49 protein-coding genes and 1 pseudogene (1 of these 50 cut by a window edge) are annotated in these 57,671 nt (G+C 40.2%); 8 read left to right on the top strand and 42 right to left on the bottom strand.

What is annotated here, in order from left to right; translation table 11 throughout:
* A protein-coding gene (locus tag H8S07_RS03430) for an ATP-binding protein (protein WP_243060439.1) crosses the window boundary here: on the bottom strand, positions 1-1,711 show its 5' portion. It extends 374 nt beyond the left edge of the window; the window shows 1,711 of its 2,085 coding nt (coding positions 1-1,711); the start codon lies at positions 1,709-1,711; the stop codon falls past the left edge of the window.
* A 199-nt stretch (positions 1,712-1,910) separates the two neighbouring features.
* On the opposite strand from H8S07_RS03430, the gene H8S07_RS03425 reads away from it, so the two are divergent.
* The 3 genes from H8S07_RS03425 (at position 1,911) to H8S07_RS03415 (ending at position 4,991) form a co-directional block, all read left to right on the top strand.
* The gene (locus H8S07_RS03425; protein WP_186855437.1) at positions 1,911-2,432 is read left to right on the top strand and encodes an RNA polymerase sigma factor; all 522 of its coding nucleotides are present in this window, start codon (positions 1,911-1,913) and stop codon (positions 2,430-2,432) included.
* Positions 2,429-3,712: an anti-sigma factor C-terminal domain-containing protein gene (locus H8S07_RS03420; protein ID WP_186855417.1), complete on the top strand. Its 1,284-nt coding sequence runs from the start codon at positions 2,429-2,431 to the stop codon at positions 3,710-3,712. The genes H8S07_RS03425 and H8S07_RS03420 overlap by 4 nt, the downstream gene beginning before the upstream one ends.
* A gap of 184 nt (positions 3,713-3,896) precedes the next feature.
* Positions 3,897-4,991 (top strand): glycerol dehydrogenase, encoded by a 1,095-nt coding sequence (locus H8S07_RS03415; RefSeq protein WP_117537748.1) that lies wholly within the window; start codon positions 3,897-3,899, stop codon positions 4,989-4,991.
* A gap of 86 nt (positions 4,992-5,077) precedes the next feature.
* On the opposite strand, the gene H8S07_RS03410 is transcribed toward H8S07_RS03415, so the two are convergent.
* From H8S07_RS03410 to H8S07_RS14850, 14 genes are all read right to left on the bottom strand, one after another.
* Entirely contained in the window at positions 5,078-5,569 is a 492-nt protein-coding gene (locus H8S07_RS03410; protein ID WP_186855416.1) for a DUF2798 domain-containing protein, read from the bottom strand.
* Positions 5,570-5,862: 293 nt separating this feature from the next.
* Positions 5,863-7,989 carry a CocE/NonD family hydrolase gene (locus H8S07_RS03405; RefSeq protein WP_186855415.1) on the bottom strand — a complete coding sequence of 709 codons (2,127 nt, stop codon included), beginning with the start codon at positions 7,987-7,989 and terminating at the stop codon, positions 5,863-5,865.
* Between the two features lie 22 nt (positions 7,990-8,011).
* On the bottom strand, positions 8,012-8,254 hold the full coding sequence (locus H8S07_RS03400; RefSeq protein WP_186855436.1) for a winged helix-turn-helix transcriptional regulator: 243 nt from the start codon (positions 8,252-8,254) through the stop codon (positions 8,012-8,014).
* Positions 8,255-8,672: 418 nt separating this feature from the next.
* Entirely contained in the window at positions 8,673-9,791 is a 1,119-nt protein-coding gene (locus H8S07_RS03395; RefSeq protein WP_117537599.1) for a sulfate/molybdate ABC transporter ATP-binding protein, read from the bottom strand.
* Positions 9,788-10,264 (bottom strand): cyclic pyranopterin monophosphate synthase MoaC, encoded by a 477-nt coding sequence (moaC, locus tag H8S07_RS03390; protein ID WP_117537598.1) that lies wholly within the window; start codon positions 10,262-10,264, stop codon positions 9,788-9,790. Before moaC ends, H8S07_RS03395 begins: the two co-directional genes overlap by 4 nt.
* Before the next feature lie 2 nt (positions 10,265-10,266).
* Positions 10,267-10,503 (bottom strand): hypothetical protein, encoded by a 237-nt coding sequence (locus H8S07_RS03385; RefSeq protein ID WP_118660077.1) that lies wholly within the window; start codon positions 10,501-10,503, stop codon positions 10,267-10,269.
* Positions 10,504-10,544: 41 nt separating this feature from the next.
* Positions 10,545-11,108 carry an HD domain-containing protein gene (locus H8S07_RS03380; protein WP_186855414.1) on the bottom strand — a complete coding sequence of 188 codons (564 nt, stop codon included), beginning with the start codon at positions 11,106-11,108 and terminating at the stop codon, positions 10,545-10,547.
* A 534-nt stretch (positions 11,109-11,642) separates the two neighbouring features.
* Complete coding sequence (locus H8S07_RS03375) at positions 11,643-13,481, bottom strand: fibronectin type III domain-containing protein (RefSeq protein WP_186855413.1); 1,839 nt, start codon at positions 13,479-13,481, stop codon at positions 11,643-11,645.
* A gap of 73 nt (positions 13,482-13,554) precedes the next feature.
* On the bottom strand, positions 13,555-16,374 hold the full coding sequence (locus H8S07_RS03370; RefSeq protein WP_186855412.1) for a transglutaminase domain-containing protein: 2,820 nt from the start codon (positions 16,372-16,374) through the stop codon (positions 13,555-13,557).
* Between the two features lie 510 nt (positions 16,375-16,884).
* Entirely contained in the window at positions 16,885-19,329 is a 2,445-nt protein-coding gene (locus H8S07_RS03365; protein ID WP_186855411.1) for an ABC transporter permease, read from the bottom strand.
* On the bottom strand, positions 19,326-20,000 hold the full coding sequence (locus H8S07_RS03360) for an ABC transporter ATP-binding protein (RefSeq protein WP_006426335.1): 675 nt from the start codon (positions 19,998-20,000) through the stop codon (positions 19,326-19,328). Before H8S07_RS03360 ends, H8S07_RS03365 begins: the two co-directional genes overlap by 4 nt.
* 178 nt (positions 20,001-20,178) lie before the next feature.
* Positions 20,179-21,444, bottom strand: a complete 1,266-nt coding sequence (locus tag H8S07_RS03355; protein WP_118288097.1) for a sensor histidine kinase — start codon at positions 21,442-21,444, stop codon at positions 20,179-20,181.
* Entirely contained in the window at positions 21,420-22,109 is a 690-nt protein-coding gene (locus H8S07_RS03350; RefSeq protein WP_118288098.1) for a response regulator transcription factor, read from the bottom strand. The genes H8S07_RS03355 and H8S07_RS03350 overlap by 25 nt, the downstream gene beginning before the upstream one ends.
* A 40-nt stretch (positions 22,110-22,149) precedes the next feature.
* The gene (locus tag H8S07_RS14850; RefSeq protein WP_334295017.1) at positions 22,150-22,269 is read right to left on the bottom strand and encodes a DUF6783 domain-containing protein; all 120 of its coding nucleotides are present in this window, start codon (positions 22,267-22,269) and stop codon (positions 22,150-22,152) included.
* On the opposite strand from H8S07_RS14850, the pseudogene H8S07_RS14845 reads away from it, so the two are divergent.
* Positions 22,228-22,371 (top strand): annotated as a pseudogene (locus tag H8S07_RS14845) (DUF6783 domain-containing protein); the annotation flags it as partial. The gene H8S07_RS14850 and the pseudogene H8S07_RS14845 sit on opposite strands and share 42 nt — an antisense overlap.
* Positions 22,372-23,099: 728 nt before the next feature.
* On the opposite strand, the gene H8S07_RS03345 reads toward H8S07_RS14845, so the two are convergent.
* The 15 genes from H8S07_RS03345 to H8S07_RS03275 all read right to left on the bottom strand — a co-directional run bounded on the left by H8S07_RS03345 (position 23,100) and on the right by H8S07_RS03275 (position 36,169).
* Positions 23,100-23,927: a hypothetical protein gene (locus H8S07_RS03345; RefSeq protein WP_072446966.1), complete on the bottom strand. Its 828-nt coding sequence runs from the start codon at positions 23,925-23,927 to the stop codon at positions 23,100-23,102.
* On the bottom strand, positions 23,911-24,396 hold the full coding sequence (locus H8S07_RS03340; RefSeq protein WP_118045941.1) for a Mov34/MPN/PAD-1 family protein: 486 nt from the start codon (positions 24,394-24,396) through the stop codon (positions 23,911-23,913). Before H8S07_RS03340 ends, H8S07_RS03345 begins: the two co-directional genes overlap by 17 nt.
* Positions 24,377-26,122, bottom strand: a complete 1,746-nt coding sequence (locus tag H8S07_RS03335) for a ThiF family adenylyltransferase (protein ID WP_118045942.1) — start codon at positions 26,120-26,122, stop codon at positions 24,377-24,379. Before H8S07_RS03335 ends, H8S07_RS03340 begins: the two co-directional genes overlap by 20 nt.
* Position 26,123: 1 nt before the next feature.
* Positions 26,124-27,185, bottom strand: a complete 1,062-nt coding sequence (locus H8S07_RS03330; RefSeq protein ID WP_186855410.1) for a nucleotidyltransferase domain-containing protein — start codon at positions 27,183-27,185, stop codon at positions 26,124-26,126.
* A gap of 106 nt (positions 27,186-27,291) precedes the next feature.
* Positions 27,292-27,741, bottom strand: a complete 450-nt coding sequence (locus tag H8S07_RS03325; protein ID WP_118045946.1) for a very short patch repair endonuclease — start codon at positions 27,739-27,741, stop codon at positions 27,292-27,294.
* Position 27,742: 1 nt separating this feature from the next.
* Positions 27,743-28,915, bottom strand: a complete 1,173-nt coding sequence (locus tag H8S07_RS03320; RefSeq protein ID WP_118699466.1) for a type II restriction endonuclease — start codon at positions 28,913-28,915, stop codon at positions 27,743-27,745.
* Positions 28,916-30,064 (bottom strand): DNA (cytosine-5-)-methyltransferase, encoded by a 1,149-nt coding sequence (gene dcm / locus H8S07_RS03315; RefSeq protein WP_118045949.1) that lies wholly within the window; start codon positions 30,062-30,064, stop codon positions 28,916-28,918.
* A 126-nt stretch (positions 30,065-30,190) separates the two neighbouring features.
* Entirely contained in the window at positions 30,191-30,562 is a 372-nt protein-coding gene (locus H8S07_RS03310; RefSeq protein ID WP_118045951.1) for a TnpV protein, read from the bottom strand.
* Between the two features lie 4 nt (positions 30,563-30,566).
* Complete coding sequence (locus H8S07_RS03305; RefSeq protein WP_279221582.1) at positions 30,567-31,991, bottom strand: plasmid recombination protein; 1,425 nt, start codon at positions 31,989-31,991, stop codon at positions 30,567-30,569.
* Between the two features lie 243 nt (positions 31,992-32,234).
* A complete protein-coding gene (locus H8S07_RS03300) occupies positions 32,235-32,462 on the bottom strand; it encodes a DUF5348 domain-containing protein (RefSeq protein WP_118699468.1) in 228 nt (75 codons plus the stop codon).
* 117 nt (positions 32,463-32,579) lie between these two features.
* A complete protein-coding gene (locus tag H8S07_RS03295) occupies positions 32,580-33,917 on the bottom strand; it encodes a virulence-associated E family protein (protein WP_118045955.1) in 1,338 nt (445 codons plus the stop codon).
* Positions 33,862-34,536: a CHC2 zinc finger domain-containing protein gene (locus tag H8S07_RS03290; protein ID WP_118045957.1), complete on the bottom strand. Its 675-nt coding sequence runs from the start codon at positions 34,534-34,536 to the stop codon at positions 33,862-33,864. The genes H8S07_RS03295 and H8S07_RS03290 overlap by 56 nt, the downstream gene beginning before the upstream one ends.
* 186 nt (positions 34,537-34,722) lie before the next feature.
* The gene (locus tag H8S07_RS03285) at positions 34,723-34,893 is read right to left on the bottom strand and encodes a hypothetical protein (RefSeq protein WP_165854697.1); all 171 of its coding nucleotides are present in this window, start codon (positions 34,891-34,893) and stop codon (positions 34,723-34,725) included.
* Positions 34,894-34,911: 18 nt separating this feature from the next.
* Positions 34,912-35,964 (bottom strand): site-specific integrase, encoded by a 1,053-nt coding sequence (locus H8S07_RS03280; protein ID WP_118045958.1) that lies wholly within the window; start codon positions 35,962-35,964, stop codon positions 34,912-34,914.
* 13 nt (positions 35,965-35,977) lie between these two features.
* Positions 35,978-36,169, bottom strand: a complete 192-nt coding sequence (locus H8S07_RS03275) for a helix-turn-helix domain-containing protein (protein WP_009243123.1) — start codon at positions 36,167-36,169, stop codon at positions 35,978-35,980.
* Positions 36,170-36,373: 204 nt separating this feature from the next.
* On the opposite strand from H8S07_RS03275, the gene H8S07_RS03270 reads away from it, so the two are divergent.
* Positions 36,374-36,907: a helix-turn-helix domain-containing protein gene (locus H8S07_RS03270; protein WP_118045960.1), complete on the top strand. Its 534-nt coding sequence runs from the start codon at positions 36,374-36,376 to the stop codon at positions 36,905-36,907.
* A 266-nt stretch (positions 36,908-37,173) separates the two neighbouring features.
* Here H8S07_RS03270 and tuf read toward each other — a convergent pair whose 3' ends face one another.
* The 6 genes from tuf to H8S07_RS03240 form a co-directional block, all read right to left on the bottom strand.
* Complete coding sequence (gene tuf / locus H8S07_RS03265) at positions 37,174-38,367, bottom strand: elongation factor Tu (protein WP_118660063.1); 1,194 nt, start codon at positions 38,365-38,367, stop codon at positions 37,174-37,176.
* 137 nt (positions 38,368-38,504) lie between these two features.
* Positions 38,505-40,622, bottom strand: a complete 2,118-nt coding sequence (fusA, locus tag H8S07_RS03260) for an elongation factor G (protein WP_117537564.1) — start codon at positions 40,620-40,622, stop codon at positions 38,505-38,507.
* A 17-nt stretch (positions 40,623-40,639) separates the two neighbouring features.
* The gene (gene rpsG, locus H8S07_RS03255; RefSeq protein WP_021861466.1) at positions 40,640-41,110 is read right to left on the bottom strand and encodes a 30S ribosomal protein S7; all 471 of its coding nucleotides are present in this window, start codon (positions 41,108-41,110) and stop codon (positions 40,640-40,642) included.
* 168 nt (positions 41,111-41,278) lie between these two features.
* Positions 41,279-41,701 carry a 30S ribosomal protein S12 gene (gene rpsL / locus H8S07_RS03250; RefSeq protein WP_021861467.1) on the bottom strand — a complete coding sequence of 141 codons (423 nt, stop codon included), beginning with the start codon at positions 41,699-41,701 and terminating at the stop codon, positions 41,279-41,281.
* Between the two features lie 193 nt (positions 41,702-41,894).
* The gene (locus H8S07_RS03245; protein WP_021861468.1) at positions 41,895-42,458 is read right to left on the bottom strand and encodes an HD domain-containing protein; all 564 of its coding nucleotides are present in this window, start codon (positions 42,456-42,458) and stop codon (positions 41,895-41,897) included.
* A gap of 81 nt (positions 42,459-42,539) precedes the next feature.
* Positions 42,540-43,760 (bottom strand): substrate-binding domain-containing protein, encoded by a 1,221-nt coding sequence (locus H8S07_RS03240; protein WP_186855409.1) that lies wholly within the window; start codon positions 43,758-43,760, stop codon positions 42,540-42,542.
* 226 nt (positions 43,761-43,986) lie between these two features.
* Between H8S07_RS03240 and H8S07_RS03235 the strand changes: the two genes are divergently transcribed.
* On the top strand, positions 43,987-44,157 hold the full coding sequence (locus H8S07_RS03235; RefSeq protein ID WP_021861470.1) for a DUF362 domain-containing protein: 171 nt from the start codon (positions 43,987-43,989) through the stop codon (positions 44,155-44,157).
* A gap of 185 nt (positions 44,158-44,342) precedes the next feature.
* Positions 44,343-44,699, top strand: coding sequence for a hypothetical protein (locus H8S07_RS03230; RefSeq protein WP_118288106.1), 357 nt, complete (start codon positions 44,343-44,345; stop codon positions 44,697-44,699).
* On the opposite strand, the gene dnaB is transcribed toward H8S07_RS03230, so the two are convergent.
* The 5 genes from dnaB to H8S07_RS03205 all read right to left on the bottom strand — a co-directional run bounded on the left by dnaB (position 44,673) and on the right by H8S07_RS03205 (position 50,751).
* Positions 44,673-46,022 (bottom strand): replicative DNA helicase, encoded by a 1,350-nt coding sequence (dnaB, locus tag H8S07_RS03225; RefSeq protein WP_021861472.1) that lies wholly within the window; start codon positions 46,020-46,022, stop codon positions 44,673-44,675. The genes H8S07_RS03230 and dnaB overlap by 27 nt on opposite strands.
* Before the next feature lie 10 nt (positions 46,023-46,032).
* Positions 46,033-46,482 (bottom strand): 50S ribosomal protein L9, encoded by a 450-nt coding sequence (gene rplI / locus H8S07_RS03220; protein WP_186855408.1) that lies wholly within the window; start codon positions 46,480-46,482, stop codon positions 46,033-46,035.
* A complete protein-coding gene (locus H8S07_RS03215; RefSeq protein WP_186855407.1) occupies positions 46,482-48,551 on the bottom strand; it encodes a DHH family phosphoesterase in 2,070 nt (689 codons plus the stop codon). Before H8S07_RS03215 ends, rplI begins: the two co-directional genes overlap by 1 nt.
* Positions 48,552-48,704: 153 nt before the next feature.
* A complete protein-coding gene (galE, locus tag H8S07_RS03210) occupies positions 48,705-49,724 on the bottom strand; it encodes a UDP-glucose 4-epimerase GalE (protein ID WP_021861475.1) in 1,020 nt (339 codons plus the stop codon).
* 103 nt (positions 49,725-49,827) lie between these two features.
* Positions 49,828-50,751, bottom strand: coding sequence for a sugar phosphate nucleotidyltransferase (locus tag H8S07_RS03205; RefSeq protein WP_117537558.1), 924 nt, complete (start codon positions 50,749-50,751; stop codon positions 49,828-49,830).
* A gap of 357 nt (positions 50,752-51,108) precedes the next feature.
* Here H8S07_RS03205 and gnpA point away from each other — a divergent pair, with 357 nt between their 5' ends.
* A complete protein-coding gene (gnpA, locus tag H8S07_RS03200; protein WP_186855406.1) occupies positions 51,109-53,271 on the top strand; it encodes a 1,3-beta-galactosyl-N-acetylhexosamine phosphorylase in 2,163 nt (720 codons plus the stop codon).
* 418 nt (positions 53,272-53,689) lie between these two features.
* Here the strand turns inward: gnpA and H8S07_RS03195 are convergent, their stop codons facing one another.
* On the bottom strand, positions 53,690-57,529 hold the full coding sequence (locus tag H8S07_RS03195; RefSeq protein WP_186855405.1) for a S8 family serine peptidase: 3,840 nt from the start codon (positions 57,527-57,529) through the stop codon (positions 53,690-53,692).
* Positions 57,530-57,671: the final 142 nt, after the last annotated feature.

Genomic DNA, 57,671 nt, shown 5'->3' with positions numbered 1-57,671 from the left:
GCAATGACAACCCATCAATCGTTCCATCAATCGGAAGTTCTTCGGATTTTTTCACCTCAGATTCCTCTGCCAGCTCAAAAGGAAGCGTGATCACAAATATACTGCCGACTCCTTCTCTGCTTGAAACTTCAATCGTTCCGTTCATCTTATCAATAAGTGATTTTACGATCGCCATTCCAAGCCCCGTTCCTTTGTAAATACTTCTCGCATCGGAATGTTCCTGTGCAAATGGTTCAAATATATGCTCCAGAAATTCTTCAGTCATTCCGATTCCCGTGTCAGAGATTGTCCACTGGTATGTTACAATGCCATTTTCCATGCTGGCACAGCGCATTTTCGTCGTAATTCTGCCACCAAGTGTATTATATTTGATTGAATTACTGTATATGTTCAGGAAAATCTGGCGAAGATGCAGAGCGCTTCCATATACATATGGATATTTCACTTCGTCCATCGACCGTTCATATTCTAATGTAATTCCTGCCTCGGACGCACGCAGATCAATCATATTCAGAACATCCTGCGAAAGCTGATGAAGATCAAGTGCTTCATGCATCAGGTTCACTTCTCCATTTTCCAGCTTGCTCATCTGTAAAATGTCATTGATCAGCGATAACAGATGATTTGCTGAAATCATGATCTTCTTATAATTCTCTTTTACCAGTTCTTTATCATTTTCGTGTTTTTCATTAATACGGATCAGCCCGATAATTCCATTTAACGGAGTCCTGATATCGTGACTCATGCGCGACAGGAAGCTTGTCTTTGCTACATTTGCGCGTTCTGCTGCTTCTTTGGCTTCCCGAAGTTCTCTCTGCCTGCGCTCATCTTCTGTGACAATTGCCGTAACATCACTGTGATAACCGCCTAACACCTGTTCTTTTTCTCCTTTTTCATAACATGCCCCACCGCAACGCACATAGATCATGCCCTTATCCGGATGCTCCCATTGATAAGTATTTTCTGAAACATTTCCATCCAGCATTTCCTGCACACTGTCCTGCACAGATTGTACTGCTTTCTCCGGGATACGGGAATACCAGAAATCATAAACTTCTTCCTCTGATAAAAACTGTCCCTCGATTCCAAGTACCTCTTTCATCTTCGGATTTGCATACATCCGCGGCTTTTTTCCTTCCATTAGGCGGATATACCATATTCCAAATCCTGCAGTTTCCAGAATATTGTTTGTATCCTGCAGTTCACTTTTACTCTTTTCCTGTGCTTTAAATGCCTGCGCTATTACAATATTGATAATGATAAGCGCCGCCATAAGTGCCAGACCTAGGAGCGCCGTTGTCCCCGGAACGCTCACATTGGCTTTCTTTAACGGATATGTCACCGCAAGATTGTAATTTTTATATTTCTCACTAACCAGATAATTCCATTCTTTTTCAATCTTATCTGTCTTCTTTAACCGGACTCCTTCCTTCTTCGGAAGCGGAAGAAAACTCGCCCCGTCATCTTCCCATATGTAAATTGTCATTGTCTCTGTGAATGGCATTTTAGAAATAAATTCTGTAATGTCCGCTCCATCACCGGCATTTTTATCAATTACAGATTCCGCCTGATCCAGCACCATACCGCATGCCATTCTGGCACTTTTTTTATTCATATTTATCTGCAATTCCACACTTCCACCCAGAATAAATACAAATATAATAAATAAAATAAAATTAACCTTTCCTGCGCTCACATTTTTCCGAAACATGTGAAAACCTCCCATTTTATCCCCCTCTATCTTCAATGTCACTTTTTATCCATATTTTAGACTAAAATTCAGTCTTATTATACCATAAAGTGATACCCGAAAAAATTATTAAACAAAATCGTTACCTCTTTAAAGCAAAATTGTTATATAGTTAAGAAAGCTACGGATATCTCAAGTATGAAAGTGAGGGGGTGAGGATCTGAACAAATATTTACTGGAACAACTGTATAAACGCTACTACAGAGAACTGTATCTTTACATCTATTCACTCAGTTCAAACTGCACTGTAACTGACGATATTTTACAGGATACATTTTTAAAAGCCTGGCTTTCGCTGAAGGATTCTCACACCAATATGCGTGCCTGGCTTTATATGGTAGCGAGAAATCTTTACTACAATTATTATAAGAAAGCAAAAACTCTTGCATCACTGGAGGCAATCCATACAGAAGATGTAGCTCCTATTTCGGAATATTTTATCAAGAAGGATGTTCTGGAAGAAATTTTACAAAAAGAAGGGACAAAACAGCTTTGGGAAGCGATCCACCATTTAAAAGGACAGCAGAAAGAAGTCATTCTTTTACAATATTTTGGAGATTTTTCCCAGAAAGAAATTGCCGCCATGCTACGGCTCACTACCGGCAGCGTGAAAATGCTTGCCTATCGTGCGAAAAAAGAGCTCAAAAAATATCTTATATCATATCAGGAGGGAACAAGATGACTTATCGTGAATTAATTGAATTATATAAAGCCGGCGAACTTGAGCCGGAACAGCAAAAAAAAATAGAACAGGACATTGAGCGTCAGGAAGCTATTGGTGATTATCTTTATGAAAAAGAGGAAATTCCGGAATTAGGCGATGTATTTATGGAAAAAGACGATACCGATTTTATCAAAGTCGTCAACCGCTCTATCCGAAGTGCTTTCCGCAAACTTGGACTCGCTGTGCTTGCAGTCACACTTGTACTGGTGTTATTTATACAATTTTGCCTGCCGTCAGTCGTTTCCAGATTTTATTATAATCCTGCCAAAGAAGCCAAGGCCGGTCAATCCACCCAGACACAGTTCAGCCGGGATATGGCAGCTTACACAGAACTGTTTCTTCCGGGTAAGCGCAGAGTTTCTGCCACTGTGGAATCAAAAGGATATGGCGATTATAATTTTACAATTCCACAGACTTTCAGCATGACCGGAACGATGACAGATGTCTCCGGTTATATTACACGCGGAAAAATCCATTACTATGACAGCAATGTTTTAAAAACGCCAGTCGGCAATTCATTTTTCTGGAATCAGGCAGATGCAAAGTCAAAAACCTCTTCTGCTTCTGAAAATGTTGCATACATGGAAAAAGTTGCAGATTTGAAAGAAGACGAATCTATTTCCACAAGCGCCGGTGGAAACAAAGAAGATTCAAAAGCTTACATCAAAGATCTGGATTCACGTAAAATGTACTTAGCTTATGTATCTCTGGAAAATATTATGGATTATCCTTCTTTTGCAAAATATATTCAAAAGCAGAAGATCAACGAAGTATGGTGTGGTGTGCAGACAAATGCATTTGATTCTTTAGATGGTGATCCGTCCTATACACTCCATACCTCAAATATCGGTTTCGTATGCAATCCTTCTTCTTTCAGCCCGATTGCATGGAATGATAAGAAATATCCTAATTTATTTCCGGGATGTAAGATCAATAAAGATGGCTGGATTGATGAAGCAGATAGTGCAATTAAAAATCTATACAAAGGAAAATATGCGAAGCAGCATTTTCTGAGCCTTTTAAATTACCTTACCGATCAGGAAAAATTTGTACAGATGATGTCCGAATCCGGTAATACAGGAACTTTTAATGCCGGAATACTTGCACAGGCGAAATCCTATGTGAAGAAACACGGACTTCACATCTATGGATACGCAACCGTTACGGATAAAGAAACTCTGGAGGAACTGATTAATCAGAAAGAAGTCTATTCAATCTATACAGAAGAGATGCAGTAAAACTAAATTTGGGACGGGGATTTTCTAGAAAATCCCCGTCCCAAATTTAACACTTTATCACATTAAACCCATCGTTATTTTTTTAATTAATATGTTAAAAAATTATCACACTTTTTTTGAAATTATGCTATACTATAGACGGCAACAAAAAGATATATATAATTTCAGGAGGTAACTGATCATGATGGAGAGACTTAGAGCAATGCGTGAACCACTCAAATATGTACAGGGCAGAGATGCACTTTTGAAGTTTCAGGAAGAAATGGGCTATATGGGAAAAAGATGGTTATTTGTCTGTTCCCGGAGCGGATATAAAGCCTGCCACGATAAAATCGAGCAGAGTTTTAGAGATTTAGACGACTACAGACGTTATGAAATTTTCGGCGGCATTTCCAGCAAAAGTGAAATAGCCAAAATGCAAGACATTGTAAAAGAAGACAAAATAGACACTGTTGTTGCTGTCGGAGGTGGAAGTGCAGTCGATACAGCAAAAGCAACTGCATACTATTCAGGAAAACATATCGTTATTGTTCCTACGGTTGCTGCAACTGATGCACCATGTACCGGACTTTCCGTTATTTACAACGACGATCATAGTTTTGATAAATATTTATTCTATCCTACTAACCCGGATGCAGTCATGGTTGATACGACGGTCATCGCCAATGCGCCGGTAAAATTCCTCATTGCAGGAATGGGCGATGCACTCGGAACTTATTTTGAAGGTCGCGCTTCTATCCGTACTGAATCTGCCAGTCTGGAAGGTACTGGAATCACAAGAGCCGGTCAAGCACTTGCAAGATTGTGTTATGACACACTTCGTGAATATGGTAAACAGGCTGTAGAAGCATGCAAAGTACATGCTGTTACTCCTGCTTTGGAGAATATTGTAGAGGCAAATGTATATCTTTCCGGTGTTGGTGCTGATAATGTAAACTGTGCCGCTGCACACTCTTTCTACAACGGTGTAACTTCTCTTGGAATCGCACATGCCGACCACGGCTGCTGCGTTGCACTCGGAACATTGGTTCAGCTTATTCTGGAAGGTGTTCCAAAAGAAGAATTTGAAGAAGTACAGAATTTCTGTATGGAAGTCGGTCTTCCTGTTACACTTGAAGAAATTGGAGTTACTACTGCAGAACAGGTTGAAACAATCGCCAAAAATGCCTGTGTACCAGGTGAAACCATCCACAATCTTGCCGGCGACGTACAGCCGGTTGAACTGTATGATGCTATCCTTCAGGCAGATGCAATGGGTAAGCTCGCACTTGGCAAATAATATAATCATACATTAACAAACGGGGCTGGCGCTTTAATGATTACTAGCGCGCCAGCCCCGTTATATTTCTTAATTATAACATTTTTCTATGATTCCGCACCTACTGCATCTGATGCATTTTCCTTTTCCGGAAATAATTTTCCAAAAATAAAACGAATACACGGTCCGCAGTAAAAAATCTGCCAGAATAATGCAACCGGGAAATTAAAAAATGTTGTTTCAAACCATGTTGCAATCACATTTGCTCCTGCATTTTTGAAAAGTACTGTCGCGATCAGACTCATAACCGGACACATAATGCATACGATCATTGCAGAAATTGCAAGTACGATTACAATCTGTCTGTCCTTCGGTGTCACAATACGGAACGCAAGTGCATGTGCCATCTTATCTACTACAAAGAACTCCAGTAAAAATGCAACCGGCCACATGATTTTCATTTCTCCAAAAGCCATCAGGAAAATTTCATTGCTCATTCCACCCATGTTCAGTGCGATATTGTAACAGACCATGACGTAGACCATCAAAAATGACATCATCAGTGTAAAAAAAATGTTTTGAAATAAAGTTTTTGGCATTGTTTGTTCTCCTTTTCTCTCATAAATTCTTAAAATGGGTACAAAAAAAAAGACACTTGTGTTGTTCGTTAATCAAGCATACACTTGTGTCGTTTCCAATTAATACCAAAATCTTTATTTATTTTTCATACGGTTAATTATTCTAACAAATTCCCGTCGAAAATGCAACTCTCAACTCCAAAATATTCTTTGATTTTTACCAGGAAAGCATTATCTTACTTTCCTGGCATCTCTTTCATTTACATCTCATCTTATAACACATCATCATAACATATCTAAGACAATCGCTTCTGCTATTTCAGAGTTAATGTTCTGTCCTCTGCTGCTTTTGTCACAGGTACTTCCGCTTTCACAGATGCATTATCGATTGCAACACTGTAAGTCTTATGGATCAGGCAGTTTACCGGATCTTCTGTTGCAATTACAATCGCAAGGCTATGTCCCGGCTGCACCGTATATCTGGTCGCATTCAGATAAATGTTATAATCGTGATATTCACCCTTTTTAAGTTCAATACTGTTCTGCGCTGTCTCCGGTTCGTATCCTGCTTCCGGGTTACACAGGTCTGCAAATGCTCTTGTGATCACACGGTATTTTTTATGTACTGTCTTAAATTCAGCTTCATCAAATGCCGGAAGATCTCCGCCATTTACAATGCCACCTTCTTTTACGACCTCTACCGGAACAATATTTCTCTCCGGATCAACTGTCTGAATGCTGTCAAATTCCTCATCACACACATCGCAGAGAAGAACTGCAACTTCCACATCATCCATCTTACCGGAAATTTTTGAGTTTCCAAGCTTCATCGTAAGTGTATCTGCATCATTTCTGTTCTCCGGATGGAAATCGCATTCCGCATCTCCGTCTTTTAATGCAGCTCTCATCTTCAGGCACACAGTACCCTGCACTGTAACAGCTTTCTCAAATGGTGCTGTCACATAACGTTTGCCCATGTTGGTAGATGTAATACCCATCACGTCATCGAAGTTTTCTGCACTGATTCCGGCTTTCTCCCAGTCTGTATCGATCACTGCCTCTCCCGATTCAGCGCTGTTAAGCTTCATGCTGTCACTTACGAGCCATGACTTTTCTGTTTCCCACTTCTTCTGATCATAGTTCGTCTGTGCCAGAACTTCCGGCATCTCTTCTGCATCATTTTCCACATCAAACAGATAATGAGAAATCCATTTATTTACAACGTCATCATAGAATTGACCATTGAGCAAAATACCGTAATTTTTATTCGGCATAGTCGGTGTGATATGTGGTCCCTGATGCACGATTGTCTTCACTGTCTGTCCTGCCTGTTTGAAAGAACGGTACATCATCTCAAACTGTTTCGTTGAAACATTCTCATCATTCAATCCCTGTACGATCAGAGCGCTGCATTTGATCTTATCTGCATTTAAGCGATAATTTCCGCTTCCCCAGAACTCCGGATCATAGTCAAATCCACATTTTAACTGCTGCAAACTTAATTCGTGATGAAATGCGGCGATATCATCCAGCTGCTTCTCAGATAATGTCTCGTCATTATAGCGGCTGGAGCAGTAGTAAGCCAGAAAACTATTTAACATCTCTTTTGGCCAGTAACGCTGTGCACCCTGCATATTCTGCTGTGTGTACCAGTCTGCGATTCCTGCAACCGGAACGATTGTCTTAAGACCTTCCACACCGGTTGTTGCCACTGCAAATGGCATTGTTCCTGCATAAGATCTTCCAGTCATGGCAACTTTTCCATTGCACCAGTCTGCCTTTGTCTCGGTTGTTCCTGTGCGGTCTGCGTAAGCAGTGCGGTCTCCGTGCAGCCATTCTACCACACATTTGAAAGCATCTCTTTCAAAATCTGAACCGACAAAATTAAATCCATCTGAGCCGAGTGCACCAAATCCTGCGCTGACAATCACTGCAAATCCACGCACAAGATAATAGTTAAAATTCTCTAAATTCTCGTAAACCATACTGTTGTTGTTCCCTTTATCCGGGTAATACCAGTCAGACGGATCTGTTTTAAGTGCCAGTTCCATTGCACTGATAGAACCAGTCGGTACACGCGGATCTGCCTTGTGATTCAACTCTTCCATATCAAATTTGCGGTACTCCTTCTCCGCTACATCTTTCATATGCTGATATCCGTCTTCCTGCACACCGGCACAGTACGGACGCGCCTCGAATAAAGCAGGTGCTTTATAATTTCCCTCTACAGCACTTCGCGGAACTTGGATCAATGCTTTGACAAGATCTCTTTTTCCGTCTCCGTCCATATCATAATCGGATTCAACATAAACACAATATCTCACAGTATCAGATGTCTTCGCATCGTATTTTTCTCCGCTTTTCCCATCGGTAAATGGAAATACTGGCTGAGCCATTCCATTTTCAAATACCGGTACTTTACTGTAACACTTTTCTTCCATTGTAAAACCTCCAAATGACAAATCATATCTTTTTATGATTTTCGTATTTTTTCTCCAGACTGCTCTTATAGTCTTCGCCCCAGTCTTTTATGGCATCCAGGATCGGCTGCAGGCTCCACCCAAGTTTCGTCAGGGAATACTCAACTTTCTGCGACACACTTCCAATTGATTTCTTCAATTCACCGAACCGTTTCGTCCCGGTCAGCAAATCTCTCAAGATCAGCACTTTCCATTTATCTCCATTCAATGTCAGCGTTGTCTCTATCGGACATGCCGGCTACGTCTTTGCATTTCCCTGTACACTCATATACTTAACCTTGCTTTTCCTGTATCCAATTATGCAAATTGCTCTGTGCTTTGCACTCACGTAATCCTTCTCCGAATATTCATAACCCTTGAAGTTTTCGCTACATGCTTATGATAACACATTCGATTCTTTTATCCAATATTCCCATCTGTTTTTCCATCACCTTCTTAAATTTTTTGTATTTCAAAGACTCCGAATTTCCTTATAAACACGCAATCGTTTCCTCCAGGGCACTACACCACTTAATTGTGTGTACTTGTCGGAGAGTGCCTTCCCCAATAAAATAAAACCAGATTCAAGCCAGACACACATGCATCCCGGCACATAATCCTGATACAACGCAAATCAACAGAAAGTACTTACAACACTCTGATATTTATTTTAATAATAATATCTTCTCCTCCGGGAGATAGAGCCATGCCGGGAGACCTCGCTCTTCCAGCATTTTCCACTGGTCGCGCTGCACAAACCAACACACATTTTCGCTTGCTTCTGTTTCTACATTTTCTTCCCGGCATTTCTCGGATATCCGCAGAAAAAATCTGTGCTCAAATGGAAGTTTTGCTACACTTTCAATTTTCACCGGGATCCGGTTGTTATTCAAATTTTCATTCGCTTTCTCCTGATTCCGCTTTCCTTCATCTGAAATCTCATCCCACACCGGCACAAAGTCATGTGCGCGGATTCCTATGTACTGGATTTCTTCCGATATCTCCTGCTTCAGTGCAAGACAGATTTCCCATGCCGGTACCTGTAAATGATGGGCATCTTCACGGATTACTTTCGTGATATTTTTACACCCGGTCAATCTTGCTGCTTCTTTCCACTCCGGGTATGCAAAAATCTCTTCTGTCTTTCCGGCGCATACCACTTTTCCCTTATCCATAATGACAAGTTCTTCACTGAAACGATAAATCTCATCCCTGCTGTGAGACACTAAAATAACCGTACCCGGATAATCTTCCAGCATTTCCATCAGTTCCTGCTGCAATTTATCTTTCAGAAATTCATCCAGCGCTGAAAATGGCTCATCCAGCAAAATCGCATCCGGTTCATATGCCATAATTCTTGCCAGCGCCACTCGCTGCTGCTGCCCGCCGGACAGTTCCCCCGGAAGTCTGTTTCCCAATCCGGTCAGCTGGAATTTCTCAATCATCTGATCCGCAATTTTTTCCTGCTCTTCCTGGCTGCATCGAAGTCCTGCCATAATATTTTTCCGCACAGACATCGTCGGAAACAGCGCATAATTCTGAAAAAGATAACCAATCTTTCTCTTCTGCGGTTTGATGTTAATCTTCTGAGTGTTGTCATACAAAATCCGCTCTTCCAGTACAATCTGCCCCTGATCCGGTGTCTCTATCCCCGCAATACACTTTAATGTCATACTTTTTCCACAGCCACTTGCACCAAGGATGCCGATTCTTTTGCTATTACTTTTCACATGCATATCCAGATGAAATCTGCCCAATGTTTTCTGTATGTTTATCTCAATCATTGTCTCTCCCACACTCCACTTTTGCCGCCGGATTTGCGCAGCAAATGTACTTCATTTATTTCCATTCCCTTATCCACTGCCTTACACATATCATAAATCGTAAGCAAAGCAACATTTACCCCGGTCAGCGCTTCCATTTCCACACCGGTCTTCCCGGTTGTCTTCGCTGTGCACCTTGTCTCAATTTCAAAAGTATTGTCATTGAAGATAAATTCCACTTCCAGTTTACTTAAGTTTAATATGTGACACAGCGGGATCAGCTCGGAAGTCTTCTTAGCGCCCATGATTCCGGCAATACGCGCGACACCAAGCACATCTCCCTTTTTCATATCATCATTTTTTACTTTCAGGTAACACTCTTCCGACATCCGTATCCGTCCGGACGCTGTTGCCTCCCTTACTGTATCTTTCTTCTCGCTAACATCCACCATAACGGCTTCACCCTGCTTGTTAAAATGTGTAAAATCACTCATCGTTACTCTTCCTTATCTTTCTTTAACATATCTGCAATGTTTCCGCTCACTTCTCCGATATCTTTTGGCACTCTCGTCAGCAGAAAAATGACCGGTGTCAGGAAAAATGTTCCTCCCAGTGACACCGCCAGAAACAGATTGGCATAATCGCTTCCTATCATAAATAATATTATTGTGATGATATATAGCACCGGTATTGCCAGTGCTGCAATAAGTGCAATCACTCGTTTTGCGTTCATAGTATATCTCCTTTATAATTCATCCTGTTTATTTTCTATACTCATGATATTCCTTTGTCTCTCTGTAGATTTTCATAATACTTCCTGAAAATCTGCAAATACTCTGCCTCCGCCACATCAAACGAACACACCGTATAATCCAGCTCAATGCGAAGCTCCGGCTTCTCCTCCTGCTGTTTTTCTTTCAGCAGCACTTCCAGATCATATAAGACCAGAGCATGATCAATTTCATCTAACTGCTCCTGTTCTTCTTCCGTCAATGCCGAGCCAAGAAATTTCTCATAAATCATGCGAAGCAGACGTTCTTCGCGCTCCTCGTACTCCGGGAGCTGCTTCTTAAAAGGTGTCGGGACATCCGACATATAACACTCGCTGGCGTCATGAAGCAGGCACGCAAGCACCATGCGGTCCGGCAAACCTCTGGCTGCCGCTTCCTTCGCACAACAGATGCAATGTTCTGCCACCGACCAGAATGTATGCACATGTCCATTTCCCCGGCAAATCATCGAGAGCGCATGCGCAATGTCTTCCACCCGGATTAGCTCCGGTTTCGGTTCTGTCGGTTTAAAATGTATTCCTGTATAAGTCGTTATATATTCACTCATATGACTGTTCCTTCGTTTTATACTTTATTTTATAGTTTAAGTTCTATCTCCAGTTAAACAAGTCCAGTATAACACAATCACTAGCAATAAAAAAAGATGCCAGAACCATCTGACACCTCTTCCTGTCATTTATTTTTCATTTATAATACCAACAATAATGCACTCGCAATTGTTATAACCGCGCCACCCCTGCTTCGCTTGGTCGCGCCTTTCTCTACCAGTACTACCTTTTCTCCCTTGACTACCTTCCGTTTTCATTTTTTATTTGCATTTTGCAAAATGCATAATATATCATGTTAAATAGACTATGTTACTTCACGCATTAATGTCAAGCAGTGGTACCCCCATGCATAACCTCATATGAGATTTCTGTTCGTCAGACCAGAGATTTGTCCATGAGTTAGTCGGCTATATCCTTCCCACTACCGGGTGGATTCGGGACTTTAACCCGTTAGAAACGTGCGCCGCTAGGCGCACATATGCAAAAAAGGATTTCCAGAAACCTCCTGGAAATCCTTTTCGCATCTCATTCTTTTACTTTGTAATCTTTACTTTTTTTACAGTACTCCATCCAGAGTAGTATGTCTTTTTCGCAACTTTCTTACAAGTGCAGATACGTACATAGTATGTCTTGTTTTTGCTCAGCTTACTGATCGTACAGCTTGTTGTACTATTTTTACTGATTGTCTTTGTCTTATTTCCTTTGGCAAATTTACTGCTTGTAGAATACTGGATTTGGTAACCATTTCCGGATGTATTCTTTTTCCATTTTACCAGCATCTTTTTGCCTTTTACATTTTTCACGCTGGAAAGAATTGTCTTCTTAACTGAAACTTTGTTTGTGATCTTAACCTTTTTTGTCACAGTTTTGAAAGCTTTTCCATTGCGGTAAATCGTTCCGGTGATTGTCAATGTTCCCGCTTTCTTTGGAGTCAGAATACGGTTTGGTACACCTCCGCCGGCACCAATACCAATATTGGCAAAATCTGATTTCAAAGCCTTTTCATTGTCATCAATGTTAAGTGTTTTACCGTTTTGTGAAAGCTTGATCTTATAGAATGTATGAGATCCATTCTTATAGTTCCAGCCCCAGTCTGCACCACCCAAGTTAAGCCAATAAGTTTCTCCTACCTTTAATGGTTCTGTTGCTTTCTTAAATGTCTTCATATCATTGATAGAAACAGCTAATTTGCAGTTTCTAACATTCACAGCTTGCTCGTATGAATATTGCACAGGTTCTCCGTCAAAACATGGAGAGATATCTACTGTACCTTCGCCAAGAGAAGATGATGCTTTTACCGTACAAGTAGATCCACCCTGGGCAATATTATATGCCATTGAATTCCACATATATGTAACTTTCTTACTGTCATATCCTTTAATATTGGCTTTCAGCGTCATACTTTCTTTCGGAAGCATGTTGATCCACCCGTATGGCGAATCACATCCTTCTACCGACAGTTCAAAACAAGTACATGGCACTGTTTGCTTGAACAATGTAACTCCTGTTTCCGGAGATGTAACCTCATAAGTAATTTGGGTAGAACCTGTTTTTTCTGTTGAAAGTATGTCATCCTCCGTGCTTACAATTTTTGGCGAAGCACTTTTAAGATCCAGTGCAAAAATATCTCCCAATACACCATCACTTGTGAATTGTACCGGCATCTTATCTTCATCTGCTTTGATCGTGATCCAGTAGCTGAACTTTGCTGTACAATTCTTCGGAATGAACACCTTGTTAGTTTCTGTTGTGAGGCTATTTGTCACTTCTCCATCTTCATTTTCCAAACCAACATCAAATGTAAATTGTACTGCCTCATCTGAGAGTTTCTTGTAGGATACAATTGCACCGTCATCATTAAACTCTAATATTGTATAGTATGGTTTGAGATTTGGCTCTTCAGGATCAACCCAGACACCATAGTCATCGTTTCCGTCTTCTGATTGTCCAAGCTCAATGCACTGCAATGAGTCTCCACCATATACTCCTTTGATTGTCACTTCCTGCGTAGCACTGTCATAGGAAAAGAAATCATTTTCTCCGATATTTGCCAATTTCGCTTCGTCAAAATCTTCTTCTCCCGCAAAATAATCTTTTACCTGACTGCAAAAATCTGATGCGAGAACCTTTTCCTCGCCATTCCAGAAATATTCTGCAGCAGTATATTTTGCAGCTGTTTCATCTGTTGGTTTTCCCGTGAAATAAACGTCATCACCAAGCATTGCTGCGACCAATGACCACTTCTTCAACCGACTCATTTCTCCGGCAGCAGATACTTTCATCTGTGGCAATGCAGCTAATGAAAATAACATCGACATTGCTACAGCAAGCGAAAGTACTACCGCTCCTGCCCTTTTCATCATCTTTCTCATGGCATATCCTCCTCATAAATTCTAACACTTTAAGTATATAACTCGTGATACGTAAACACAAGAAGATTGTTTTTTATTTTGTCACAACCGTTTTCTTGCCACTCCATCCAGAATAATATTTTACTTTGGACACTGTTTTATATGTACGGATCTGAACATAATATTTCTTATTTTTCTTAAGATGTGTGATCTTTTTGGATGTCGTCTTGTAGTTTTTAACTGTCACTACTTTTGATCCAGCCATGGAAGATTTCATGCTGTATCGAATCTGATATCCAGAAGCTTGCGTAGCTACTTTTCCCCATTTTGCTGTAAATCCATTTAATCCTCTTTTGAATGAGGTCAGTTTTGCTGATTTTGGATTGATCGTGAAGTAAGCTATCTTTTTCCCTTTGTATCCATTTTTAAATGTTATTGTATATTTGTATTTACCAACATTTTTACGGCCAGATGACTTCTTTACTGTGTAATATTGGGAAGAAATCTGTTTGCCCTCTGCATTGTATACTTTGATCGTTGGATTTTTCACTTTCCCATCGTAAGTATATGATGTTTTGGATAGCGATACTGCTTTGATTGTTGGTGCCGTGCTTGGTGTCACATTTGGTTTTGGGTGTTCATCGGATGAAACCTTTGAATCTTTATAGCTGTATGCCGGCTTATCTTTATTTGTAATATTAAACATAATAGAATCACCAGTTGTTATCCAGCCCTCTTCACCTTTTTCGCGAACAGCAATTGTATACCATACATACCCTGGTTTCAAAGTTGTAACTGTATGCTTGTCACTATTAATCTTAAGCAAAGTTTTTCCATCTACCGTATTCCCTTTTTCATCAAAGGCCTGCACATATTCATATACAATCTCATATTTGGGGTTGTCTAAATATGATCCTGCAATATCCGTAGTGACAATTCGTCCACTTACTCCTGTTTTTACGTAAAGTTGTCCTTTGTACATATAATATTGATCTGTTTTCATATTTAAAGTCTGTTTCTTACCATTTTGATCAAAATAATATGTTTTCCCGCCAATGGTTCCGATATCCATATTTCTTAAAACACTATCAGGATCTGCAAAATACTTACCATTGCCGTAGCTTACCCATCCATCAACATAATTATAACCACTTTCTGGATTTTTTCTTCCATCTTCATACTTAAATCCATCATGCCTACCTAACCTATCACTATACGGATAATATTGCTGGAACGATGCAAGTGTTGGAAAATATAAATCTTCCATCCAAATAGAGCAAAGCCCAACTGTAGCCTCTTCATATGTTGAGCTGCATACTTCTCCATCCTGATCTACGCTATAATCATTTCCACGATTGCATAAAAGGCCGCCGTCAAGCGTAACAATATCTCCCTTATAGTATGCGGCTGTGATGGTTCTTTCAAGCGAATCGTCCATTCCAATCAAAGCTGGGTCTACACCATTTCCCACAATTGATATTCCTTCCACCCAGCAAAAATAATATCCTAAGTCTGTCATCTTATTCGCATCTGTCATATCATAGTTATCAAATAAAACATCATACATATGCCATTTTCCATCGAAATAAATCATATCCCATCCATGCCCGGCAAACTTGTGGCGGTCATAAGAATGATACAGATCATCGATCGTCCATTTTGTAAGATCAGCTTTCCATCCAGATGCATATGCTGCAGGCATTCCTAATGCACGGCAAAAATCTGCGATCAACGAAGACATTCCTTGACAGTCTCCTCTTCGATTCTTAAAGACTGCGGTAGAATAAGAACTTGTATTGGTATCATAAGTAATATTATTTTTTACCCATTTTGCAATGGCATCTACTTTCTGTTTGTCTGTAGTACATCCTTTGGTAATGATACCTGCCATCTTTTTAAATGCTGCGACATCGCTTTGATCTACATGATCAATGCGTGTTGAAAACGATGGATCAGGTGCATAAATTTTATTCAAATATTCAATACTTGTCTGAGCTTGTGCTTTTGCGATTGTTGAAGCTTTTGTTTTTTTTCTTATTGCAAAGGTATGTTTTTTATTGAGATAAGTTCTTGTCTGATTGATTTTCTTTATGGAAACATTATATGAAGTTGCTCCTTCAAAACTTGTACAGGCAATATAACATACAGCTCCCTCTTTTAAATCATAATAAGAAACTCCATCTCGCACAACCTCGCGTCCTGACAGATATTCCAGACGATTCTCGGATACATTCAATAAATCCAACCGTGCCGTGTTTTTTGTATCTTTATAGGTAATCTTATAACGTCCTTTTTCCGGTACCTTAAATTTAAACCAGTGAATATCTTCCGAAGAAGACACATCTACATGTTTGCTTTGTGAATTACTAAGTTGCTGTGCATTCGAAGGTATCTCTATTCCTTCCCATGTATTATATATATTCCCTTGGCTTCTAATTTCAAAGTTTCCACAACAGTCATCTACGCCGCCTAAATAAACATAATAGTCGGTATCTTTATCCATATGAAAATTGAATTGCTTGTAGCCCTTATTAAGATCCATCTCTTTTATCTTTTCATAAGAATTGCCCGATTTTTTCCAAAATTCAAAGGTCATAAGAATCTTGTCTGATTCATAATCCTTCATTGTATATTCTTTATCTGGCCAGAATTCTATCCTATGCCAGTTTGTATCTGCTCCTTTGAAATGATACCAACCTGGTAATACATCATTTTCATTCGCCTTGTCTCTCCATTCTTTGATATCATTTGCATCGACTTTTCCGGGATTTGTATTACTGCCGTATGTCGTATTTGCCGATTGTTCTGCAGATTGATCTACAGTTGTTTCCGCCTTCACACTTAATGGAACTGCGGAAGAAATGGTCGTTGCCACAACCACCGATAACAGTACTGATAGTATTCGTTTTTTCATACTCTTCCTCCTCGAATATTTATAAATATTTCTCCTTTTCATCTGCTTCTTCTTGCATTATAATTAAAAAAGGCTCTCAACAAGAGCGGGTTATCCATTATTCGTCCTCTCGATCCCATATATCATGCCAGTCTTTGGCACTTTCCCACAAGAATACCTTTCCTTTGATCAGTCTTCTCTGTGGCACAATTGCCGGTTCAATTCTTTCCACGCGCATGTCCTCCTAATCTGTAAAAAATATGTCAGCTTACGCTGACCCTAATCACACGCCAAGTCTCGCGGCTGCTCGACTTGAATATGTTGCTTATATAATAATTTTATTCTGCATATGAAGATGAAGCAATGTTTTTTTTATGCAAATATATAAATTGTCTATCTCGACATTTCAGTGCGATATTCGATTACTCTTTGTGCATGATCTTTTAGCATATCAATTATATATTGGTCCATACATTTTTATCCCTTTTGAACCATATTGGTGACAAGCGCTATGCATTTTCTATTTACTTGCTATCCCTGATACCTTATTCTTTCTACCAGCGTTTCCTTTTTCAGATTACTGCTTAAAACGCAGGAAAGTACAATCTGCAACAGACCGACCAAAAAAATCATAATAAAAATTGGTACGATTGGAACATGATAGATATTCATTCCAAATATTCCATTATGTTTTGCATAGGAAAAAAGTGCATAGCCGAGCGGCAGACCAATGATCAAAGCTACGCATATGGTACCAACCGTAAACATCATTCCCTGTAACTGCAGACATAAATTTAATTGTTTATTTGTCATACCCACAGCCTGTAATACACCATATTCCTGCTTTTTTGTCGTAATATTCATGATTATGGTGTTTGCCATATTCATAAAACCGATGAGTCCTACAACCGCCATAAACAGATAACAGCCAAGCTTCATCATGCGAGCTGTGAATTCTGCAGATTGTAACTGTGCATGATAGGTATCCATTTTTATATGCGAAGTATTAGAAATCAAAGTATTCAGACTCTGTTCCACAGATGCAACATCTTTTTTATCACAGTCCACCCACAGATAGCCATAGGCTGTTCCCCTCGGATTCATGGAACGGTATACACCTTCCGGAATGACAAGATAAGTGTCCGCACTTACAAAGGATCCTGCAATCTTTCCCTGATAGGTATAGGTTCCACTTCCATTCTCAAAGTCAAATGCAATGGATTCACCCGGAGCATATCCATCTTGTTCCATCCATGCCGACCAACCAAAGAAAATATCACCATTCTTTACCGCCTTATCATAGTCCATAGAGCCAATATCACCGTCTTGGCGCATAAAATCAAAATCATTTTTACTCACAATATCAGCCGGAAATCTTGTTCCGTTCAGATTTACAGAGACAATCTCTCTCGTCATGACATCTGTCACTCCTGGAATGCTTTTGATTTCTTCAATCATTGAATCATTCAATGGATTATCCGTCAGAATCGTATCCAGATTATTCTCCGGATATCTTTCATCGTACTCAGCAGAATAGTCAAGCTGCAGTTCAAATTGTCCATGATTAACGGAAAGACGTGCTTCATGCTCCGTATCAATATTTCCTACATAATTAGAGATAATCACAAACAATGCGCAGGAAAGCCCCAGTGTGAGAATGGTACCAATGGTTCTTTTTGGATTACCCGTTATATTTGCCATTGCCATAGAAAACACGGTGACATTTTTTCTGCCATTTCGTTTTCCTTTTTTGTGTGTTTCTGCATTTTCTAAATACCGTGTTGCTTCGATAGGTGAAATCCGTGAAACAATTTTCATTGGTTTACGCAGTGCCAAAGCAACGGTAAAAAATGACACGAAAATACATAGAAGCATAACAGGCAGGGAAAACAGAGGCACCTGCTGATTTTGAACTCCCATAGAGCCAGTTCCGGTTGATACAAGGTTCCCCTGTTCTACCAGCCAGTTAAAACCGCATTTTGCAATCAGAAAGCCAAAAAGCAATCCAACTGGTATTGAAAAAAATGTCAAAAAAATGCCCTCTCTGAAGATCAGTTGTTTCATCTGCTTTTTTGTCGCTCCCAGAGCCTTGATTTTTCCATACTCCTGTATCTTGTTGGCAATACCGACCTGAAAAATATTATAAATGACCACAACAGAGAAAAGTACAATTGCAAGAATCAAAACCCCGCATACCGCAATCGTTTCATAACTCGGCTGCAAGACCCATTGCAAATAGAGATCATTGACTATAACGTTTTTTTCTTCGATCCCACAAGCTGCTGCAATCTGCTTTATAACCGAATCAATATTATTCATAGATACATTTGCAGAATCATTTAAAGTAAAATAAATATTATACTGTCTGTCATTCTCTGCGACGTGCTCATCATAAAACTCCTGTGACCCGAAAGCAACATAAGATGCCTCGATGGTATACTCATCCCGGTCATATAGGATTCCGCTGACAACAAATTCTTCCGGCTTATATTCTGACTGCATCCCTGCGCGGTAATCCAGTGTAACCGTATCTCCGATCTTTACATCACCATACCCCATTGCACGAAAAAATGCTCTTCCTGCGGCAATTTCCTGCATTTTTTCCGGATACTTTCCTTCCTTCAACTCATATTCTTTATTATAAGGAAGCATTTTTCTTGCAGTCTCATCCATGCAGACAAACCCGCCTTTTTCATTGCCTTTTATGATACCTTCGGTGCACATAGTGCCTGTAGCATCTATTTCCGCACGGCGGTTTACTTCTTTTAGCTGCGATCCGTCTGCGGAAACAAACAGACCATAATTGCTTCCATATGATCCTGCCGCTTGACTTTTCTGTAAATGAATTACCCCATTTCCCACAGTACTGATGATAACAAGCAGCATCGTGGTCAGACAGATTGCCATCATGATCAGTATACTTCTTGTCCTGTTCCTTTTGTCATTGCTATATGCAATCCTGCTTATTGTCTTCATCTGAAATCCACCACCTGTCCGTCCTCAATCACCAGAATACGGTCAGCGACCTGTGCAATTTCGTCATCATGGGTAATCATTACAATTGTCTGTCCATATTTTTTTGCTGTCATCTTAAGCAGAGCGATTACCTCATCACTGGTCTTAGAATCAAGATTTCCTGTCGGCTCATCTGCAAATATAATTTCCGGACGATTCACCAGTGCTCTTGCAATTGCTACTCTCTGCTGCTGTCCTCCGGATAACTGATTTGGCAGATTATAAATCCGGTTTTCAATCCCCAGAGTTGCAATGATATCATTTACATACGCTTCATCCACTTTTCTTCCATCCAGCCCCAGTGGCAGTACAATATTTTCCCAGACATTAACAGATGAAACCAGATTAAATGCCTGAAAAACAAATCCGATTTTTCTTCTGCGGAAAACAGCAAGGGCATCTTCCTTCATCCTGTATAAATCTTTCCCTGCTAAAGTAACACTGCCTTTTGTCGGGGTGTCTAGCCCTCCAAGCATATGAAGTAATGTACTTTTACCGGAACCTGACTTTCCGACAATTGCGACAAATTCTCCCTGCTCAATCTGAATGTCCACCTGATTGACCGCTTTGACCTGATTCTCACCCGCGCCATAAAACTTACAAAGCTGCTTGGTTTCTAATATCACACTCAATGTGCTACCTCCTTTTCAATTCTGTAAAACGTACCTTTTCAGCACACTTTCTTTGCCTGTTTATATAATTGGTCATTTTTCAACCTACATCCAAATTGTATCAGGATAATCTTTCATTTCACTTTCAAAAAACGAGCAGAAGTCTTACAGAATTGTAAGATTTCTGCCCACTTAAAATTTAACCAACATATGGTAATTGAATCACAAACGTGCTTCCTTTTTTCTTTTTGCCGGAGGTTACCATGATTGTACCTCCGTGTTTTTCGATAATTTCTCTCGATAGAAAAAGTCCGATTCCTGTACCACTCTTTTCCATGACCTTCCTGGAACTTCCTCTGTAAAATCGTTGAAAAATTTTGTGATACTCATTCTGCGGAATACCAATTCCCTGATCCTCAATTTCCATTCTTACAAGATCGTTTCTTTTTTGTAACCGGATAAATATTTTTGAACCACACGGACTGTACTTGACCGCATTATCCAGAACGTTGATCACAGCTTCACCAAGCCACCTTTTATCCTGCATAATCGTGCATGTTTCCAGCTCTTTTGCATAGTCAAAAACGAATTCAATTTCTTTCTCATCCGCTTTTGGATAAGTACAGTTCACAGCAGATATGACAGTATCCATAAGCGGAAGTTTTTTCTTATTAATCTGAATCAGTCCAGTTTCCATCTTGGATATATCAAGAAGCGACTGCAATAATGTCTCCAGTCCATCCAGAGCACTCCGACAACGGATACGAAACTCCTCCTGTTCTGTGGCACTTAAGTCATTCTGCATCAGCACACTAAAACATGTATCCAAAGCTGCAACCGGTGTCTTTAACTGGTGAGAGATATCAGAAACCATTTCTTTCGTGCTCTCTTTTTCTTCCCGTGCTTCTTCCTTTAGCAACTGAATATGATGTCCGATTGCTTCAAGCTGGTCATTCAATTTTTCCAGTTCTGCTGGATTTTCCGTTTTCAGTAAAGCATCAAATTTATTTTCACGGAATCTGATCAGAATTTCTTCCAACTGGTCTAAAATTTTCTGATGACACGCATCTTCTTTTTTCTTCCAATAAAGTAAAAAAGTCAAAAGAAGCACGCATATCACAGTACTTACAGCACCGGTCACCATAACCTGATGCCGGAATTGTGAATAAAATGCATTCCCTTTATTCCCCCAGTATCCATATTGCTCCAATAATCGCCTTCCCTGTTCGTTAGTTTCAATATCCTTATCCTTAAGCAATTCCGAAACAGCATCCAGCCCGGAAAATTCTTCCTTTGCAGCAATCTCTGTCATAAGATTCATTTTATATTTATAATCTTCATAAAACACATACGTGGTAAAGCAATTTAATATTGCAAACAATAATATGACAGGCAAAACCAAGGAGAGCGCTACTGTGATCTTCTTGCAATATCTCTTTATCACTGCCTTACCTCCTGATTCCATATATACCCAAGACCTCTGATATTCTTTATATAGACCGGTGCAGCCGGATTGTCTTCAATTTTCTCACGGAGTCTTCTGATATTAACAGCGATTGTATTTTCATCCACAAAATCCCCTTCCAGATCAAACACATTTTCCAATATTTGTGTTTTTGAAAGAATCTTTTTCGGATTCTGAAGAAAAAAAGTCAGCATTTTCAACTCCGTTTTTGTCAGACTGATTTCACGACTCTTTATCAGGACTTTCATTTCTCCTGCGATAAATACGATATCTCCCGAAATCATCTTTCTAGCTTCCGTTTTCTCCTGTCTGCGACGGAAATATGCTTCTATTTTCAAAAGAAGTACCGAAAGACTAAACGGCTTTGTAATATAATCATCTGCCCCTGCTTCATATCCCATAACCTGATCCATCTCCTGGTCTAGTGCTGTAAGGCAAATAATGTATGTATTATAATTGCATCTCATCCACCTTACAAATTCCAGTCCATTCCCATCCGGAAGATTCACATCACAAATGATAACATCCACATTATTATCACTTGCAATTCTTTTCGCTTTTTTCACTGATTCTGCTGAAAAAACCTCATATCCGGATTTTTTCAGTGAGAATGTAATTCCACGATTTAAATTTTCATCATCTTCAACCACGAGTATCCCTGGCATAGCATATGCACCTCTCTTTGTTAACTATTTCTCCTCTTCGTTAAGACCTAGAGCGTGTCTGAAAAAGGCTTTTCGTGAGCTGCGAGTCCCAGTTTGTGGGAGATTTTATCCGAATAAGGGCGGCGTAGCGGGCTACGGCAACCGAATGAGGGTAAAATATACCGCAAAGTGGGGCTTGCAGATTGCGGAAATGATTTTTCAGACACGCTCTAGTTCATTACCTCTGTCAATTCCGATTTTTCTTCACTTTATTTTACCATAGTGTTTTCTAAAGTGCTATTCCAATATATACAAAAGTGTAAATGAACGATCTTATCGCCCTTTTTCATTCCCCAGGCTAATCTTTCGTAAATGCTTCCTTTTGGCATTTGCTCCATCCGTCTCTTTTCTTCCATGACTTTCTCGTTTTGAATATCCTGCTGTACTGCTGTATCTACAGTTTCTATTCCAAGAACACGCACAACACGATCATACCTATCAGAAACACCTTGTAATATATCTTTTTCGGCATCTGAATCATTGTTCTCACTGTCGGCTGGATAAGCTGAACGCTACCCAGGAAGAATGGAAACTGCGTGCTATGGGAACTACAATAGGTTATCATACCATCGGTTTCTTACGTTTGGACACAACGTTATCTTGCGATAACAAATCTATTGTATATGCGCCAATCTCACGACTTCGTCGTTCGTTCGCGGGCATTCGTAAAATGCCCACTTCCAAGGCGATAAAAAAAGAGACTTGCAAGCAAGCTTGCAGTCTCTTTTTTTATCGCCTTGATTGGCGCTTTATTCATTGCTTTCGCGTATATTACTCGATGATTGTAGCAACACGTCCTGATCCTACAGTACGTCCACCTTCACGATATCAGACTGGCGTATTGCGGTGTGCAAATGATGATTTTTCGTGTGATTTGTGGGGGAAAGTCCGGATTTTCCACTGTATCCGTGTGGTTTTTGGGGATTTTGTTATCATGGTGTTATCACTGACTTATCTTTTATAAACGACAATTCCCTTATTATTAAATTTTCTTATTCCATCCCTTTCTTGCTGGAAAACTCTTACTTCATTAAAATTATCTCTTCCTCCAAGTTTAAAAGCACTGCTGGCAATATTCTTTGTATTTAATGGATTAGTTGTGGCATAAACATTTACTTTTTTTATATTATTATTTAAGCTCCTGACTTCATTAACAACGCACCTTACTAATTCAGGACTATCATATCTGTTAACATCATTAGTATTATTACGCGATATTAATAATGTCGGTATATTTTTCTTTATTTCCGGTAATTGGCTCAATGAAAGAGGATATGTATCAGAAATCATTACATTCACTTCATCTGTTTCATGCGAAAAATTTGATTTACTTACTGAAATGGTATCATTTTCTTTTTTATCAAACTCTCCGCAATTATATTTATCGAACGTATCATTCAGCACCAGTTTAAATTGCATATATATCGGCACCTGAATAAGGTTACATTCCGAGTACCCCAATATCTTTGAACATATCCGATACCACCCATATCTGTACTGTTTATAATAGTTTCCTCTATTAAACATATATGTTTTATTCCACTTTCTAATTATAAACAATACTACTATTAAAAAGAAAACACCAATTGCCCAATCTCCACCTTTCCAGGCAAAGTAAAAAATATAATCACATATTTTTTGTGACGCTTCCAGCTTAGGCGGGGTCTTTATTAACTCTGTAATTTTAAATATTCTCGGAGCAAAGAACACACCAACAAGCAACAGAAGTTGTAATATTGGTCTGATATTATTTTTTATCCTTTCATAAATTGATTTCATTCCATTTTACCTCACATATTTTTTTCGGGCAAAGCTTTCCTTTTTGCATTCTCCATATGCTGAATGCTTTACGTCCGGCAATGATATGATATTGTACCCCTTTAGGATCTTCTTTACCAATACGTTTCCAATTTTTTAAATCTATAATTGAATAATGTGGTATATCTTCCGGATGTGTATGCCATTCCCCCCAATATGCATACACACCATTATTTTCATTATACAATTTTTCAAAATATTTTAAATGCCCTTCATCTTTTCTGGTATATCTGGTTCTGGTACATATATCATTTTTTAATGGTTTAGATATATACTCAAGAATTATATTTTCATTATTCAGATTTTCCCGTCCGACTATAATTCCACCTTTCTCTGGATCATAATCATTCTTCTGGATCTGACTATATATTTCTTCCAATATTTGATCGCATATCTTTATTTTTCTGTTTTTACTTTCCGTTACAATCATTACATACACCACAATTAATATTTACAAATTGCTTACCAGTCAATATTTTAATCTGTTCCTGTTGTCGCAAATATCGGCCAGATGTTTCCAGATTATGTTTTTCCAGATAGTCACTATCTCCTTTTAAAGATATCAGTAAATTGTCATCGAGGTTTTCTTCAAAAATATTTTTGACCATCTTTAAACAAAGTAACATTGTTTTTAGTGAAACCAAATTTCCATATGGCACGTAAGTCTTTCCACACCCTCCCGCACTTTCCGTTATAATCTGTCCCCTCATGCAGTACGATGTTTTGTCATATAGTTCTCCTGTTTCTTCATCCCGGTCAAAAAAACATTCATAACATCCACAATTTCCATATTTTATATATGCAGCATGATTTCCAATACCATATACTTCATTCCACAAATAAACAACCGGCACTTTGATTTTGTTATTTTGTATCCATGAATTAATCCAACGATTTAAATTATGATTTCCTGCCGCTGAGATAATCAGATTATAGTCTTCAAAATTAATATCTTCTTCTGTAATTGCATCTTCAATTCTTTCCGCCAACGTCGTTATCTTTACTTCCGGAATATTTTTTTGTATATATGTGTTCAAAGCTTCGCACTTGTAACGATTAACATATTCCATTCCCAACACATGCCTGAATATATTTTCTTCCGTCAACTTCTCATAATCAACAATAGTAAGATCCTCATATCCTGCTTTTGCGAGCTCGCATATAACATGTCCACCAATCGAACCGCAGCCTATTATAAGTATTCTTTTTTTATAGTTTTCGCTGTCCTGTTCTGTTACACGCTTCATCAAAAACTTTTTATCAGCTCTTTCCATAAGCAACGGCTGCAATTCTTCTACTTTTTCCAGAGAAGTCTCTTTTAACATGCCACCTTTTATATACATTCCTACAAAATGTGTCTGTCCTGATGGCTGATGAATTTCAAACACAATAATTCTATCTTGTCGAGAACGTGGCATAATTGAAGCAAGTTCTCCCTCCGGCACAAAATGTAAAAGAGCATTCAAATAATCTATCGACAGTTTTTTTCTTATGTCCGGTGGGAAAATATATTTTTCAGAATATATTACAAAATATGCTATATTCATGACTGGCGTTTTTTCCAGATTCCAACGTTTTAAACTTTCAACATTTTCTCCAATATAAATCGGTGCTTTTTTGCATCTCTTTATATACTCTATCTGTTTTTCTTTTTTCCTTTTGGAACTTTTTTTAATGCCCCCTTTTACGATACGATTTTTTCTATCTGTTTCTACTGCCAAATGTGCAATTCTGCAATCTTTCAGTTGAGCCCAGTATAATTCAAATTCATTTATAAAATCGTTTTTATTTTCTCCAGAAAAACCTTGTTTCAAAATTGTCTGTGCACGCAATAATGATTGCATCATAATTCCAGGTAAATTCTGATCTATCAAAATACCTTCCGTTTCAAACAAACACAGTTTTCCTTTATTATCTATATGCGGCATATAAACAAGTTCATTATAATCTGCAACATATATATCCACTAAATCTCTATACCATTTTTCCGGAACTGCTATATATACAACAAACGATTCTCTTTCATTTATTACCAGTTCTCCCTGCAAAACTGTCTGATAGACATTTTCAAATAATTTAGCCTCTTTTATAATGCTTACATTTTTTATAACATCACTTTCCTGTAAGATTCGTTTGAGTTCTTCTGGTGAAAACATCTTAATCTACTCCTGATGCACTTGTTGAAGGTATAAAATTCATTTGTTTTTTGGCTGCATTTTTCTTTTCCGGAATCGGGAAATCATCTCCAAAAATTTTACTCAGCATCTTACACTGTTCCACTTCATCTGTTTCACTTTTTACAGCTTCCAGATCATCAACCAAATCATCAATCTTTTCTTTAAAATCTGTCATATAATTATCTGACATCTTTCTGAAGAGATTAACATCGGATTCAAAGTTCAATGAAGAAGGCAAATTGTATTCTATAGTATACATTAATCGTCCAATTTCATTCACTTCTTTAAACACAAACAGCTTTTGAATTTCTTTTGCAAAACTAATCACAGCCTGTAAATCATCATAACAATATTTTTCTTCTATATAATCATATTTTTTTGAAGCTTCAAAATGATCTACAGCAATTAACGTAATTGCTATGCTTGGTGGTTCTGCATTTCCTGAACTACTGAATTTCTTATTTTTCCAACGTTTTATATATCTTACTACTCTGCGAAATTGTTCGCGATCTTCTTTGTTATCGTCACCTTTATATTTATCATTAACATATTCTACAAGCCCGACCGGATCAGATTTCTCCCAGCATGTTTCTTCTGAATCCCTGTTTTTTCCACGTGCAAGATATAACTGACTGTCAGAATCATCTTTGTCTTCATAAACGTAAGTAACTAAATCCACATGATATGCAGCTTCGCCATCTTTCTTGTATGTTACTGTCACACATGGTTTTTTTATTTTTGCGCCATACTCAGTATGATTTTTTAACAGATCTCTTATTTTCTCTTTCAGGTCCATTGGTTCATAATCATCACGATTAACATGAAAACGTAAACCTACATCTATATCATATTCTTTATCCAGTGGTTCAACCCCCAGATGCATACTATAACTCCCCTGATTGTACTCATCAAATGCAGGCATATCGTCATCATTTCTTAATATACCTAATAAAATATCTCTTTTTTCTTTCAGTTCACTTTTAACGTCATAATCCATTTTTATTACTTTGTTAAATTCTTTAAAATATGTCTGCAAACTCATTTTCCGCGCTCCTTCCTTAGCACTCTCTTTTGTTGAGTGCTGATAATTATCAGTATATCATTCTTTTCCGATTAAAACAAGTTACACTAATCACTGAAATTATTTTTCAAATCTCCAAGCTATATTGTTCATTCTGCAAATAATCCTCCAGTTGATGCAATTTATCTTCTCGGAATTCTTCATCTTTTTTCATTTTCTTTATTGTGCATTCCCACACAATTACTACTTTGACTTTTTTACGCATCAATTCTTTTCGAACACATTCATCCCTCTTTATATTTGCGTCAAACTTTTTCTGCCAGAATTCTACCCTTGATCTTGGCATGTAAGCATATTTGCATCCCTCGTGCCTGTGCCAGAAACACCCATGTACAAAAATTGCTGTATTATATTTTCTCATGTATATATCCGGATGCCCCGGCACACTTTTTGAATTCACGCCATATCTGTAACCTCTGGCAAACAATAATTTTCTCAGATATATTTCCGGCTTCGTATTCTTGGAATGTATCGCTGCCATATTTTTGCTACGTTCTTCCGGACTCTTGATGTCCATATTATCCCTCGATTTCCTGTATATACTTCACAAAACGTGCAATGGTCCAGATTCTGTCCCGTCTGTCTTTCGGATAAGATACAATATATGGTTCCGGAACTACTAATACTACATTTTCAGCCTGCATCTCATCCATCTGTGCTCCTGAGATTCCCTGTTGTAACGTACAAAGATATTTGGGTGAATCTTTTAATCTGTTCGCCTCATTCAAGACCTGTCTCCAACGATCTTTACATGTAGTTTTAGCTGCAAGCGTTACTAGTTTCTGAATATCAAAACTGCTGTTATGGTATGCCTCTCCTGAAGGAAATATAAAATCTGGTTTCTTGTTTCCTTCTGTCACCGTCTGAGCTGAATACTGAATGGCATTTCCATCAAATATCGCAGCAAGATGATGTTCAAGACTTTTTCCTGCTCTGCTCTTTCTTCTGTTCAAGACCATATTTGCAACTTTTACAAATTCATCCACATCTGAAAATCCCTTAGTTATAATGTCTCCATATCTTGCATACTCCAGAGCACGAAACAGCGTATACTCCATATTAGTCCAGTCAATTATTTTCCTGTCCGGATTTGTCTGTATATATTCAATATGATCATAAGCTCTGTCCTGTATATATCTTGCAGTAGCTGACATTTCTTCTGACGTTGGAAAATCCACCTCAAGATTTGCTATAAATTCCTGAATTGCTATTTGTTCCTGTGTTTCTGCCCGGACATTTTCAACATTTATCAAACTGTTTGTTTCTGTCGGACTGATGCCAAACGCATTAAGAAATTCCTCAATTTCCTCTTCTGTATCCAAGAAATATCCACTGTAGTTTTCTTCTGCCTGTTTTGTAAAAACAAACAACGAACCTGTCTGATTTATATGCAGGAACGGAAATCCTCGTCCAAATCTTGTTATTCTAAGTTCGTTTTTACTTGCATAATAAGTAAAACAGCTTTCCGTTTCAAAATCATTCTGCCATTTTATTTTTACAGTCCTTTTAGGTATTCCCTCCTGTTCAAGCTGTTCTCTGGAGAACAACATTTCCATCGCAGTTTTTGAAATCAGGATTCCCGACTGATGAGCACCGGTCGCACCTGTATCATTTGCCGAAAGAAATTTGCAAAAGCTTTTTTCACTGTTTAACACTGATGTTATCGCAATTTCCGCATAGCCTGCTGACATTTAAATCACCTTCCTCTGTATATCCTGTTCTTTCTCATTATCCATTGTTTCAATGTTGTTAACTATCAGTTTTGCAACTTCTCCCATTAATGGAACGACTACAGAATTTCCAAATTGCTTATATGCCTGTGTATCCGAAACAGGAATCTTAAATGTATCCGGGAATCCCTGCAATCTTGCACATTCTCTCGGAGTCAACCTTCTCGGATTCTTTCCTTCCTGTGCAATAAGCACTTCCGATCCATCTTTGTAATACCTGGCACTCAATGTCCGGGACACTCCATCCAAAGGGGCTATTCCATATCCAAATCCATTACCGGCTGCCCGATGCTTTGCTGCGTAATTCTGCAGATATGTCCACAATTTATCAGACAATGTGTATTTATCTGCAACTTCTTCATCAAGAATATCTCTCATAACGGGTTTTGGAACACGTGGTGTAAGATTAAACTCAAAATCAATTTTATCTCCATAGCGTTCTCTGTCAAATCCTACAATTAATATTCTCTCTCTGTGCTGAGGAACATAATTCTGTCCATCCAGAACTTTATAGAAAATTTCATAGTCCAACTCTTCCAGTGACTCTCTGATTACCTGAAAAGTTCTTCCTTTATCATGGCTGCATAAATTTTTAACATTTTCAAGCATAAATGCTTTTGGTCTTTTTTCTTTCAATATCCTGCAGACATCAAAAAACAATGTGCCCTGTGTTTTATCCTCAAATCCAGTAGCTCTTCCCATACTGTTTTTCTTTGATACCCCGGCTATTGAAAAAGGCTGACACGGAAATCCGGCAACCAGAATGTCATGATCCGGAATATCTGCAGCATTAACTTTTGTAATATCCCCTTCCGGCTGTTCTCCAAAATTTGCAAAATAGGTCTGCTGACTGTATTTGTTCCATTCACTTGAATAAACACATTGACCGCCGGCCCGGTCAAATGCAATACGCATACCACCAATCCCGGCAAAAAGATCAATAAATGTAAATTTTTTCTCTTTTCCTGTATTCTTCTTCTTTTTTACATCACTCATATAATATGCTACTGCTTCTCTGACACAGTCCTGCATACTCAGTTCATTCTTTTCTGAATAAGAATTCAATTCATTATATAACTCATCGTCTACTCTTATATGTACCTGTCTCATTCTCATCACTCCTGGGAATATATTTATACCTGTTTTTTCCCTATTATACTCTAATGCAATTTAAAAAGCAAGCGAAAATACGAACATACTTTCGTTTGCTTTTTTCCTTTTATTGGTTATCCACTACTATGAATATATAATTTTCATGACACTTTCTTCTGCAATATTCTTAATATTATTCATCCTCCTCACCCATTCCACCTGATCCTGCATCTTCAGTTCTTCTGTCACTCCCCACTGTTCAACCATCTGCTCCATCAGTATCTCGACTTTTTCTCTTGCTTCCTTATCAACCTGATTTAAATGCTCCGTCAGTTTCCCGGTCAGTACCAGATACTGATACCTTGCACTCCGGTGTTCTTTCAGAAACTGCTTTCGCATCATTCCATATTTTCCATATGCAGGTTCTTCCTCATTGATTTCCAGATCCGGCAGATAATAATCTCCATGCAGTGTGTAGCTCAGTCCGTTCTTTTCATCATAAATCTGTTTCTTCATATTCTTACAACTCCATTCCTCTGTATTTCGTTTTATTCTTCTTTATCTGTGCATTGTGTTCTTCACTTCGTTCTCTTGCCCATTGTATGCGGTCGCCTATTTTTTTCGGCATTTGTTCTTTCTGTTCTTTCTGTTTTTTCGCTTCAAGTTCCGCCTGCATCCGGATATCGTCCTGCACCAGTCGTTCTACCATATCTTTCCCCAACATGCGTAAAAGTCGGTTATATCTGTCTGCAATTCCCTGCAGTATTTCTTTCTCACCTGACAATTTCTGATAATCTTTCTGAACTTCTGCCAGTTCACTTTTTGTATCTTCGTACTCCTTCTTTTTCTCCTGAAACTTACTTTTCCAGTTATCTCTTTCTCTGGTGAGTTCTTTCACCTGTGCAGCCATTGCACCGATTTTATTTTTCATTTCAATAAACAATGGTTTGATTTTCTTCTCCCGATAAGTTACCGCACGTTCCAATGCTGTAGCTTCCGGTAAAAATGTTTTGATCATTCCATATTCTTTTATTTCCTTACTGACATTATCCATCACCGGTTGCAGAAATTCTCTTCTGTCTTCCAGTTTTTTCAATTCTGTTTCTGCTTTCTCAGCACGTCTTTCCGCTGTTTCTTTATCTTTCTGGAACTGAATTTTTTCTTCTTCCAGAAGCTTAATATCTGCCCTTGCGTCCGCAATCTGAGAAGTCAGACCTTCATTCTCTGCTGTCAGATTTTCTTTTTCCTGTTCCAGTTCCTGCACCTCCTTCTTACGCTCTTTCTTTTTGAAATTGTAAACATCCAGATGCTCTTCATGTGTACCTTTCTGCTCCCATTCAATTCCATGTTGCTTTGCGATTTCCGCCAGTACTTCCTTTTCATGGTTTATCCACTGATTCAGTTCTGTATCATGCTTATTTCCGCCTTGAAATCCAAGACTTTTCAATGCCTGTTTCAGTGAGACTCTGGTATCCATTCCTTTTCCCTTCCAGTTGGTCACATAAGGAACAAAGTCAATATGCAGATGCGGAGTAGCTTCGTCCTGATGCAGATAGCAGCCAAATACCCGAAGTGTCGGATTCCGCTTCTGGAAATCTTTTACATATTCATCCAGTACCTTTACAGCCAGATTTCCTTCTGTTGTTCCCACCGCCATATCCTCACGATTACCAATCTGGAATATCACTTCATGGAACAGCTTCTCCTGTTTGCCCTGTCGGATTTTTTCATAATAATTTGCAATTTGCCGATCCTTTCTTTTCCCGATATTGTATCTCTCCACCGCATCGTCAAACAACTCTTTATAAACTTCTTTTAGATTCTCATTCTTATAACAAATGTTCAATTGTACTCTGTCCGGATCTACATTTTCTGCTACAAAATCCCGTCTGTTATGAGCCAGTGAACCGGCTCCGATCATGCCACTGATTGTTCGTTTCATCATAAATTTTCTCACCTCTTTTCTGTTTGAGTGCCAGATATGGCACATAATTTTTATTTACGCCAGACATGGCGATATTTAAGAAACTTTCGCCGGATACGGCGGTTTTGTTACTTTTGTCAAAAGTAACGCAAAAGCACTTTCGACAGCCGTACCGTCCATCAAAAGTCCCCTTGCGCCCTGCAGGGGGCATAACGTCCTTATGGACGTCTGTTCTGCACCGACTGAAACGAATCGTAGACCTGTTTATTCCGATATTCTCGCCTGCACATATTCCAGATTTCCGCAGTAAGGTGTCCCCACCAGATACCATTCTCTTGCCAGATTCATCTCCATTCTGGTCTGTACCCATTCATCATCTACCAGCACTTCCAGTCCTTCTCCACAATGAAATCCTGTATCAATCCATAAGTCTGATGATAATAATCCATATCTTCCATTGCTGCTGTTATATCCTAATCTTCCCTGTTTCATCATTGTCTGCTCCTTTCCAGTTTGTAAACGGAATTTGTAAACGGGGCTCAAAAGATTTTAAAAGTTAACTTTTTAAGTTTTTCCTTCAAGTTCCGTTTACATCGTTTACAATAATCTTTACTCAAACGGTATCTCCAACTGTTCCGGTACTTCCATGAATCCGTCTTTGTCTTTTTTCTCAATACCTTCTATTCGTTTCCATGACCGCTGGATGCCATATTCCTTTCCAAAACGGTGAGTACCGTGTTGTTTCCATCCTTCTATTGCATTATTCATAATATTTGCAATTTCTTTGCTTTCCCATTGTTTCATCTCACCTGTCCGATGCAGTGCATCATCAAACAAAAGCTTTGTACATACATAATCGTCTTCATAGTCATCAAGAAACGCCTGGATAATTCCTGCATTTGTATCTTCCGGCATAAATTCTTTCTGCAGTTTCTTCGCTTCTTCCTCAATCTCTTTTGTAAAACTGAGGTATACATTTCCCTGTTGATAAAGCACCATAGCCTCTGCCCATGCCTGTACAATATAAGCTCTGCTCTCTTCTTCATTGTCTAGAATATGAACTTTTGCTTTTGTTATATCTGTCATAACTGGGGCAAATCTCCTGTTTCCGGTTCTATCCAATGGAAGAAAATTTAGGTCATTCGATGTTCCACAAAATACACACTGTCGTGGTCTGTCCTCTGGATAAACCTCATAAGGAACTTTGTAAGTTTCTTTCTGTCTGCTTAGAAACGATTTTATCTGTTCAATGTTCTTTGCAGTAACAGTTGCTTTCATTTCTCCCATCTCTATAATCCAATGGTTCTGTAATTTCCTATAAATATTTTCATCATCCAGGTGATCCAGATTGTCACTGAACCAATCGTCATTTATTGCCAGATATTTAAAAAATGTAGATTTTCCAGCTCCCTGACTTCCTACCAGGCAAAGCATAATATCATACTTTATTCCTGGTTCATATATCCTGGATATTGCTGCCAGCATATGCATTTTCATCACGCCAGTCGTATAACTGTTCTTTTCAGCTCCAAGAAACCGTGGAAGTAAATTCTCAATACGTGGAACGCCATCCCACATTAGGCTCTCCAGATAATCTCGAATCGGATGATACTTATTTTCATTGGAAACAATATCTACTCCTTTTTTTATTACTCGTTCACTAGTAATCTCATAATTATCTTCCAGATACATCTTTAGATTACTATCGTCCGTATCTGTCACTGTGAGGCTCTCGCTTCTCCGTTCCCAAGGCACCTCTTTCACAATGTCCATTCTTCCGGAAAGTTCATTCCTCTTAATTGCTTTTTTCAGCACTGGATCATTTTGAAGTACCGTTACACAATTTCTGATTGTCTGCTTTGTTCTTCCTTTATCCGTATGCTCCAACATATCATTGACATCTTCTACTGTAAGCATCTCCTCGTTCACAATATCTTCTAATTCCATTAAGGACTTCTCGCTGATATTCGTTAATTCTTTCTTCAATTTTTTCAACCTCCCTTCTCTTCATCTTGAAAAACTCTACAATCTCTTCTCCTGTTCCAAACATCAGCACGTCCAGATAGTCATTTATCTTTCTTTCATTTGCCAATGCCTCCGTAAATAATTCGTGCCACTCTTCTTCTGGTTCTGGTCTGTAAAACTCTTTCCAAAACTGAATCCATTTCAGATATCTGATCAGCACGTCTGTTGCATGTTTCAACCACTGCTCCAGTTTTTCTCTGATCATCACAACTTTAGGTTTCTTTGATATCAAAGTATTCCTGCTTTGGTGCGTCCTTTTGTATTTGTTTCTGTCTTCGATTTTTATATCCAGTCCAAAATCTTCTATCATCTTTTTCGCAGCTTCATACTGTGATATTCCAAATAACCTTGCTGTAAAATCTATCGCATCACCGCCCACTCCACATGCAAAGCAGTGATATATTTTATCTGCCTTCATACTTGGGTGTCTGTCTTTATGAAACGGACAACACGCCATTCCATTTCTTTTTACTTTAATCCCGTAATGCTCCGCAGCCTGTCTGGCTGTCACACATTCTTTTACCTGTTCAAATAATGTCACTTCTACCTCCTGCCCCTCCGGGCAAGTCTCTGATGAACAGATATTCGGGAATTGTTGTATCGTTCAATTCGTGATATACTGAATCTGCCAAGATGATATATCAGTGAATCTGATTATCAGAGAACTTGCTCAGATATTTTGTCTGGGCTTTTTCTTTTTGTCTGTTAGTAGCCATAGTTCCACTCCTTATACGAATCTCCTTGTTGGGATAATGATAATTTCAAATTTGCTTCCATCCTCTAATTCAAGAAGAATCGCATAATCCGAATCTCGATCCGGTAAAATAGAACTTATCTTCAGCTTCTTACTGTAATTGAGCGTATCAAATATTTTTCTGACTACTTTCTTTGTTTTCATGTGTCTTTTCCTCCATATTTAACGTTTGTTGTCCAACATCTCAGCTACCTTTTTTTGCTGTGACGGATACAGGTGACCATAAGTGTTTAATGTCATCTGAATATCTTTGTGCCCCAGTCTTTCCTTGATGATCAGTGGCTCTACACCCTGATAAATCAGATATGCTACATGGCTGTGACGGATATCATGCACTCTGATTGGTTTTACACCGGTCAATGCTTCATATTTCTTGAGCCGTTTCTGCAGTGTTCTCGCCACAATCGGAAATAACCGCTGATTTTCCGGAAATCCATAATGCATCTTCGCATACTCCTGCACCTCTTCTTTAAGAAAATTAGGAATATCAATGGTACGGACTGAATTTTCTGTTTTTGGAGTATCAATCACATCTCTTTTTCTGATCCGGTTATAAGTCTTATTGATATGCAAAAGATTACCACTCATATCAAAGTCTGAAAGACTCAATGCCAGAAGTTCTCCTTCCCTGATTCCTGTCCAGAACAGGATTTCAAATATCAGATAATCCTCACTCTCTGGCTCAATCCCGGCGATAAAGCTGTCATATTCTGCTTTCGTCCAAAATTCCAGCTTATTAGCATCCGATTTCCCCATCTTTTTTACTTTCTTACATGGATTTTCCTTCAGATTGTAAATTTTCTGTGCATGATTAAACAGTGCATTTAACTGATTCTGAATCATACGCTCATAAGTCTTGCTGTAACCTTTTTCCTGAATGGTGTTCTGCCACTGGATAATCTCTGCCGGTGTGATCTCATTCATTTTTCTTGTTCCAAAATACGGAACAATGTGCTTGTTCATCATGTGCTGCTTGTTACGGATTGAATTTTCTTTCAGTTCATTCTTTTTATCTTCAAAATAGACTTGAATAAAACTGTTCATCTCCATTTTCATATCCGCTGCAGTCTTTCTTATGAATTCCTTTTCATAATTCAATGCTTCTTTCTTTGTCTTGAACCCTCTTTTCAGCTTCTGCGTTTTCTTACCTGTCCAGTCAATATAGCGGAAGCTCACATACCAGGTTCCCTGTGTTTTGTCCTTGTAAGCTGACATCTTAAAACCTCCTTCACACTGCTCTCTGAGAGCATCCATAAAATTTTGTTTCCCAGTAGGGACGTGGAATCTTTCCACGAACTGCCACATATCCTTCCTTTGCCAGTTCATCGTTGAGTTGCTTTAGAATAGAATATGCTTTACTGCGTTTCACTCCTAATTCTTCCATGACATCATCAACAGTCATCATATAATTAGTTCTCATAGCGTCCTCCTTTCCAGTCACTTTTGTGACTCTTTTGATGTTTTTTACTATAATTCACTTTTGTGACTTTGTCAATAACCTTTTGCGAATTTTATTTTTATATTCCATTCTACATTATCAGGCTATGTAAAAATCAACCTCTTTCGCATCATTCACTTTTGTGCTAGAATAGAATCACAAATATTATTAAGGAGGCAGCACATTATGGTAGGTAAAAAAATCCGGGCATTCCGGGAATTCAGAGGATACAGTCAGATACAGTTAGCCGAGCTGTCCGGCATTAACGTAGGAACGATCAGAAAATATGAACTGGGAATCCGGAATCCAAAACCGGATCAGTTAGAAAAGATAGCAACTGCACTGGGATTAAATGTAAGTGTTTTTCTGGATTTTAATATTGAAACAGTCGGAGATGTACTCTCTCTGTTGTTTTCTATTGATGATTCAGTGAACCTCTCACTTGCAGAAACACCTGATCAGAAGGTTTCACTGACGTTCGATAATCCTACAATGCAGGACTTTTTCAGGAAATGGTGTCAATTTAAAAATGTCTATGAAAAGGAAAAAGCTGAAATATTAGCTATCGAAAATGAAGATAAAAGACAGGAAGAATTGGATAAGCTGAACGCTACCCAAGAAGAATGGAAACTGCGTGCTATGGGAACTACGATAGGTTGTCATACCATCGTTAAAAAGGGCACTGAAGGTAATGAGATCAAGACATATGATCTGACTTAATCCACAGGCAAATCTCTGATTTGTGGATAAATCCACTTTATCTGTTATCATATTTGCGAAAATTATATATTTTGTTATCATTCTGTTATCACAAACGGTTGTCAGGACACTCTCCCGGCAACCGTTTTTCTATACTGTTCGTTATTCTTTTCCACTCTTTTGTACATTTCCAGGCAACAGAAAAACCCGTAGAACCGAAGTTCTACGGGTATCTTACGTTTGGACACAACGTTATCTTGCGATAACAAATCTATATTCAGATTGTATTACTCGATGATTGTAGCAACACGTCCTGATCCTACAGTACGTCCACCTTCACGGATAGCGAAACGAAGTCCCTGCTCCATAGCTACTGGATGGATCAGTTCGATTGTCATTTCTACGTTATCTCCAGGCATGCACATTTCTACACCTTCTGGCAGATCGCAAACACCTGTTACGTCTGTTGTTCTGAAGTAGAACTGTGGACGATAGTTGTTGAAGAATGGAGTATGACGTCCACCTTCATCTTTTGTCAGTACATAAACCTGAGCTGTGAATTTGTGGTGGCATGTTACTGAACCTGGTTTAACAAGAACCTGTCCTCTTTCGATTTCAGTTCTCTGGATACCACGAAGCAGAGCTCCGATGTTATCTCCAGCCTGAGCCTCATCAAGAAGCTTACGGAACATCTCAACACCTGTTACAACAGTTTTCTTTGTTTCTTCGTGAATACCAACGATTTCAACCTCGTCAGATACATGAAGAACACCACGCTCTACTCTACCAGTAGCAACTGTTCCACGTCCTGTGATAGAGAATACATCCTCTACAGGCATCAGGAATGGCTGGTCTGTTGCACGCTGTGGGTCTGGAATGTAGCTGTCAACAGCATCCATAAGTTCCATGATCTTGTCTCCCCACTCTCCTGAAGGATCTTCAAGAGCTTTAAGAGCTGATCCCTGGATGATCGGTGTGTCATCTCCTGGGAACTCATACTCGTCTAACAGTTCACGAATTTCCATCTCTACTAATTCAAGAAGTTCTTCGTCATCTACCATATCACATTTGTTCATGAATACTACGATGTACGGTACACCTACCTGACGAGAAAGCAGGATATGCTCTCTTGTCTGAGCCATAACACCATCAGTAGCAGCTACAACAAGGATAGCTCCATCCATCTGAGCAGCACCAGTGATCATGTTCTTAACGTAGTCAGCATGTCCTGGGCAGTCAACGTGTGCATAGTGACGTTTCTCTGTCTCATACTCAACGTGAGCTGTAGAAATAGTGATTCCACGCTCTCTCTCTTCTGGAGCCTTATCAATGTTTTCAAAATCTACAGCAGCGTTTCCTGCTACTCTCTGAGAAAGAGTTTTTGTGATAGCAGCTGTAAGAGTTGTTTTACCGTGGTCAACGTGACCGATAGTACCGATATTACAATGCGGTTTTGTTCTTTCAAATTTAGCTTTAGCCATTTTGAATAATCCTCCTTATTATAGTGCCATAAAAGGCAAATTTATAATTTACGTTTGCTCGGCTATCTCTGATTATATTTCATATCAGTAGGTTTTTCAAGCACTTTTCAAGCTTTTTTCAAGCTTTTTAACGATTATTAGTCGTTTTTGCTGGATAATACTTTTTCCTGTACAGACTTCGGAACTGGTTCATATTTCTCGAAGAACATTGAGTAGTTACCACGTCCCTGTGTTCTGGAACGAAGATCTGTAGAATATCCGAACATCTCGGACAACGGAACATATCCATGAACGATCTTACCGCCGCCAAGATCATCCATTCCTTCGATACGTCCACGACGTGAGTTAATGTCACCAATAACGTCACCCATGTACTCTTCCGGCATAGTAACTTCAACCTTCATAATAGGCTCAAGAAGTACCGGAGCTGCCTTCTTCATAGCATCCTTGAATGCTAATGATCCGGCAATGTGGAATGCCATTTCACTTGAATCGACTTCATGGTAAGAACCATCATATACGTTAGCCTTAAGACCAACAACCGGGAATCCTCCAAGGATACCAGACTGCATAGCCTCTTCGATACCTTCACCGATCTTCGGAATGTATTCTTTCGGAATAGCTCCTCCGACTACAGAAGATTCGAATTTGAATGTCTCCTCACCGTTAACATCCATTGGCTCAAATTTAACTTTACAGTGTCCGTACTGTCCACGTCCACCTGACTGTTTAGCATATTTGCTGTCAACGTCAACTGCTTTTGTAAATGCTTCTTTGTAAGCAACCTGTGGAGCACCTACATTAGCCTCTACCTTAAACTCACGCAGAAGTCTGTCTACGATGATTTCCAGGTGAAGCTCACCCATTCCTGCGATGATTGTCTGACCAGTTTCCTGATCTGTATGAGCACGGAATGTCGGGTCTTCTTCAGCAAGTTTTGCTAAAGACTCACCAAGTTTACCCTGAGAAGCTTTTGTCTTAGGCTCGATAGCGAGCTCGATAACCGGCTCTGGGAATTCCATGGACTCCAGAATTACCGGATGCTGCTCGTCACAGATTGTATCACCTGTTGAAGTGAACTTAAATCCGATTGCTGCAGCAATATCTCCAGAATATACTTTTGAAAGTTCTTCTCTCTTATTAGCATGCATCTGCAGGATACGTCCCACACGCTCTTTTTTGTTCTTTGTTGCATTCAGTACATAGGAACCTGCGTTCATTGTACCAGAGTAAACTCTGAAGTATGCCAGTTTACCAACGAATGGGTCTGTCATAATCTTAAATGCAAGTGCTGAGAACGGTTCTTCATCTGAAGAATGTCTTACAACATCATTTCCGTCTTCGTCAACACCCTCGATTGGAGGAATGTCTGTCGGAGCCGGCATGTATTCAAGAATAGCATCCAACAGTTTCTGTACACCTTTGTTTCTGTAAGCAGATCCACAGCATACCGGAACAGCTGTACACTCACATGTAGCTTTTCTTAAAACTTTCTTCATATCTTCGATAGAAGGTTCGTTTCCTTCCAGATATTCCATCATAAGATCATCATCCAGATCACAGATCTTCTCTACTAATTCTGTACGATAAAGTTCTGCATCATCTTTCATATCTTCCGGAATATCTACGATAGAAATGTCATCACCTTTTTCATCATTGTAGATGTAAGCTTTCATTTCCATCAGGTCGATGATTCCCTTGAAATCATCTTCTTTACCGATTGGCAGCTGCAGACAGATAGCATTCTTACCAAGTCTTGTCTTAATCTGCTCTACGGCATTGTAAAAATCTGCACCAAGGATATCCATCTTATTGATGAATGCCATACGTGGTACGTTATATGTGTCAGCCTGACGCCAAACGTTCTCTGACTGCGGCTCAACACCACCCTTTGCGCAGAACACACCTACAGCTCCGTCAAGTACACGAAGTGAACGCTCAACCTCAACTGTAAAGTCAACGTGTCCCGGTGTATCAATGATATTGATACGGTGCTCTAAAGCGCCCGGTTTCGGTTTGCAATTCTCTTCCAATGTCCAGTGACAAGTTGTAGCTGCTGAAGTGATTGTGATACCTCTTTCCTGCTCCTGTTCCATCCAGTCCATGGTAGCAGTTCCTTCATGAGTATCACCAATTTTATAGTTTACACCGGTATAGTAAAGAATACGCTCTGTAAGTGTAGTCTTTCCTGCATCAATATGAGCCATGATACCGATATTTCTGGTTCTCTCTAATGGGTATTCTCTTCCAGCCATTGTAGCCTCCTAAATAATTAGAAACGATAATGAGCAAATGCTTTGTTTGCTTCTGCCATCTTGTGCATATCTTCTTTCTTCTTTACAGATGCGCCTGTATTGTTTGCTGCATCCAGAAGTTCGTTTGCCAGTCTCTCTTCCATTGTCTTTTCTCCTCTTTTACGAGAATACAATGTAATCCAACGAAGTGCTAAAGCCTGTCTTCTATCAGCTCTGACCTCGATCGGTACCTGGTATGTTGCTCCACCGATACGTCTTGCCTTTACCTCAAGTACTGGCATGATGTTGTTCATAGCCTCTTCGAATACTTCGATAGCTGGCTTATCGGCTTTTTCCGCAATTCTTTCAAATGCTCCATATACAATCTTCTGAGCTACGCCTTTCTTACCATCAAGCATGATGTTGTTGATCAGCTTTGTAACCACTTTATTGTTGTATAACGGATCCGCTAATACGTCTCTTTTCTGAGTATGTCCTTTACGTGGCACGGTCCTTCCCTCCTTAAACATATAATTTAATTCATCGGTACTCACATGTGTCTTTCTAATGATCATGTGTAGCGCTGGGCATACATATTTATATACCTTGCAGCTTACTTAATCATAGTTCTGTTTGTGACTACAGTTTCTAGATTCTAGATTCGCTAATTATTTGATTTATTTCTTAGCGTCTTTTGGTCTCTTAGCACCGTATTTAGAACGTGCCTGTCTTCTCTTAGCTACACCTGCTGTATCAAGTGTACCTCTGACGATGTGATAACGTGTACCTGGAAGGTCTTTTACTCTTCCTCCACGAATCAGAACAACGCTATGCTCCTGAAGGTTGTGTCCTTCACCTGGGATGTAGCTTGTTACTTCAATACCGTTTGAAAGACGAACTCTGGCGATTTTTCTAAGTGCTGAGTTAGGCTTCTTCGGTGTTGCTGTCTTAACAGCTGTACATACACCTCTCTTCTGTGGGGAAGATGCGTCTGTACTTCTCTTTCTTAAAGAGTTATACCCTTTCTGAAGCGCTGGAGCTGTAGACTTCTTTACAGATGTCTGACGTCCCTTCTTTACTAACTGGTTAAATGTTGGCATTCTCTTTCACCTCCTATGATTTTAATAAGCTGCTTCATTTTCATGAATCTTTGGCGCACAAAAACACAATGCATCTTCATGCACGCCTGTTTATCTTAGTACGAATCCTCGCTGTTGTCAAGGGTTTTCACTAGTTTTTCCTGTTTTTTTAGCGGAACCTTTCTCTTGCTTTTTCACTGTAAAGCGTCACGTTTTAAAGTCCCAGTTCATCTGCAATCGCACACATTTCTTCCAGCGCCACATCGATCAGATTGTCCAGGCTCAGACCTGTAAATTCGATTGCTTCCATATAATCTCTGTTAGCGCCTGCTGCAAAACGCAATTCATTAAATCGTTTCATCACGGATTTATGTTTTACACTTGCGACTTTTTTATCCGGATAAATCTGTGCTACAGCCTTTACAAATCCGCTCATCGGATCTGCTGCCAGAAGTGCATACTGGATATTTGTCTTTGCCTTCACTCCGCTTTTCGGATTGTGTGCACAAATCGCATCAAACAGCACCTGATCTTCCACACCTTCTTTTTTCAGGATTTCCACAGAAGTCGGTCCGTGTACGCTCAGGTCATTCTGCCAGTCGCACTGCTCCTCATCCAGGTCATGCAGAAGTCCCGCGATTCCCCAGTATTCCACATCATCCGGAGCCAGTTTCTTCGCAAGCCCTCTCATAATCGCTTCCACTGCATAAGAATGTTGAAGGTAACGCTCTCCTTTCATATATTTGTGTAAAATCTCATATGCCTGTTCTCTGTTCATTTTCTGTTCCTCCCTTGCGTTTCTTAATCTTATGATGTCTGCCGATCACTTTTCATTGTGTACTCTCACAGTTCATTTTCTTTATTCATTATATAGCATTTTCTTAACTTCATTATCATTCAGATTACTCTTCGTGATCCATGTATATCCGGTATCCACGACTGATTCATTTCCCATGGAAAGGGCTGATCTCGCCGCTGCGATCACAGATGCATATCCCATTGCGTATGGATTCTGTACAACCAGGCCATCAACTTTTCCTTTTTTGAGCATATCGATTTCTTCTTTGTCTGCATCATAGCCAACTACCATAACATTGTCTTTTTTTGTTCTGTCCATGCCGGAAACAATGGTCTTTACAGCAGTCGCGTTCGTTGCAAAGCATCCGCACACATCTGGATGTTTCTGCAAATAATAATCAATGATATCATCTTCTGTGATATCAGTCGGATTGATTTTCTCATCACCGGTACGCAGTCTTGCATCTCCGTCCGTACTTCTTGCATAAGTACCAGTGTTGATCTCAGCAGCAACATTTTTCTGTAATTTTTCAATGTTATCCATATAATAAACGTTTGCAACTGACATTTTCGGATATTTCTTTTTTAATTCTGCCTTGAATCCTGCAACTCTCTCTTTTGCCGCCATGGATTTTGAATCATGTGCAAGGATAAGAACCTTTCCTTTGCTGCTCATCGCCTCTGCCAGTTTATCTGCTGCTTCTTTTGCCGACTTGGTGTTATCTGTCGATACCGTTGCCATCAGTCCCTGATAATCACTTCCGCAGTCATATGCCACAATCGGAATCTCATTGTCTGCCGCCATATCAAACTGTACTTTGCAGGACTGCTCATCGGCTATGGAAATTGCAAGTGCCGCCGGCTCTCTCGCCAGTTCTTCGTCCAGAAGATTCACCTGCTGGTCTACATCGTCCGCATCCGCCGGTGCATTGAAAGTTATTTTCACTTTATCTTTGCCTGTATAGCCCAGATTCTCATTGATATCATCAGTGGCTTTCTCTACACCTTTCTTTACTTCGCTCCAGTACTCACCGGTACTCGCCTTACCTATAATAGAAATATAAGTTCCTTTTTCCAGTTTTAATCCTTCTGCATTATTGTAAGCAGCCGGATTAACCACATCCAGCTTCGCCTGCGCAGATTCTTCTTTAGTAATTTTTTTATTCTCTGCTTTCTTCGTCGTTTCTTTCTCCTCTTCAGAAGAACTCTTCTGCGAACCGCATCCTGCTGCCAGAAGTGTTATGCTTATCAATAACGCAACGATCTTTTTGAAATTTTTCATGATTTCTTCTCTCCCTCTTCTGATCTGTCACATTTTTTTCATATTGTTAAATGCAGATGTAATCTTAACAACAAACACTATACACCATAATTTTGAAAATTTGTTGAAAAATTTCTTAAATTTTCTTTTGAATTGATTTTTCTTTTGTCCTCTTGTATATTTTTTTCATTTGTATTATTATAGTGAGAGACGTAAATTGTCAATCATAAAAAGGAGGTACATACCTATGGCACACGTAATTGGTGATGAATGTGTTAGCTGTGGAGCATGCGAAGCAGAATGTCCAGTAGGAGCTATTTCTCAGGGAGCAGATCATTACGAGATCAATGCTGATTCTTGTGTTGACTGTGGAGCTTGTGCAGCTCAGTGTCCTACAGGAGCTATCTCTCAGGGCTAATCGTTATTCATATGAACGTAACAAAGAGCATTGTTTCCGGATTTTCCGGGATCAGTGCTCTTTTCATGTAATTAAGAAACTTCGTTTTTATTTATTCACCTTTCACCGTTTGACGTATTTCGCACATTGCACATGCTATACTTGTCCCGTCAGAAGTTCTATTATTATAATAAGGGGGTTTTACAATGAGCAAGGCACTGGAACAACTCAGACGTGAAACAAAGGACGATGCCAGACTGTATAACTGTGTAAAAGAATTATACGAACAGGGAGTACCTTTTTCCGAACTCAAAGCATTGATCCCGGATATCCGCCGCACAAAAGAACAGTTACATATGAAGCGGATGCTGGAAAATAACAACGAAGTACTGCTCTCCATGTTCAGTAAGGAAATGTCATTCCTACTGGATGCAAAGGAGCGTCAGGAAGAACAGCAGTTTAAAAAACTGGACCAGCTAATCCGGCAACAGCAATCCTTCCGGAGAGCTGCCGCAGACCACGGTCCAGTCAGTAAACTAAGGCGTATTTTCCTGCCTGCTTAGATTTGCGAACTTCGTGTATTCGCCGAGCCAAGCCAGATGAACGGTCCCTACCGGGCCGTTTCTTTGTTTTGCAATAATAATCTCTGCCTGCTTCTTATATTCAGAATCTTTGTTGTAATATTCATCACGGTAAATAAACATAACAACGTCCGCATCCTGTTCGATTGCTCCGGATTCACGCAGATCCGAAAGCATTGGACGCTTATCCGGTCGCTGTTCTACTGCACGGCTAAGCTGTGACAGTGCGATCACCGGCACATTCAGCTCTCTGGCGAGCGCTTTTAAAGATCTGGAAATATCCGAAATCTCCTGCTGTCTCGATTCGGAACGTCCTCCGACACTTCCGCTCATCAACTGCAAGTAGTCAATGATGATCAAATCCAGTCCGTGTTCCATCTTGTATTTTCTGCATTTGGACCGCAGTTCTGAAATCGAAATACTCGGTGTATCATCAATGATCAGATTCGACTGCCCGATAATTCCTGCTGCTTCAATCAGTTTCTCCCAGTCAGAATCCTTCATATTACCGGTTCTGAGTGCCTGCGCATCTACCTGTGATTCCAACGAGAACAGTCGGTTTACCAGCTGTTCCTTCGACATCTCAAGGCTGAAAATAGCGGTGCATTTATCTTTCTTAAATGCAACGTACTGTGCAATATTCAAAACAAACGCCGTCTTACCCATGGAAGGTCTTGCCGCAACCAGAACGAGATCCGATGGCTGCAATCCGGACAGTTTATAATCCAGATCAATAAATCCGGTCGGAATTCCCGTAACAGTTCCCTTGCTCTTCGATGCTTTTTCAACTTTCTCCAGTGCATTCATAACAACCTGTCTGATTGGCACATACTCTCCGGCATTCCGGTTCTGAAGTAGCTGAAATACAGATTTTTCTGTCTTTTCCAACACAGATTCCAGTGGTTCATTTCCCGCATAGCAGATATTCGACAACTCGTCATTCATCTTGATCAGCTTACGCATGACTGCTTTATCCGACACGATCTGCGCATAGTAACGCACATTTGCCGATGTCGGCACTGCCGCAACCAGATCACGCACAAATTCCAGACTGGAGATCTCCGGCGGCACTTCCTTCTCTTTCAGACGTTCCTGCAAAGTGATCAGATCCACCGGCTTGCCTTCATTAAAAAGCTCTACCATAGAATCAAAGATTACACCGTACGCATTCTGGTAAAAATCGTCACCGCAAATAATCTCCGAGGCTGCAAGAATGGCATCCTTGTCCATCAGCATCGCACCAACTACTGACTGCTCTGCTTCCACGCTGTGAGGCATCACCCGTTTGATGAGTGTCTCTTCCATCGTTTTCCTCCTACGCTTCCTCTTTCACGATAACCTTTAATTTGGCTGTTACTTTCGGATGTAATTTGATCGGCACTTCGTATGTTCCAAGTGCTTTGATCGCATCTTTCAACTGTACTTTTTTCTTATCTACTTCCAGTTCCATCTGTGCTTTTACTTCTGTTGCGATCTCTTTGGAAGATACAGAACCAAAGGCTTTTCCGCCTTCTCCTGTCTTAATGGAAACCTCGATCTTACCTGCTTCGATCTTCTTGCCAAGTTCTACAGCAGCCTCGTAATGCTCCTGTGCTACTTTGTCATCATTTGCTTTCTTGAGTTTCAGATCGTTCAGGTTCTTTGTATTTGCTTCGATACCTTTTCCCGTCTTCAGGATAAAGTTTCTTGCATATCCGTCACTTACATTTACAATCTCACCTTTTTTCCCAAGGGATTTTACATCTTCTTTTAAAATTACTTTCATTATTCGATTTCTCCTCCTTCTATCACGTCATCGATGACCTGTTTCAAATCTGCAACAGCCTCATCCATGTCTGTGTGGTCAAACTGTGCCCCGGATGCGTTCATATGACCGCCACCGCCGAGACGCTCCATAATGATCTGTACATTGACTTCATCAATTGATCTGGCGCTTACATAGATTCTTCCATTGTAAGTAGTCAGTACAAAAGAAGCTTTCACTTCGTTAATATCCAATAATTCATTTGCTGCCTGTGCACCGATAATCGTCGGGCTCTCAATCGTCAGATTCTCTCCTCTGGCGATCGCATATTTGTTATGGTATACTTCCGCACTGCTGATGATCTGCGCTTTTGCACGGTAAGATTCCATATCGTCACGGAACATCTTACGCACCAGTGTAATATCCGCACCGCTTCTTCTCAGAAATGCGGCTGCTTCAAATGTACGCACACCTGTCTTATTCATAAAATTATTCGTGTCGATCATAATACCGGCATAGAGACTGCTTGCCTCCAGATTCGGAATCTTAATATCATCCACAATATACTGCAGAACTTCCGAAACCATCTCGCACGCCGAAGACGCATACGGTTCAATGTAAGACAGCAGCGCATTGTCAATATTATCACTGCTCTGTCTGTGGTGGTCAAGCACAACGATCGTCTTCGCAACATGAAGCAGTTCTTCACATTCTGTCATACCCGGGCGGTTCGTATCCACAACAACTACCATCGAACTTTCATCTGCGAGTTCCAGCGCTTCTGCCGAATTTAGGAACAGGCGCTCCGGATAATCCGGATTGTTCTCATAAGCAGTATACAGTGGTTTCAGAGAGGCAGACACTTCGTTGATAACGATATATGCTCGTTTCTCCAGTGCGTTTGCCGCACGGTAAATACCGATCGCCGCACCAAAAGAATCCACGTCCGTAAGCTGATGTCCCATAACAAAGATCTTATCCTTGACGGTAATGAACTCACGCAGCGCTTCTGCTTTCACGCGGGCTTTTACACGTGTATTACGGGAAGTCTGATCCCGCTTGCCGCCGTAATATGTAATTCCATTGCAGTCTTTGATAACCGCCTGATCGCCGCCTCTTGCAAGTGCCAGGTCAATAGCTACACGGGCATAGTTATAACTCTGCGAATATGCTTCACTGCTAAGTCCCAGTCCGATACTTAATGTCGCCGGTATTCCATTTCCTATATTCACAGACTTCACATCTTCCAGAATCGAAAAACGGTCGTCTTCCAGCTGTTTGAAATATTGTTTCTGGACAACGATAAAGTATTTATCATTCTCCATCTTCTTCACAATTCCATCTACTTTGGCAATATACTGATTGATCTTACGATCCACAAGCGCCATCAGAAGTGACTGTCGGACTTCTTCTACACTGTTGATCACTTCATCATAATTATCAATATAAATAAGTCCCGCTACAAGCCTCTGTTCTTCATTTGCACGGATCGCCTTATTCAGATTCGTCACATCCTGTAAATAAACAGCGATAAAATATTCTTTTTCCTCCGGCAGTTCCAGAACCTGTTCCCTCTCACTGAATCCTCTTGCAGAAACTCTCCTGAGTTCTGCCTGATACTCCCGTTCCTCAAAAAATACATCCATATGTACCACATCATTCTCCTGACGCGGGTAAATAGAACAGTTCAGTTCCGGCATGATCTTGCTGATATATGTGTCACCTTTTGCACGGTCGCCTATCAGCTCCTCAAACTGACTGTTCAGCCATATGATCTTCCCGTCTTCAAGCAGAATCGCATACGGAACTGCCAGTTCCTTCAGCAGCGTATTCTGTATAATGCCATATTGCGCAGCAAATTCGATCAGATCCTTTACCATCAGCGAGTTCGTGTACAAATACATAACCGCCGAAAGTATAATATAGATCAGCACAAATACACCCATTAAAAGACCTGCGCCCTTATTGATGGCATAAATCCATATGTTAAGTGCTACCAGTACGACCGCCATGATTGCCGGCCACTGCATATAGAATTTGAGCTGTCCTTTCAATCGAATCTTCTGTCTGTCTTTCTTCTTTTCTTCCATGACTATCCCCTAATTTGTGAATTCAGACTTTTCAACATATGGTAACATTATACCACTCCTGCCAGAAAATGAAAAGCAACAAAAAGATCAAAAAATGCGAAGGCTTTTTCATCCTTCGCATTCTCATCTCATATTTATTTTTTTGTTATAAATCTATGCTTCATATCCTTTCGGATTTGCAGACTGCCATCTCCAGGAATCTGCACACATCTCATCCAGACCTCTCTCCGCTTTCCAGCCAAGCACTTTCCATGCCTTCTCCGGATCCGCATAGCACATAGCAATATCTCCGGCTCTGCGAGGCTTAATCTCATACGGAATCTCTTTGCCGCATGCCTTTGAAAATGCTTTTACCATATCAAGAACAGAATATCCGACGCCGGTTCCGAGGTTGATCACTTCCAATCCCGGATTTGTAAAAATGTAGTTGATTGCTTTTACATGTCCGATTGCAAGGTCTACAACATGGATGTAATCGCGGACACCGGTTCCGTCCGGTGTGTCGTAATCGTCTCCGAATACACCCAGTTTTTCAAGTTTACCGACTGCAACCTGTGAAATATATGGCATCAAATTGTTCGGGATACCTTTCGGATCTTCTCCGATTCTTCCGCTCTCATGCGCGCCAACCGGATTGAAATAACGAAGCAGGATTACATTCATCTTCGGATTGGCTTTCTGCACATCTGTCATGATCTGCTCCATCATGGATTTGGTCCATCCATACGGATTCGTGCACTGTCCTTTTGGGCAGTCCTCTGTGATCGGCATTGTCTCCGGATTGCCATATACTGTTGCGGAAGAACTGAATACGATATTCTTCACGCCAACCTGCTGCATAACTTCCATTAGCGTCAGTGTACCTGTTATATTATTACGATAGTATTCCAATGGCTTCTGCACAGATTCTCCAACTGCTTTTAATGCTGCGCAATGGATAACCGCATCGATCTTCTCTGCTTCAAACATTGCTTTCAAAGCTTCTGCATCCATTACATCTCCTTCATAAAATGTAATGCTCTTTCCAGTCAGCTCTTCCACTCTCTTCAGTGATTCTCTGGAAGAATTGCAGAGATTATCGTATACAACAACCTCATAACCTTCTTTCAGAAGTTCCAGTGCAGTGTGACTTCCAATATATCCTGCGCCACCTGTTATTAATATCTTTGCCATTTTATTGCCTCCTAATCGTCCTGTGCTCATTTCATTTCCTGCAAAGTATAGCACTTTTCGCCTGTACTCTTCAAGAAATCTGCACATTCCTGCTAATATCCTTTTATTTTTCCCATAAATTCTTAGGATACAACCCTTCCTCTTTCATACGTTTCATCGCCGCAACAACAACCGGTTTATCTTCTTTGTAAGTAACACCGTACCATTTATCCTTTGATTCCAGAACTGCTGCCGTTGCCTTCTCCTCTCCGAGCAGTCTGCTGACAACTGCCGGCAGGAAATATTCACATTTCATCGGATTTTCTTTTAATCCTTCATCCAAAAATGCCGGAAATCCTGCTTTAATCTCACGCAGAATACTCTCTGTAAATCCCCACATATTCATGGAAACAAGTGTATCTGCCGGAACTTCCGTCCAGTTTGCGCCGTCATCTTCTGTATAAGCGATGCCACCATTTCTCTTCTCAATACGGGTTCTCTCGTTGATCGCCTCCAGCTCGCCACTCTCATTTAACGTGCATACACCACGCGCTACATGTCCGTTGTCAGTCACAGTATTTCCAAGATGGTATCCGACCATTGCATAGCGGTATTTCTCATCGTCCGGATGACTGGATAGATAATCGTAGATCAGGCGGAATGCTTCAACGCCATAGTAGTCATCTGCGTTGATAACGGCAAATGGTCCATCGATCTGATCGATGCAGCTTAACACTGCATGCGCAGTTCCCCATGGTTTCACTCTTCCTTCCGGAACTTCATATCCCTCCGGAATGTTAGAAAGCTCTTGAAATGCATATGAAACTTCCATGTATTCTGACATCCGGTCACCGACTGCTGCCCGGAAACTTTCTTCATTTTCTCTCTTAATGATAAAAATTACCTTTTCAAATCCGGCTCTCTTTGCATCATACATGGAAAAATCCATAATGATATGTCCTTCTTCATCTACCGGGTCAATCTGTTTCAATCCACCATAACGGCTACCCATTCCTGCCGCCATAATGACCAATACTGGTTTGTTCATAAATCTGTACCTCCATATCAATATCAAAAAATCTGATACTATTTCTTATCATAACGAAACGCGCAAAAAAAAGCAATCCCACAACTTGTTTTCCCTACTATTGCGTCCGGGAAATCTGTGGTATACTGATGATATCAGGGTAAAAAAGTCATACGACCACATGAGCTTGCTCATAAGTGGATGTATGACTTTGGAACCCGCCCCGACATGAGCATAAAAGCGGGATTTTAATCCTGCGATATGCGAATGGTGGGGATAGATTGTGAGAGTGCGTAGCACGGAGCAATCTATAGATATCATAGCCGAGAGTTTTAACTATAACATTACCATATTACGCAATATAAGGGGAGATATATTATGTCAAGAACCAGAGGCAGAGTGACTCTGCCAGTCCAATCTATTTTTTCAGAAGATGCGAAAACATTCACCGAGCGTTGGGGCGCTGATGTGCTTCGTCTTGATGGAAACAAAACACCGGATGAACACTCCAAATCTCTGGATGTTAAGATCTGTACAACATACACACCCGTAAAAGGTGACAACGATTTTGCCATGGAGCATATGGATGAATGCCAGCAGGTACTTCTGATGTCCAGACATTTTCTGGCAAAAAATACAACTTTAACAATTGATTTTCTGGACGGATTTTACCGCGAACAATTCGTTGCCGATTATATCCACGATCCGAAGAGATGGTGGGAAGTCATCGACCGCACGGCCGGCAAGACCGTCCCTTCCCACAAATGGGAATACGACCGCATACATGACATTCTAACGATCACAGATGCCATTCCATTTCACGAATATACGGTATCTTTCTTCGTCTTTATCATATGGGATCCGACGCAGATGTACGAGCTTCTCTCAGATGATCTGACAAATGAGCCGCATCACATTCCGATCGATGTACGCCAGCCACTCTCAGCAGCTTATTCCAAAGAACGTCTGAAGAAATGGCTCAGCGAACATTCTCATACAGATATTGTGCGTTTTACTTCTTTCTTCTATCATTATATTTTGATTTTCAACGAAGAAGCAAACGAACAGTATACGAACTGGTTCGGCTATGGCACTACGGTTTCCACACAGGCGCTGGAAACTTTCGAGCAGGAATATGGATATGCCCTGAAGCCGGAAGATCTGGTCGATAACGGATACTTCAACTCTACTTTCCGTGTGCCGACCAAGGCTTACCGGGATTACACTCATTTTATCCAGAGATTCGTATCCCGCCGTGCAAAAGAACTGGTGGACATGGTACATGCAGCTGGCAAACAGGCTTCCATGTTCTTCGGTGAGAGCTGGATCGGAACAGAGCCTTACGGCCCATATTTTCAGGATATCAGCGTAGACTGCATTTCCGGAAATGTATATAACGGAACAACGCTCCGGATGCTCTCTGATATTCCGGGTATCCATGACACAGAGGGACGGCTTCTTCCATATCTGTCCGAAGAGACATTTGAAGATGAGAATCATGCATGTATCACGGCTTCTGCAAACTGGATCGCAGCAAGACGTGCCATGATGCGAAGCCCGCTGGACCGCCTTACTTTTGACGGTGATCCGGGAACTGCCTCATCTTCAACCACTTTTGTAAACTACATTGAGAAAATAACCGACGAATACCGTACCATTTACGACAATGTAAAGGGACGCAAACCATACAGCGGACTGAAAGTTGCCGTCCTTAATTCCTGGGGTACACTTCGTTCCTGGCAGGCGTACACCGTTCTTCCGGGACGAAGTTACAAGAAAACCAATCCTTATTTCGGTATTCTAGAAGCACTCAGCGGTTCGCCTGTCGATGTATGCTTTTTAAGCTTTGCGGATATCCGCAGGGACGGTGTGCCGGATGATGTTGATGTGATCATCAATGCCGGAGATGCTGGAACTGCTTTTTCCGGTGGAAGAGAATGGCTGGATGCAGACCTCGTTACGATCATACGAAAATGGGTTTATGACGGCGGCGGATTTATCGGTATCGGAGAACCATCGGCTGTTTTACACGGTGGTCGTTTCTTCCAGCTTGCCGATGTACTCGGTGTAGACCGTGAACTTGGCTTCACCCTTTCGACTGCCAAATACCACATTGTTCCGAGGCTTGCGCATTTTATTACAGATGAGCACTGGGGAGCTTACCAGCTCGGTGAAGGCACACCAGACGTGTACGCACTTACCGGCAGTACAGAGATCATTGATTATTCCAATGATGAAGTCCACATTGCCGCAAATGCATACGGAGACGGACGCGGTGTATATTTCTCTGCACTTGCTAACGATCCGGACAACACAAGACTTCTTCTGCGCGCCTTATATTACGCTTCCCACAAGGAAGATAATTATTACATCTGGAACGCAGACAATATCAACTGCGAAGTCCACGCTTATCCGGAAAGCGGTAAATACGCAATCCTGAACAACTCCGATTCCCCGCAGACAACCGATGTCTACGACGGAAACGGATCCCGTGAAACCATCAACCTCGAACCACGCGAGATCATGTGGAGAATCATGTGATACCAGAGTACCAGATCTGAGTACACATGAGCTTGCTCAAATGTGGACGAAAGATCTTGGGACTCGCCCCGTCATGAGCAATACAGCAGGATGCTAATCCTGCGTTTTGCGAATGTCGGGTAGGATTGCGAGAGTGCTCTGCACGCAGCAATCCGATGGTATCACATTAACTCCCTCGAGCACATCTGCAGGATGCTAATCCTGCGTTTTGCGAATGATGGGGAGGATTGCGAAAGTGCTCTGCACGCAGCAATCCGATGGTATCACTTTAACTCCCTTGAGCACATCTGCAGGATGCTAATCCTGTGTTTTGCGAATGAAACCTCATTATATAAAAAGAACAACTGCTCCACGGATACTCCACAGAGCAGTTGTTCTTTTATTTTAAATTATTGAAATTCAATGAGTACTCCGGCGCCTACTGGATCTTCACTTTGCAAACAACTTTCTTTCCAGAACCATCTGTTGCTTTAACAGTAATCTTCACCGTCTTACCTTTTCCAGCTTTCAGCGCATGCACTACACCTTTAGAAGATACTGTTGCATATCTCTTGTTGCTGGATGTGTAAGATAACTTCTTATTCACCGCACTCTTCGGTGTGACTTTCACCTGAATCTTTGCTTTCTTTCCGGCTTTTAAAGTCAGCTCTTTGTCTTTCAGTGTCAGTTTGGAAACTGCTTTGCCAAAGCTTGCAGAAGCAGTTGTATTTCCAGTCAGGCGGATCGTTTTAGACGTACCGCTTACTTTCTTACCTGCCACTTTGAAAGATTTCACTGCATAACCTTTATTTGCTTTTGCAGTAAGTTTTACTTTATTTCCCGGAAGGATACCTCTGTTCACTCCGGAAATCTTACCGGCTTTGGATGTCTTTGCAGTTACTTTTACAAGACCACTGCCGATTGTTGCCTTGTAGCCTTGTCCATCTTCGTCAAAGATGTAAAGTGTACTTCCGACAGTGATAGCGTCGTAATCTATGCATTCTTCATCTTCATCATCGTCATAGTCATAATCATAATCCTCATCATAAACATCCAGATTTGTTATCTGATTATATTTCGTAGAATTATAAGTATCTTTTGCTACATTATAAGTAAATGTATCACCTAATCCAACCATAGGATTACCCACATATACAAGTCCTCCCGCACAGATATTTACACTGACATCATACTTTTTAAATGCTTTACTTCCATTTACGACTTTTGTAACAGCTCCATATGTCGATAAGGTCTTCTTGGATGCTGTCCACTTATTTCCACTTAATATCAAATTAACCGGACAAGTCTGTTTTTCATATTCCACACCGTCCTGTTTTTCACCATACCCAAGTGTATAAACCAGTTTCTCACCGCTCTGCAATGCTTTTCCACCGGCTCTTCCTTCCGGAAGGGATGGTCCCTGACTCCATTTCTTTGTACCCGGATTATAGATGTAAACTTTCTTGCTGCATGCTTTCTGTTGGTAATCATATCCGCCAATAAGATAGATTCTTCCATTATAAGCCGCAAGCGTCCAGTCTTCTGTTTTCATTACTGCTGACGGAAGTGTTCCAATACACTGTACCTTTCCGTTTGAAGTATTAAATGCAAATAATTTATATTCGGAAGAATATGCCGATTCCGTAGTATCGTCATCATCATCGTCGTCATCACCCTCATCTATATCCTCATCTGTACTTCCCTGTACTTCTGAATATGCACCAATGTTGTACAACATTCCATCCGCATAGACAAGATCATTTCCAAATGCAAAATCGTATCTGCCCTGACTGCCTGCCTCTTTCTTGAAATATTTTGTCGGCTTTACAACTGTCAGTGGGTATTCATCCACTTCTTCCGGATCAGACTGGTCTAATATATTGATGCTGTCTGAACTAGAATCAGCCATGTAAATATTTCGACCATCTGTTGCCATATTAGATGAACTTTCTACTTCCAGACCTTTTACTTTTTTGTAAGAAGATTTTCCGTCTACCAGATAAATATTCTTCTTTGTTGCCGTCCTTCCATTCCCTGTAACCGCAATAGATGCCACTCGATTCAGCCATGCTTTTCCATCAATAACTACCTGTTTTTCTGTTTTCTTTACAATCTTTGCTGCTTTTGCAGTCGTGCTGCCTTTTTCGGTTACATTTACGCTCAGATCTGTTGCATCCAGCCCACTTCCATTAATCGTAATCTGTCCGTTACTCTGATTTACTTTCACAGTACTGATTCTTGGCGCATTTGCTACTTTTTGTGTATAATCCAACGCGCCTCCGGTTGCTACCTTTCCTTCCAGTACATCTGTTCGTTTCACCTGAGATAATACTGCTGAAATACGTTCCAACGCTGTACTCTTTGGATTCTCTGCTGCTTCCAATGCGACTGCTCCTGTAACAAACGGCGTTGCCATAGATGTTCCACTTTCATATTCATATTTGCCAAAATTGGAAGAAGCAACATTTTCTTTGCTGAGTCCCAGATCATCCAATGTAATTGTATAATCTCCTTTTGCCTCTGCCATAAGTGACAGGAAGATAGAGCGTTCTCCGGTCTTCGGGTTCTTTTCTTCCTGTGGCACTTCCAGATGTACCCAATCTTCCATTTCTCCACTTATCTCATATCCGTTATAATTATATGCAATATCCCAATTTTCATCTATCAAATCATCTGTACTTTCTGGCAAATCACGATCAGCCGCACATTCTCCAATAATAAGTACACTTCCGCTGGAAATCATAGAAGCAGTTGATTTTGGACCACTCACCTTCGTCATTGCACTAAATTCAGGAAATTCTTTTGTTCCTTCACTTACTGTATATGGAATCCGAACAGAAATCGTCTCACCTGCGCTGACCCCTTTCAGAGAAATTTTCAAAGATTTTCCATCTGCATCCCCAAAGTTGTCATCGCTTAACTCGGCTTTGTAATTAGATTCTTTTCCTTCAGTTGTACTTGTAATTCTAATATTCTCCGGATTCCATTCTGCCCAGCTGCTCTCTCCATTAAAATCCGCAAGTTTCTGCGTTACTTCTTTCTGTTTTTCTGCAGAATAAATGGATGGATTATAACAATCCTCTGCATATGTAGAGAGAATATCACTTCCTGGAGCTGCAATATCCACTTTCTCTTTTCCATAGTTTGAATAATTGCTGAGCTCACCCTTTTCATTTGTAGCAGCGACACTAATCTTATAAGCGCAGTCATCGTTTGCCGGGTAAGTGGCCGTTTCATCATTATCTGCAGATTCATTTCCCGCTGCACATACAGATACCGCACCCTTTGCTCCAACAAGATCCATCAGTTTCTTAAAAATGGTACTCTTTCCTTCTCCACCCCAGGAATCGTTGATTGCAGCAACATTTACTCCCAGGTTTATAGCTTTGTTAATATAATTGTAAGCATCAATCAGATCGCTGTCAGAACCACTACCGTTTTCATCCAATGCTTTCAATGCCATAATCTTCACATTGTGGTTCATACCACTGACGCCGACGCCATTATCGCCTTTTGCGCCAATGATTCCGGCGCAATGTGTTCCATGTCCTTCATCATCCATCGGATCTGTATCAGCATTCGCAAAGTCATAGCCATATTCGCCTCTTAACTTCGGCTGATATGTATTCTCCCACATGTTGTCTTTCAGATCTTCATGTGTATAATCTACACCGGTATCTACAACAGCAACGACAACATCATCAGAACCTTTGGTCTTTTCCCATTTCTTCTCTACGTTCGTGGCATTTCCTTCCACGCCGCCATTCTGACCCGTATTTTTAAGTCCCCACTGTTTACTGAAATATGAATCATTTGTCAGCGCATGTACACGGTAGTTTGGCTCTGCTATCTGCACATCACTGTCCGCAGATAATTTCTCAATTAACTTCTTCGTGCTTAATGTCTTCGAAGTAACCAATCCGACTGTAAGTGATGTTGTAGTCGCACTTGACTGTGCAGAAGCCGCACTCTGCGTACTTGCCCTTCCCTTTGATTCTTCTGCTGCATCAAAATTCCATACCTTTGACACGCTGATATCGCTTACATTAAGCGCTCTCTGCGCAGCCGCTTTCGTTGAAATCTTGTTGTCCTTATACAAAACCAGCGCCTGTCCTTCTACATAATCGCCTTTATTCGTGCTCTCTTTCTTGCTAATCTTATCTCCGGTCTTAATCTTCTGATACGCACCCGTCCCGGCTGCTTCCGTTGTTATCGTACTGGTCGCCAGAAATGTGGTCACCATCATGAGCGATAACAATTTTACCGTTCTTTTCTTCATATGATTCCTCCTTTTTCTCCCCTCAGGTTCTATTTTCTCCTCTTCAAACGGGTTATTTACACTCATTATACTTTGTTTTATCAGAAAAATCTTCCATTTTGTGTCTTTTTTGTGAAAATTAAGAATATCTTAACTTTTATCG

Origin of the sequence: Dorea hominis, assembly GCF_014287705.1 — a bacterium.
GTDB classification, from domain to species: domain Bacteria; phylum Bacillota; class Clostridia; order Lachnospirales; family Lachnospiraceae; genus Dorea_D; species Dorea_D hominis.
The sequence above is the reverse complement of the archived record's forward strand: the minus strand, read 5'-3'. Positions and strand labels throughout refer to the sequence as shown.

Coding starts and splice junctions, on each gene's coding strand:
- H8S07_RS03345 (WP_072446966.1), bottom strand. CDS start 23,927: ATGAAATCAATTTATGAAAGGATAAAAAATAATATCAGACCAATATTA.
- H8S07_RS03310 (WP_118045951.1), bottom strand. CDS start 30,562: ATGAAGAAACAGATTTATGATGAAAAGAACGGACTGAGCTACACACTG.
- fusA (WP_117537564.1), bottom strand. CDS start 40,622: ATGGCTGGAAGAGAATACCCATTAGAGAGAACCAGAAATATCGGTATC.
- H8S07_RS03195 (WP_186855405.1), bottom strand. CDS start 57,529: ATGAAGAAAAGAACGGTAAAATTGTTATCGCTCATGATGGTGACCACA.
- H8S07_RS03280 (WP_118045958.1), bottom strand. CDS start 35,964: ATGTCAGCTTACAAGGACAAAACACAGGGAACCTGGTATGTGAGCTTC.
- H8S07_RS03240 (WP_186855409.1), bottom strand. CDS start 43,760: ATGAAAAATTTCAAAAAGATCGTTGCGTTATTGATAAGCATAACACTT.
- H8S07_RS03330 (WP_186855410.1), bottom strand. CDS start 27,185: ATGAGTTTGCAGACATATTTTAAAGAATTTAACAAAGTAATAAAAATG.
- rplI (WP_186855408.1), bottom strand. CDS start 46,482: ATGAAAGTAATTTTAAAAGAAGATGTAAAATCCCTTGGGAAAAAAGGT.
- H8S07_RS03215 (WP_186855407.1), bottom strand. CDS start 48,551: ATGGAAGAAAAGAAGAAAGACAGACAGAAGATTCGATTGAAAGGACAG.
- H8S07_RS03355 (WP_118288097.1), bottom strand. CDS start 21,444: ATGGAATCAGGAGGTAAGGCAGTGATAAAGAGATATTGCAAGAAGATC.
- H8S07_RS03340 (WP_118045941.1), bottom strand. CDS start 24,396: ATGATTGTAACGGAAAGTAAAAACAGAAAAATAAAGATATGCGATCAA.
- H8S07_RS03230 (WP_118288106.1), top strand. CDS start 44,343: ATGAGCAAGGCACTGGAACAACTCAGACGTGAAACAAAGGACGATGCC.
- galE (WP_021861475.1), bottom strand. CDS start 49,724: ATGGCAAAGATATTAATAACAGGTGGCGCAGGATATATTGGAAGTCAC.
- gnpA (WP_186855406.1), top strand. CDS start 51,109: ATGTCAAGAACCAGAGGCAGAGTGACTCTGCCAGTCCAATCTATTTTT.
- H8S07_RS03395 (WP_117537599.1), bottom strand. CDS start 9,791: ATGATTGAGATAAACATACAGAAAACATTGGGCAGATTTCATCTGGAT.
- H8S07_RS03300 (WP_118699468.1), bottom strand. CDS start 32,462: ATGAAACAGGGAAGATTAGGATATAACAGCAGCAATGGAAGATATGGA.
- H8S07_RS03370 (WP_186855412.1), bottom strand. CDS start 16,374: ATGAAAAAACGAATACTATCAGTACTGTTATCGGTGGTTGTGGCAACG.
- H8S07_RS03385 (WP_118660077.1), bottom strand. CDS start 10,503: ATGAACGCAAAACGAGTGATTGCACTTATTGCAGCACTGGCAATACCG.
- H8S07_RS03305 (WP_279221582.1), bottom strand. CDS start 31,991: ATGATGAAACGAACAATCAGTGGCATGATCGGAGCCGGTTCACTGGCT.
- H8S07_RS03335 (WP_118045942.1), bottom strand. CDS start 26,122: ATGTTTTCACCAGAAGAACTCAAACGAATCTTACAGGAAAGTGATGTT.
- H8S07_RS03205 (WP_117537558.1), bottom strand. CDS start 50,751: ATGAACAAACCAGTATTGGTCATTATGGCGGCAGGAATGGGTAGCCGT.
- H8S07_RS03365 (WP_186855411.1), bottom strand. CDS start 19,329: ATGAAGACAATAAGCAGGATTGCATATAGCAATGACAAAAGGAACAGG.
- H8S07_RS03375 (WP_186855413.1), bottom strand. CDS start 13,481: ATGAGAAAGATGATGAAAAGGGCAGGAGCGGTAGTACTTTCGCTTGCT.
- H8S07_RS03275 (WP_009243123.1), bottom strand. CDS start 36,169: ATGAGAACTAATTATATGATGACTGTTGATGATGTCATGGAAGAATTA.
- H8S07_RS03325 (WP_118045946.1), bottom strand. CDS start 27,741: ATGGACATCAAGAGTCCGGAAGAACGTAGCAAAAATATGGCAGCGATA.
- H8S07_RS03235 (WP_021861470.1), top strand. CDS start 43,987: ATGGCACACGTAATTGGTGATGAATGTGTTAGCTGTGGAGCATGCGAA.
- dnaB (WP_021861472.1), bottom strand. CDS start 46,022: ATGGAAGAGACACTCATCAAACGGGTGATGCCTCACAGCGTGGAAGCA.
- H8S07_RS03245 (WP_021861468.1), bottom strand. CDS start 42,458: ATGAACAGAGAACAGGCATATGAGATTTTACACAAATATATGAAAGGA.
- dcm (WP_118045949.1), bottom strand. CDS start 30,064: ATGAGACAGGTACATATAAGAGTAGACGATGAGTTATATAATGAATTG.
- H8S07_RS03420 (WP_186855417.1), top strand. CDS start 2,429: ATGACTTATCGTGAATTAATTGAATTATATAAAGCCGGCGAACTTGAG.
- rpsL (WP_021861467.1), bottom strand. CDS start 41,701: ATGCCAACATTTAACCAGTTAGTAAAGAAGGGACGTCAGACATCTGTA.
- H8S07_RS03415 (WP_117537748.1), top strand. CDS start 3,897: ATGGAGAGACTTAGAGCAATGCGTGAACCACTCAAATATGTACAGGGC.
- H8S07_RS03285 (WP_165854697.1), bottom strand. CDS start 34,893: ATGAAAACAAAGAAAGTAGTCAGAAAAATATTTGATACGCTCAATTAC.
- H8S07_RS03270 (WP_118045960.1), top strand. CDS start 36,374: ATGGTAGGTAAAAAAATCCGGGCATTCCGGGAATTCAGAGGATACAGT.
- H8S07_RS03405 (WP_186855415.1), bottom strand. CDS start 7,989: ATGGAAGAAAAGTGTTACAGTAAAGTACCGGTATTTGAAAATGGAATG.
- tuf (WP_118660063.1), bottom strand. CDS start 38,367: ATGGCTAAAGCTAAATTTGAAAGAACAAAACCGCATTGTAATATCGGT.
- H8S07_RS03320 (WP_118699466.1), bottom strand. CDS start 28,915: ATGTCAGCAGGCTATGCGGAAATTGCGATAACATCAGTGTTAAACAGT.
- moaC (WP_117537598.1), bottom strand. CDS start 10,264: ATGAGTGATTTTACACATTTTAACAAGCAGGGTGAAGCCGTTATGGTG.
- H8S07_RS03295 (WP_118045955.1), bottom strand. CDS start 33,917: ATGGAATTAGAAGATATTGTGAACGAGGAGATGCTTACAGTAGAAGAT.
- H8S07_RS03410 (WP_186855416.1), bottom strand. CDS start 5,569: ATGCCAAAAACTTTATTTCAAAACATTTTTTTTACACTGATGATGTCA.
- H8S07_RS03350 (WP_118288098.1), bottom strand. CDS start 22,109: ATGCCAGGGATACTCGTGGTTGAAGATGATGAAAATTTAAATCGTGGA.
- H8S07_RS03380 (WP_186855414.1), bottom strand. CDS start 11,108: ATGAGTGAATATATAACGACTTATACAGGAATACATTTTAAACCGACA.